The following is a 55,712-nucleotide window of genomic DNA, read 5'->3' as shown; positions in this document are numbered from 1 at the left end:
TCGACTACGGCCCGGCGCCGAACCTGCCCGGCTCCGCCGGCAAGGCGGTCGACTACGCGTGGGCGCAGCTCGGCAAGCCGTACAACATGGGTTCCGCGGGGCCCGACGCGTTCGACTGCTCCGGCCTGACCATGATGGCCTGGAACGCCGCCGGCTACTCGCTCGCGCACAGCTCGTACACCCAGTACAGCCAGACCCACCGGATCAGCCGCGACCAGCTGCAGGCGGGCGACCTGGTGTTCTACAGCGGGAACGAGCACGTCGCGATCTACATCGGCGGCGGCCAGGTGATCCACGCGCCGACCTACGGCGAGCCGGTGCAGAAGGCCAGCGTCGACATGATGCCGCCGGACGGCTACGGCCGGGTCGGCTGAAGCCGGCCAGGCCGGCGCAGACAAGCCTTACCCCCACCCCCACGCGACGCCGGTACCGGAGCCTCCCCCGTCTCCGGCACCGGCGTCGCGGCCTGAACGGTCCGGAACGCCGGGATCTCGCTGTGACCCGCCGGTACCGGACCGGTAAGCTTCGGCTGGGGCCCGCGGGCGCGGGGTGGGAATCCGGTAGCCTCCACGGTGGCCGAAGGCCCGGCAGCCGGCCCGAGCGCCGGTCGTTGCCCTCGTAGCTCAGGGGATAGAGCACCGCTCTCCTAAGACGGCCAACGGCTTGCCGATCCATCTGCACCTATGCCCGGCGGTGCTGACCTCGGTTTTCTCCCGCCAGTTACCGTGGTTCCCCCTCGTTCCGCGCTCCAACGGGCACGCACGGGGCACGGGAGCGGACTCTCGGGAACGTGTGCATGACGGGAGCAGGCCGGGCGGTCAAGGGTCCTCAGCCGGCCCTGGCCTTGCCTCGCGGTCGTTGGCGTTGGCGTCCGTTGACGTCGCATCGGCGTCAGTCTCGCGCAGCCATCGGCATAGGTTGGGCGCTGCTCTCTCAAGATGGTCAAGGACCCCACTGATCGATCAGCATCGAGTCCGCACCACCCCGACTTGGCTGTCCTCCCACGCCTCACCGCGGAAGAACGCCTTCCACATCTCAACGGGCACGCGGAGCACCCGCATCAGGCAGATCATGAGGATGGGTCGTCAGGCAGGGCAGTTGCGACGGACCTCTCAGTTGCACGGTTTGAGGCCATATAGACATACGAGTAAGCCCATCGCACCGTAAGCCTGGCTCGTTCCGATACTTCTGGTGCGTACGACTGATGACTGAAACATGACACACGATTCCCACGGTCTTCCTGTGTGGGCACACCAACAGGCACGAAGCGGACTAAGATCCGATGTGGCTAGTTGAGTCGCAACTATACCCAAACATGAACGACATCCAAGATGGCCAGGGAGGGCACATTGCCGAAAATCAAGTCCTTTGACGCCAATGGCCTATTATACGAAAATGCAGAGCATCATCTAAATTTCGGTGATCATGGCCCCGTTAGCATCATAGCAGGACCAAATGGCGTCGGAAAGACCCATATCCTGCGCACAATACATGGCATCCTTGGCAATCGGCCAGAATCGCTCCTCCGTACGCCGTTCAAAGAAATAGTCATCGAGTTAGACACGAGGAAACTGATTCGCGCAATCAGTTCTCCTGACCACACAAAAAGGAAGGTATCCCTGAGAGGCGAGGGGCCGCGCGGCCGAATCTACGGCGAACTGAGCATCAAGCCGGAGGGGCGGCCTCTCCCATACTACTGGCAAGAGATCGAGGATGGCGTATTTCTGAATACTCGCACAAATGAAATTATTCCGGAAGACTATGTCGAGGATTTCATTCGCTATGACATAAACACAGCCGTAGAGCCTCGCGGCACGCGACCCAGACGCCGAAAAACGGCGCCGAGGCCAGCGTGGTGGCGCGAGTTTGGACAGCTTAGCTCTGTCTTCATCGATACCAAGCGACTCGACACCGGACTCCAGAATCCTGATCTGCGTCATCCACAGCGATATCATTCCAGAATCGATGAATATATCGATCAGGTACGGATACAAGTTACCGAGGCAAGAAGGATGTCGCTCGCAGCATCCCAACGAGCTGATGAAAGTTTCGCAGCGAGAGTATTTGCCGGTGGACGTGCCCGCACTTCGTCAGTTCTCATAGAAGAATACGATGAACTCGCCGAGCAAAATGCGGAGCTCTTCAAAAGTGGCTTGTCTACTGCAAGCTGGGACATGGAACTGCCATCCCGCGAGCTTGACACCACTGAGCGACGAGTCCTGTCGGCATTTATTGAAGACTGGAAGAAGAAGATTACTCCTCTCCTTCCGGTTCACGAGCGACTTAAGACCCTGCAACAGATCGTGAACGATAAATTCATCGGCAAGACTCTCCTGTTGGACAGCAGTGGCCGTCTCGTCTTCCATTCAAACCTCGATGGACAGCCGATACCGGTAAACGTCCTGTCCTCTGGAGAGCAGCATCTATTGGCGCTGTTTACGATGCTGTTGTTTTCGACCAGTTCGGGCACTGTTGTTCTGATTGACGAACCTGAAATATCCCTGCACGCTGCCTGGAAACATTCATTTATTAGCGACATCACCGACGTAGCAACGATCTGCGGGCTTCAGATTATCCTCGCTACCCACTCGGCCGGAATCATCAACGGCAGATGGGACATCGTCGAGGAGCTGGCCGTACAATGGTGACAGATCCACACTCAATCAAAAATTATGATGAAGCAGCTACTCGAATTCGACTGCATCACCAAGCAGACCCGCGCCCGGTACTTGTGGTGGAAGGACCTTCCGATTCGCGGTTTCTGGAGGAAGTCCTATTAGATCAATGTGCGGTTTTTCCAGTAGGCGGTCGCCCAAATGTCCTAAACGTGGTAAGGGAAGTCGAAGCACTCAACGTCGCATCACTGCGGCTTTTCGGAATCCTAGATCGCGACTTCGATCATAAGATCGCGACAGCCGAATCCGAGGGCCTTCCGATATTCCCTTACGAGAACGCCGATCTCGAAGCCATGGCGATCGTCTCATCGGCCTTTAAAGTCTTGGTATCAGAAGTCGCTAGCGCGGATAAGCTGCACCGCTTTGGAGGACTAGTTCAGCTAAAGAAGGCGCTGTATCATGCAGTAGAGCCGCTTGCGCGGCTGCGTGCCGCCAATGCTTACCATCAATGGGGATTGAACTTTGATGCGGTTGACGTGTGCGCAAAAATCGACCCTGACTCGTGCGCACTAAAAATTCGTCCATACTGCATGGCGTTAGTCGCAAAGAGTTCTGGCTCACCACCACCTGTAGACACTCTTGTTGACTTCGCGCAGGGAGCTGAAACCATCGAGAATCCTCCAACTTGCCCACGTGGTTCTAGGCCATATTTTCGAGGAAGAGATCTCCTTTCCGCGCTCGCCGCTCTGCTCAAGCGTGTAATTGGAACAGCGCCCTCGTCTGTCACGAAGCCAGAGCATCTCGAACACATTTTGCATGTCGCGTTCTGTTCTCCAGTGCATTCCGAAGCCTGGACAAGCGAGCTGAAGTCACGAGTCGGAATCAGTAACGCGGCATAGGCGCCATTCATCATTCCCTAGCCATCCCGTCACCGTCGTCCCACCCTCTGGGGAGCGGGCCGCCGCCGGGGCCGCCACCCTCCGCGGTCTGCACATTGCTCACGGATGCTGGCGGCCCCGGCGGCGGTCTGCTCGGCTGTGCCTGGGGCGTCGGTGACGGGATGGCGGCAGTGCCCGCCCAGCAACCCGGCGGCCGGTAGCGGTCCCCGGCCATCCCGGAGCCTGAGCGCCCCCGCCGGAGGCGCCATAACCGGCACCAGCTGACAACCCGCCGCCCGGTCGACCCGCCCGCCGTACCCCGCCATCCGGCGTCGGCGGTGACCGGCGCGGTCAGTAGCCCATGACTGTTGCGACAAGGCCGTCACTCTCGGTGTGAACTTGCGAGGGTGGCGGCCCTGTTGGTGTGCGCGCCTGCCGCGGGCCTGGAGCGTTCCGGCCGCGGGCGACAGCAGAGCGGCCGGAACGCGGCCCGAACGGCGGCGCGCGCGGCCCGTCAGGGCCGCCTTGAACCCGTACAGAAAGTTCTCACCGACCGGACGGCCTGATGCGCCCCGTGTCCTGGTCGCGTAGCGTCGTCAGCATGGCTGGGCTAGTGGAGGAGGCGCGAGCGATCGCTGAGCGGCTCATGAGTGTGGAGCTTCCGCGTCGCTGGCGGCATGTCCAAGCGGTAGCTCGTACTGCTGGTGAGGCTTCCTCGGCCGTAGAGCCAACTGATCGCGACCCGCTCGTCGCTGCTGCCTGGCTGCACGACATCGGCTACGTTCGCGGACTGGTCGACACGGGCTTTCATCCGCTCGACGGCGCCCGGTGGCTCCGGCGGCATGAGTTCGATCCGCGAGTGACTGCCCTGGTCGCCAATCACTCTTGTGCGTTGATCGAGGCGGATGAGCGCGGGCTTGCCGATGTACTCGCTGCGGAGTTCGCCAACGAGAGTACGGCGACGACGGATGCGCTGTGGTACAGCGATATGACCACGGGGCCGGACGGCCAGCCATTCGAAGTCACGGAACGCCTAGACGAGATTGACCAGCGGTACGGCCCGGATCATGTGGTCACCCGGTTCATCCGGCGTGCTCGGCCTGAGATCGTGGGCGCCGTCCGTCGGACGGAGCAACGTCTCGCCAGGGCGCGCACTGCGTCAGCCTAGGTAGGGCATCGCCTGGTGCTCAAGGTAGCGGCCGATGCGCTGCCGCATGGACTCGTGCATCGGTAACGTGATGAGGTCACCTTCGGGCACCCATCGAACCTCTGAGGTCTCGTCGCTCGGTGTTGGGTGTCCGGAGACGGCACGGGCGGTGTACACCAACGAGAACTCCTGGCGGGCTTCGCCGTTGCTCGTGTAGAGGATGACGTGGTTCGGGTTTGTGTAGACGCCAACCAGTCCCGTTACCTCGCAACGGATTCCGGTCTCTTCCTCCACCTCCCGTACGGCGGTCTCGGTCAAGGTCTCGCCCGGGTCCATGCCGCCCCCTGGTAGTGCCCAGTTGCCGTTGTCGGTGCGGCGGATCATCAGTACCTCGTTGAGTTCGTTGGTCACGACGACGTTCGCTGACGGGACGATGCTGTTGGCCGCGGGTGCGTTCGGGTCGTTGAGGTAGTCGATGCGTCGCGCCATCTCAGTTCTTCGCCTTCCTCTTGCGCTGACGGCTCACCGGGGGCGGCGCTGGCTCGGAGCTTTCCCACACTCGCTCGAAGCTGTCCATGTAGTGGTCGAACAGACGGCCGCCCTCGACTTGACGAAGGTGGAGGATCGGAGAGTCGCCAGCTGGTGCGCCGTAGGCGTGGGCGTTGACGAACGCATCACGATCGAAGCGGTAGATCGAGTTGTAGAGCGTGGTGTCGTGATGGTGGATGTGGACACCCTCAACGCCGAATGCCGCGCGCAGGTAGCCCCGTGCAAGGTCGCTTCGCGCCGCCAGGTGGTCGCCGATCTGCTCCTCTTCGCCCCGCAGCGCGATCGCCTCGCCCTCTGGATCCCCGAGCAAGTAGCGGATCTGCACACCTTCACTCGCCTTGGCTGCGAGCATCTTGCCGAGGTCGGCATGCCCGTCAGGCAGGAAGAGGCCAGAGAACACGAGGATGTCTATGTTCTCCTTGGCTGATTGGATCAGTTCGTACCAGTAGCTGGCCGGCAACTCGCCTCGGTGGTAGTAGATCCTGACGACTTCCGCTTCACGTGCGCTCCGAGCCTGAGGGCTGTCCATCACCTGGGGCCAAAGGAAAAGCTCCTTGGCTTCGAGCAGGCGGGCCGTCTCCACTCGCTGCCTGGGACGAGGCACCCGGTCCTTGGTGATCCAACGTTCGACCGTCTTGGGGTCGACCTTCACGCGGTACGCGAGTTCGTCTGGTGTCAGTCCTGCCTTCGCGATGGCGACGCGAAGTCTCTCGTTGGCCATGTGCCCACCCAGGGACGTAGGGACGTTCAGGGGACGTTCTCAGTGTACATGGACGTCCCTCATAAGTCCCGTTCTGTCGGTCTTCGTGTCCCCTCCTTCTGCGGCGTAATGGTCTGGAGCCCGATGGACGGGTTCGGATCTGGCCAGTTGACACGTGCGTGTCAGCAACGAAGGGAGAAGGCCAATGCGTCTGCTGGTGAACATGAGTGACAAGCAGTGCCAGGTGTCCAAGGCTGCGACGGAGAAGCTCGACGGGGAGAAGCGCCAGAAGCGGAACAGGGACGGCCTGCCGATGTGGACGGTCCAGATGATCGTTCTGGACTCGACGGGTGCCGAGGTGATCAACGTGACGACCGCAGGTGAGAAGCCGGACGTCACGGTTGGTCAGCCGGTCACCCCGGTGGAGCTGGAGGCTCTGCCGTGGAACACCAACGGCAAGCACGGTGTCGCGTACCGCGCGGTGGAGCTGAAGAAGCTCCCGGCCCCGAAGAACGCCGCCTAGCACCTTCCGTACTGGACAGCAAAGCACTTCAGGTTCAGACGCAGCTATGTGCGGGAGGCGCACATGTTCAGTGAACAGCACATCAGCCTGATGCGGTCGCGATGGGAAGAGCTCGAAGCGGAGTCCACGCGACTGTTTGACGCCATGGAGCGGGTCTGGAATGACCCCGCGTTCGTGGTGGCTCGGGACGCCTATCAGAAGGCGTTGGACGCCTACAAGCCTCACGCGGATGTGTGGGACGAGGCGTACCGGCAGTTCAAGGCGGCCCAGACGGCTGCGAAGCGAGCCGGCGATGCGTATCGCGCGGCTCTGGCCACCTACCAGTTGGCCGGTTAAGGCCGGGGGAGCCAGTTAGCGGCTGGCTCCACCCGATCCCACACACGTGGGCCGGTGCTGATTCGAACTCCGCCGGCCCATGTGCAACTCACCTGACCCTTGGAAGGGGTGGGCAAGTCATGCCCAAGTCTAGGTTGTTCGGTGGTCGTCGGGGAAGTACCGACGTCAACATCATCGATTCCAACGTTCAGCGGTCGTCCATGCGCCGGGCGAAGACCGCGTTCGTGGTCACGGCCCTGGTGGCCTGGGCGCTGGCGGCGCTGGTGCTGTCGAGTCACATCAACCCGATCCTCGCCGTGCTGGCGGGCGCGTTCCTCGCCGCGCCGGTGGCCAGCATCGTGTTTGTGGTGGTGCTGGTGTGGCCGGTGGTACGGATCATCGTCCACTGGTGGGTGGAGATCGCCGCCGTCGGTCTCGTGCTGGTTGGCATGTCCAGCCTGTATCACGTGATCGCCGGTCCGCTGGTGATCGGCATCCTGCTGGCGGTGATCGCCGGTCTGATGCTGCCGCCGGCTGTGCGGCATCGCACCGTGGCGTGGTGCTGGTGCGTGATCTCGCGGCATCGGCTGCGGATGTCGTTTGCTGCCTACATTCGCGGGAACCGCGAGGGCACCCTGCCGTTCATCCTGCACGCCACGCCGACCCCGGTCGGGGAACGCGTCGTGGTGTGGCTTCGCCCCGGCCTCTCCCTGGGCGAGCTACAGAACCGGACGGATCAGCTTGCGGTGTCGTGCTGGGCGAAGAACGTCACCGTCGAGTCCGCCTCGACCAAGTACGCGGCGCTGCTGGAGTTCCAGATCAAACGCCGCGACACCCTGAACGCAGTGGTCGATTCCCCGTTGGTGGAGGTGTCCGGGGCTCCCGGACGCGACAAGCCCGCTGCGGACCCGATCACGGCTCTGGACCTGGACGACGTCGCCGAAGACGACGTGAAGGTCCCCGAGCAGGCCAAGCCGGCGAAGAAACAGCCGGCGAACACGGCCATCTACAAGCCGACACCGAAGAACACCGACCCGTCGGTGGTGATGTCGGCCTCCGGTGAGGACGTCACCGACTACATCTGATCCCTCGCCGGATCGTCCGGGGTGCGGACTGCCGCAACGGTCCGCATCCCTTCCCTACCAACCATTGTGTGGCTCCTGAAGGAGGAGTGTGTCATGGGCGCTGTCACCGTGGCCGGGCGCAGTGTCCCGGTCGGCTGTGGACTGTCAATGTTCGACCCGATCTATCTGGGCCGTGACGAGTACGGCCGGCCGGTGTATGTCCGGCTCATCTACAAAAACCTGCTCTCCGGCGGGGAACCCGGTTCCGGGAAGTCGACCCTGATCAACGCGATCTGCTGCCACGCCGCCCTCTGCGCGGATGCACGCCTGGTGCTGTTCGACGGCAAGTGGGTGGAGCTGGGCCAGTACGAAGACGTGGCCGACAAGTTCGTCGGCCCCGACCTGGCCGACGCCATCGTCACCCTGAAGCGGCTGCAGCGGGTGCTGGACAACCGCTACGCCTGGCTGCGCGCCCAAGGCCGCCGCAAGATCGTCGCCTCCGACCATCTGTCGGTGATCGTCGCCGTGGTCGACGAACTGGCGTACTTCTCCGCCACGGTCGGGGCCAAACAGGATCAGGAAGAGTTCTCGACTCTGCTGCGTGATCTGGTCGCGCGGGGCCGTGCTTGCGGCGTGATCGTGGTTGCCGCAACCCAGCGGCCCTCCGGGGTGGACATCATCCCCGCGTCGCTGCGGGACATCTTCGGCTACCGGCACGCGGGCCGGTGCACCACCGCGGATTCCTCCGATCTGGTGCTTGGTCGGGGCTGGGCGTCGCAGGGTTTCGACGCCTCCGCCATCGCCCCCGAACAGTCCGGCGTGGGCTACCTGCTTGCCGAGGGCGGTGTCCCGGTGCTGATGAAGACGCCGTGGATGTCTGACGGGCAGATCGAAGCCGTCGTGGACTACGCGGCTTGGACCCGCCGCACCGACACCATTCCCGACCCGGCGCAGATCGCCGAGGTCGTCTCGATCAAGGAGGCAGCGTGAACGAGATCCGTCCCGACCTGCTCAAGACGGCGTTCGAGTCGGTGAGCGCCGCGCCCGATCCCGAGCTGTCCAGCGGACAGCGCAACCCATCTGGCCCGGTATGGCGAGTCACGCCACCGTCCTGCGAAGGCTGCCACGACGGCGGCGGCAACTGGGACTGCGAAGGCGAAAACGCCGATGACCCGTGGTGCAACTGCGAATCCTGCACCGGGTCGAACTACTGCCCCGAGTGCGGTCGCTGCGGCGACTGCGGCGAGTTGGAGTGCATCTGCAAGTGAAGAAACGCCCGAGGGCCGGCCTCTCTCGCCAAAGACCGACCGGCCCCGGGTGAACCGTTTCCCCTGTTCAAGGAGTGGTTGCCATGAAGGCTACCCCTGCCCTGTCCCTCGTCGCTGGCGAGGGCACGACCGCTGTTGACACGCACGTGTCAACCGACCCTGCCGTCGGCGCGTACGCGATTTCGCGTCTGGCGGCGGTGCTGGAAGACGCCTGGGCAGCGATCCGGGCACAGCACCCCGACATCGACCACGCGGTGGTCATCATCGGCCCCGGCACCGGGACCGGACGCCCGGCCGAGCACGGGCACTACGGATCGCTGCGCTGGCGGCACCGCCACAGCGACGCCGAGTTCGCTGAGGTCCTGGTCGCCGGCGAGGGACTGTCCCGCACCGCCGCCGAAGTCCTCGGCACGCTGCTGCACGAGGCAGCACACGCTCTGGCCGACGCGCGTCAGGTGAAGGACACCTCGCGTCAGGGCCGCTGGCACAACAAGCACTTCGCACAGCTCGCGACCGAGCTGGGTCTCGCGGTCGAACCCGACGACAAGATCGGCTTCCGCACAACCATCACCGACCTGACGACCGGCCGGTATCAGTCCACCATCGCCGCGCTCGATGGCGCGATCACGCTGTTTCGGCACCCGATCGAGGCCAAGCCGAAGAAGAAGCGGGACAATTCCAACAACCCCATCCCGCTCGAATGCCTGTGCCCGCGAAAGATCAAAGTAGCTCCGACCATCGCGGAAGCCGGGCTGATCCGGTGCGACGTGTGCGGGCACGCCTTCATGCCCGACGGGCAACCGGACCCGACCCTTACGCCGGACCCGACCGGCGCCGCCCATGACGGGATGCCCACGTTCCCGTGGGGCACCGTCCCGAACGGGCTCGCCACCTTGCGGCAGCTCGCCGCTTCTGGGCTTCGTCCCGGTGGGCAGCCGATCGCCGCTCGTCTGACCTGGCGGCACGGCCGCCGGTTCGCCAACCTCTACCGCCTTGATGCCGCGAAGACCAAGCGGCAGGCCACCCCGGCACAGCTCGACGCGCTGGCCCGGGCCAACGCCGCTCGTGCCGCGAAACGGGGTGACCGGTGATGGGTGCCCGTAGCGCCGTGCTCGATGACTGCCGGGAACGGCTGCACATGTACATCGAGTTCTACGACCCTGACGGCGTCCACTACAGCATGCCGACCTACCCGTGGCTGATGGCCCCGGCGGGCTACTCGACCGTACGACAGTTGCGGGCCAAGGGACTTCGGCCCGGTGGACAGCCGATCGCCGCACAGATCCTCTGGCGCCACCGCAAGCAACAGCGCGTCGCCTATCTGTACCGCGACGATCTCGCCAAAGAGAAGCGCACCGCCACCCCGCGACAGCTCGTCGCGGTCGGCCTGGCACTGCTGGCCCGCCGCACCTGCCGAACCTGCGGGCAGGTGAAGGGCTACTACATCCCTCGCCGATTCGGCGAATGCCTCGACTGCGCGGGAGTCTGACATGACAACCTCGAACACGCCCGGCCGTGGCTGGGCCTACATCGGAGCCCTGTTGGGCGGCGCCGTGTCTGTGGCGGCCAACATCGCCCACTCCTACATCCCACCCATCCACGCGGCCGCCGCCTCCTGGTCGCCCGACACCGGCGCCGTCATCGGCTCCGTCTTCTGGCCCATCGCGTTGTTCGTCGCGGTGGAGATCCTGACCCGCATACCGTGGCCGGCTGGCAAAGGCTGGACCATGCTGCGGTTCGGCGGGCTGCTGCCTGTCGCCCTGGTCGCCGCCGTCGTCTCGTACCGGCACCTGTCCGGACTACTCGACCACTACAGCGAAGACACCCTGACCGTCACCATCGGCCCCCTGGCCGTCGACGGCCTCATGATCATGGCCACCGGCGCACTCCTGGCCACCGGCCACGCCACCCGCGCCGTCAACGCGGCCAACGACACTGAGCCGGCAACCGAAATGGACAACGTTCCGGACTCACTGGAGCAGCCGGAAACTGTTGCCACTGAGCCGGTCCCTTCCACCACCGACACCCGGGTCGAGCCGGAACCGGCGACGGTGCCACAGCTGGCGCCGTGGACCTTCCAACCGCCCGCCCGCGTCAACGGGCACACCCCGGCGGAGGTGTCGCAGTGAACGACACCATCTTCATCGACGGACGCGAACACCTCGTCCGCGACGACGGAACCGTCGCCCTGGTCGACGCCCGGCCCCCGGCTGACTACACCCCCGGCGAGGCTGCCCCGGTCGGCAACTCGATGCTGCCGTGCCGGATCTGCCGGGAACCGCTCGCCCTGGCCCTCGCCCGTCGTGGGGCGCACCTGGGCTGCCTGCCCGATGACCAGGCATACGGGTTGCTGCGCATCTGCGGCGCCGACCGGATCTGGACCATCCCGGTCACCGTCTACAGCGGCGAGCGCCCCCACAAGAAGGCGCCCCGCGAAACCCGCGACAGCAAGAACACCCACCGCACCCGCCGGATGATCGGTGGTGCTGTCGCCTGATGGTTGCCTCGACAGGCACACTCGCACCCGGAGCCGCCACGGTGGCCCCGGGTACGGGTGTATCCGCCGAGCTGACCCACGCGTTCACTGTCTCCCGCTCCCTGGACGATGCCCTCGGTGCCGGCTCGCGCGGCTCCGCGACCCGTACCGCCATCGAACGGGCCGCGTCCTCCGACGTGTTCGACTGGCTCGCCCACGTCCGCTCCGCCGCCGGCTGCTCCAACCCGATCCGACTCGCCGGCTCCATCGACCGCATCGACGCCGCCACCGGCGCGCTGCTGGGCACCACCTCGACGCAGGACATGCCCGACGGGGTGATCTACAAGTCCTGCGGCAACCGGCGCGAAACAGTCTGCCCACACTGCGCCGAGATCTACCGCCGCGACGCGTTCCAACTCATCCGCGCCGGTGTCATCGGCGGCAACGGCATCGACACGCACGTGTCACACCGGCCGGCCGTGTTCGTCACCTTCACCGCCCCCTCCTTCGGCCTGGTCCACGGCCCCCGACACACCGCCACCGGGCAACCCGCACCCTGCCGGCCCCGCCGCACCCCTGACCTGTGCCCCCACGGCGTCGACCTGCGATGCTCTCGCATCCACGCCAAGGGCGAGCACATCAACGGCACACCCCTGTGCCTGGACTGCTACGACCACGACGGCCAGGTCGTGTGGAACCACACCGCCGGGGAACTGTGGCGCCGCACCATCGGCGTCGCGCTGCGCCGCTACTTCGACCGCCTCACCCGGCGTCTCGGTACGATCGCTGTGAAGCCGAACTGCTGCAAGGTCGCCGAATACCAAGCCCGCGGCGTGATCCACTACCACGCCGTGTTCCGCCTCGACGGCATCGACCCCGACACCGGCGACACCATCGACCCGCCCGCCGAACTCGACGTCATCGACCTCACCGACGCCATCACCTACGCGGTCGCCGGAACCTCCTTCACCACCGAAGCGCACCCCGACCAGCCCGACGGCTGGCGCATCGGCTGGGGCAAACAACTCGACATCCGGCCCATCCAGCTCCGCGGCGACGCCGAAATCACCGACCGGCTCGTCGCCGGCTACCTCGCCAAGTACCTCACCAAATCCACCGAGGCAACCGGGCACGTCTCCCGCCGACTCAACTCCGACACCATCGACCTCTACGCCAACGACGAAGGCACCCACACCGAACGCCTCGTCTGGGCCGCATGGTGGCTCGGCCGCGTCCCCGAATGGCGCAAGCTACGCCGCTGGGCACACATGCTCGGAAGCGGCGGCCACCCCCTCACCCAATCCCGCGGCTACTCCGTCACCTTCCGCATCCTGCGCAACAAGCGCGTCATCTGGCGCCGCACCGTCGACACCGAACCCGCCACCAACACCGACGGCGAAACCACCCTCATCGTCGGCAACCTGACCTACGTCGGCACCGGCTGGCACACCCTCGGCGACGCCAAACTCGCCAACACCTCCGCCGCCCTCGCCCGCTCCCGCCAACACGCCGGACGTGAAGACCTCATCCACGAGATGCACAACGGAGGCTGACACGTGCGTGTCAACGGCGTTTGTCCTGTGAGGACTGTCTATTGAGGAGTGTGGTGAATGACCGTTACCAAGCAACGATTTCTGGACGTGCAACAGGCGGCGGAACGCCTCAACAAGACGGAGCGCTTTGTCCGTCGGCTCATTGAGGAGCGGCGCATCGCGTACTTCAAGTTTGGCCGTGCTGTCCGCATCGGGGAGGACGACCTGGAGCAGTTCATTGCGGCTGGCCGTGTGGAGCCGGTTGGGCGTGGTCTGAGGAGGGTGGTGTGATGGCACGACGACGGCGGCACTTCGGTCGGGTCCGTCAGTTGCCGTCCGGTCGGTGGCAGGCTCGTTACCCCGGCCCGGATGGTCTGCTGCGGACCGCACCGAAGACGTTCGAGACTCGGAAGGCTGCAGAAAAGTGGCTGACCGACAAGGAACACGAGATTAACCATGGCGACTGGATCGACCCGGACTCTGGATGCGTCCCGGTCGTGGACTACGTCGAGACATGGATTGCGGACCGGGATATCCGGCTGCGCACACGCGAGAACTACGGCGCGTACCTGCGCAACCAGATCACGCCGTACCTGGCTGACGTCGATGTCAACGAGCTGACGTCAGCCCGCGTCAGGAGTTGGCTGCGGCGGATGCGGGAGGCTGGCGTTGGCGAGCAGCGTCGGGCTGGTGCGTACCGGCTGCTGCGGGCCGCTCTGAACACTGCGGTCAACGAAGACCACATGATCAAACGGAACCCCTGCAACATCAAAGGCGCGGGAACGGTCGAGACTCCAGAGCGCGAGGTGATCACGCTCGATCAGGTCTTCGCACTCGCTGACGCTCTGCCGAAGCGGTACCGGCTCATGGTTCTTCTGTCCACGTTCGTCACTCTGCGCTGGGGTGAACTGGTTGGGCTCCGGCGGGAGCGGGTGAACCTCGAAACCCGCACGCTGCGCGTCGCGCGGAACGGGATTCAGGGTGACAAAGGACCGATCCAGGACGGTGACCCCAAGACCTTGAAGGGCTTCCGCACATTGACCTTTCCCGAGTTCTTGGCAGGCGAAATTGAGGAGCACTTGACGGAGTTCGTCGGCGAGGAGCAAGACGCGTTGCTGTTCATCGGTCCGCGCGGTGGACGTCCGAAGCGCAACAACTTCCACCGACTCTGGGCCAAAGCTCGCGTGGAAGTCGGCGTTCCCGAGATCCATTTTCACGATCTCCGCCACACCGGAAGCACACTTGCGGCGGAGGCGGGGGCCAACCTGGCGGAGCTGATGCAGCGGATGGGCCATTCCACCAGTCGGGCCGCGTTGATCTACCTGCATGCGACCCAGCGGCGAGACCGTGAGGTAGCCGACCGGATCGGTAAGCTTGCCGAGGCTGCTCGACCCTCGTCGGACAGCTCGGCCGAGGATGTCGATGGAGGCACCGGCACCCCGGCCGGTAAGCTCGGCTCGGGTCCGAGGGGCACGGAAGGGGCACGTGGCGAGAAGCCAGGAGCTTCCGATGTGGCGTAGGACCCAGCCAAAGGCCGGCTCACCAGGGAAAACGCCGGTCGTTGCCCTCGTAGCTCAGGGGATAGAGCACCGCTCTCCTAAAGCGGGTGTCGCAGGTTCGAATCCTGCCGGGGGCACAACACGAACCGGGCGGTGCAGCCGCTCACCGCCCCACCCCGGATCGTCCGCGCGACGACCGGGTGCCTGCACCGACGCCAGCGGTCACCCGTCCCGACGTGGTGGTCGTCGCCGCGGCGGGCAACACGAGCCACTACTCGGCGCCGGGTTCGCCGGCCGCCATCCCCGGGGTACTGACCGTCGCCGGAACGCGGGAAGGACGGCTCGTACCGGGACGGCTCGCTGCCCGGGCCGCAGGTGACGGTGGTCCGGGCCAGGTGCCGCGACCTCGACGCGGCCAACGTCGTCAACCGGGTGGTGGCCACCGCCGCGCCCAGCCGCAGCAGCGTCGGCCTCGGCGTCCCCGTGACGATGGATCCGGTCCAGGGGTCGGTGTTCCTCGTGCTGGTGGTGGCGCCCGGGAACTGCCACCGGGGTCGCCCGGGCTGCACGCCCCGGGGTCAGGAAGCCGACCGGTCCCGGGACGCCGGTCCGGTGGCGCCCGAACCGGGCGAGACGGTCGCGGCGAGCGGATACCCTACGCCGGTCAGCCGTTCGGACAGTTCCCACAGCTGCCGCTGGGCGTCCCGGTCGTACGACCGCGGGATCGACCGCACCTCGACCGGATGCCCGGTCCACTCGTTGCGACCGTCCGGGCCGTAGTACCGGCCGCCGGGCGCGTCCGGGTCGACGGCGGCGCGGATGCCGGCCAGCGCGGCCGTGGCCGGGTCCTGCAACAGCCACCAGGTGAGCGGTAGCAGTACCGGGCGGGTGAAGATCCGGATCGGCAGCTGATCGGAGCCGAACGCGGTACGGGCGTTGCCCGGATGCGCGGCGATCGAGAGCGTCGATGCGCCGGCGGCCGCGAGACGCCGCTGGAGTTCGTAGCCGAACAGCAGGTTGGCCAGCTTCGACTGGAAGTAGGCCTGGTTGCGCCGGTAGCCGGCGGCGAAGTGCGGGTCGTCGAAGTTCAGCACGCCGCGCCGGTGCCCCACGCTGCTGATCGTCACGACCCGGGAGCCGGGGGTCGCCAGCAGCCGTTCCAGGATCAGGCCGGTGAACGCGAACGGGCCGAGATGGTTGGTGGCCAGGGTCCGCTCGAACCCGTCCTCGGTCCGCTCGTACCGGCGGATCAGCGCGCCGGCGTTGTTGATCAGCAGGTCCACCCGCGGGTGGTCGCGTCGGACCTGCTCGGCGGCCCGGCGTACCGACGCCTGCGAGGCCAGGTCCAGTTCCAGGGTCCGCAGCGTCGCGGCCGGGATCTCCGCCCGGATGCGACGGCCCGCCTCGTCCGCCTTCCGCGGATTTCGGCAGGCCAGGACGACCTGGGCGTGGTGGCGGGCGAACACCCGTGCGGTCTCGAACCCGAGGCCGGAGTTCGCCCCGGTGACGACCACGGTACGGCCGGCCTGGTCGGGGACGTCGCGCTCGGTCCAACGTTGAGCCACTGTGCTCTCCCTCTCGACGTGCCCGGGGGCGCCGGGCGGTGGCTGCCTGCCGGGTCTGCCATAATCGGGACGGCCATCCCGCTTCAACTATCCGGGACGGCTGTCCCGCTTGTCAACCGGCGAGGGAGAGGAGCCGTGGTGACCCGAGCGCACCGGCCGTTGCGGGCCGACGCCCAGCGCAACCGCGACCGGGTACTGCACACCGCGGCGGAGGTCTTCGCCGCCGAGGGGCTGTCCGTGCCGGTGCACGAGATCGCCCGGCGCGCCGGCGTCGGCACCGGCACCGTGAGCCGGCACTTCCCGACCAAGGAGTCGCTCTACGCCGCCGTGCTGCTCGACCGGATGGGCCAGCTCAGCGGGTACGCGGACACGCTGGTTGCCGAGCACGACGCCGGTACCGCGTTCTTCGCGTTCTTCACCCGGCTGATCCAGGAGGGAGCGGCGCACCGCGGCCTGGCCGAAGCGCTGGCCGGCAGCGGAATCGACCTCGACTCGGCCGCGTCGGACGCCGACTGCAACGTCTCCGACCGGCTGCGCACCATGCTGGCCGAGGCCCAGGCCGCCGGCGCGGTCGAGCCCGGCATCACCTTCCCCGATCTCAAGGCGCTGACCGCCGGTTGCCTCGCCTACGACGGGCCGGACCCGGACCGGATCATCGCCGTGATCTGCCGCGGCCTGCGCCCGACACCCGCTTCCACCAGCACCGACACCAGCGGCGGCGGCACGATCTGACCCACCCACGGCGGCACGGCGGCTCAGCGGCTCAGCGGCTCAGCGGCTCAGCGGCTCGGCGGCTCGGCGGCTCGGCGGCTCGGCGGGGTCGCCAACCCGTCGATCACCGATCGGCACCGGCGCGACGTACCGGCGGGACCACGTAACACCGAGGAGGGGCGACCATGGACTCCGGCAGGCACGACGCGGACGGCTGGGACCTCGCGTCGAGCGTCGGCGCGACCCCGACGATGTCGGCGGCGGTCCGGGCGCTGGTGACCCGTACCGACCCCGACCGGCTCGACGACCCGTTCGCCGAACCGCTGGTACGGGCGGTCGGCGTCGACGTGCTGACCCGGTTGGCGCGCGGCGAGGTGGCGGCGGACGGCGGTTCCGGGCCGGACGGCGCGGTCGAGCAGCTCTGGCTCGACATCGCCGTGGTACGGACCAGGTTCTACGACGAGTACTTTCTCGCCGCGGCGGCTGCGGGCATCCGACAGGTGGTGATCCTCGCCGCCGGGCTGGATTCCCGCGCGTACCGGCTGTCCTGGCCGGCCGGCACCGTGCTCTACGAGGTCGACCAGCCGGACGTGCTCGAATTCAAGACCCGTACCTTGGGCGGGCTCGGCGCCATGCCCGTCGCCGAGCGGCGCCCGGTCGGCGCCGATCTGCGCGAGGATTGGCCGACCTCGTTGCGCGCCAACGGATTCGATCCGTCCCGGCCGACCGCGTGGGCGGCCGAGGGGCTGCTCGGCTACCTGCCGGCGGAGGCCCAGGACCGGCTGCTCGACACCGTCACCGGACTCAGCGCCCCGGGCAGCCGGCTCGCCACCGAGAGCCGGCCGAACCCGAAGCCGGGCGACGACGGCCGCACGCGGCAGCACCTGGACCGCATCGCGCAACGGTGGCGCGCGGAGGGTTTCGACTCCGACATGGCGCGGCTGCGCTACTACGGCGACCGCAACGAGGCCGCCCCGTACCTGGCCGACCGCGGCTGGACCCTGCGGACGACGACGATCCGGGAACTGTTCGCCGCCAACGGATTCGACTCCCTGGGGGACGACGAGGCGCGGATGGGTGACACCCGCTACCTCACCGGATCCCTGCCGTAGCACCGGATCCCGCCCCGCATCCTGGCCGTACGGACGATCCGGCGCCACCACCGGTCGGCCACCCTGGAAGCCATGTCGACCTGGGTGCGAGTGGCCCCGCGCAGCAACCTCCGGTACTTCGCCGGTGTCCCGATGCTGCTCTTCGGGGTGGTGTTCACCGCCGTGATCACCGACGGCATCGTCGACTCGCTGTCGCACCCCACCGCCAGGCCGGCGATGCGGGTGCTCGGCCCGGTCGTGGCGTACTCGTTCCTGACCGCGTGGTTCGCCGTGCTCTGGGGCATCATGCGGACCGGCCTGTACGCCAGCGGCACCGGGCTGCGGGTGCGATCCGAGCTGTGGCGACGCACGCTGCGCTGGGACGAGATCGACCAGGTCGAGGTCGCGCGGGCCGACGAGCGGTTCGGCCCGCCGGCCCGCTACACCATCTGGATCGTGCCGACCCGCGGTCGCGTCGTCGAGACGCCGATCCAACGCGACGACGGTTGGCGCCTCTTCCGGCCGCGGAGCAACGCCATCCCGGTCCCCGCCGACGAGTTCGCCGAGACGGTGGCCACCCTCCGTACCTACCTCAGCCGACCCGACACCCGCCCGCCGTGACCGGTACCGGCACCGGCACGTCTGGCCCGGAAACCGGGAACGGCACCAGAACTGCGCGCCAGCTTCCCGCGGGCCAGGGGTTCGGACCGGACCGGGGCCCGCCCCGGTCCGGTCCGAACCTCTGGCCGGTCAGGCGGTGGCGAGGACCTCGCGGAGGCGGCGGGCGAACGCCTCGGGCTGGCCGGCGTAGCCGAACTCGCCGCCGACGAACCCGCCGTGGTGGCTGGGGAAGACCGTCGCCTCCTGGCCGAGCAGCGCGGCGGTCGCCGCCGCGGTACGGGCGGTGAAGGTGCCGGCGGACTCCTCGCCGACGGCGATGACCACCCGGGTCGGTGCCGCGGTCAGCGCCGCGACGTCCGGTCGGTAGTCGCTGATCGCCAGCGACCGGTCGGACAGCAGCGGGTCGTCGCGGCTGCCGTCGTCCTCGGCGGGCAGGCCGTACGCGGCCGGGTCCGGTGCCGGCCGGGCGAGGTACTCGTCGGTGAACTCGCCCTGCCACGAGGTCATCGCGAGGAACGCGGCCATCCCGGCGCCCCACCCGTTCGCCCGGTACGCGGCGAGGAAGCTCTCCCGCGCGCGGGACGCGGCGGCCGCGTCCGGCAGTACCGGGATCATCGGCGGCTCGTGCGCCACCAGCGTGGTCACGTCGGTCGGGTACCCGGCGACCAGGGCCAGCGCGGTCACCGCGCCGCCGCTGCTGGCGAACAGCTCGACCGGCCCGGCGTCGAGCGCCCCGATCAGCGCGTGCACGTCGGCCGCCTGGGTCTGCGGGGTCTGGTCGACCCGCCCGTCGGAGCGGCTGCTGCGGCCGAGGCCGCGCGGATCGTAGGTGACCACGGTGCGGTCCGGGAACTGCGCCACCAGCGCGGCGAACCCGGACGCGTCCATCGGTTGCCCGATCATCACCAGCGGCGGCCTGCCGTCGGCCGTCGGCAGCGGTCCGTGCACGTCGTAGGTGATCTTGGCGCCGTCGGTGGGCAGTACGCGTGTCGTCGTCATACCGGTACCGACGGCGTCACCGGCCCGGACTCATCGGTGCCGGCCCGCTGGACCGATGCCCGAGCGACAGCACCACCGGACCGGTTTCGGCCGGTCCCCGAGCGGCCGGCACGCGCGCCGCCCGCGACGGCGGCTCGGCGGGCCCGGTCGCGTCCGGGGCGTACCGATGAGTTCGGGGCGGCGGCGACGTCGGTACTGGCGACGGTCGGTGCCGGCACGGGGCGGCGCCGACCGCGGACGAAGGGAGACGGTGTGGACGAGGCGGTGATCGGCGCGGTGTCGCGGCCCGAGCCGGTACTGACCGGGTCGTGGCTGACGGTGATCGGCGGGATGCTCGACTTCCACCGGGCGACGCTGGGCTGGAAGTGCAGCGGGCTGACCGATGCCGAGTTGCGACGGCGGCCGCTGGCCTCGGGGCTGAGCCTGCTCGGGCTGCTGCGCCACCTGCAGGGCGCCGAGCGGTACTGGTTCGGGGTCCGGATCGGCGGCACGTCGCCGACGTTCCACCCGTACCGCACGTACCGGACCGAGCAGGGCAAGGAGTGGTACGACGAGGCCGACCCGACCTCCGCGAGCGAGGTGTACGCAGACTATCTCGCCGCCTGCGCCGAGTCGCGGGCCGTGTTCCAGCGGCTCGGCGAGGCCGACCTGGACCGGATCGTCGACAACGACGAGTTCGGGCCGGCGAGCGTCCGGTTCGTGCTCGCGCACCTGGTGGAGGAGTACGCGCGCCACGTCGGCCACGCCGACCTGCTGCGCGAGGCGATCGACGGCACCACCGGCGAGTAGCGGCCGGCACCCGGCCACGCTGTGCTCCGAGCGCCGTGACCTCTCGCCACCGTCGGCGGCCCGCAGTCCAGGCGCGACCGGCGAGCGCGTCGGTCGCCGACGGCGCGCGGCTCTGGCGTGACGAGCGAGCGCGTCGGTCGCCGGCGGCCCGGCTCTGGCGTGACGAGCGAGCGGGTCAGTCGCCGGCGACGCGCGGTTCAGGTACGGCCGGGCCGGGGGTCGCCGTGGCGGTGCCGCCGGTCCACCGGCTGCGGGCGAGCAGCCGGTCCAGGCCGGCGAAGGCGGCGAGCAGCACGAGCCCGAGCACGACCACGAGCGCCAGGTTGCGCAGCGCCACGGCGTAGCCCAGCTCGGTGACGTTCAGGAACGGGTACGGGTACCAGCCGCTCGCCGCGCCGTGCGCGAGCGTGTAGCCGATCCACAGCAGCGGCCAGATCAGCGCGCACCCGAGCGAGGCGAGGTCGATCCGGTGGCGCGGGCCGAACAGCAGCCAGCCCACCACCGCGATCGGCGGCGCCGCGTAGTGGAACATCAGGTTGAGCCACCAGGCGAGCCCGGTCGGGTGGCTGTCGCCGGCGAGGACCAGCGCGAACACCAGGCCGGTGACGGTGATGCCGAGCAGCGCGTCGAGCCGCAGCACCCGGCGCAGCCGACCGTCGGCGGCCGGCCGTACCGCCCGGACGACGCAGTCGGCGAGCACCAGGATGTTGCTCTGGATGGTGAAGAAGCTGAACGTGCGGACCAGCCGGGCCGCGACCGACACGTCGGTGTCGCCGTCCCCGCCGGTACAGACGAGGACGACCTGCGCGACGAGCGCGGCGCCGATCAGTACCGCGAGCACGCCGTGCCAGGCGCGCCCGATCCGGCGGAGCGCGAGCTCGGTTCCCATGGCGCCTGACGCTACCGGCCGCGCGCACGCCGGTACGGGCACGACACCGCGACGGTCGCGTTGGTGCCGATTCGCGAAGTTCTTGCCGAAGGTTTGCTATTCGGGCATAGCACGACAACATCGACACGTGCTTGGTTGGCGGGTTGGACTCCCGACGGCAGGAGGTTCGAGATGCGCAACCAGGCACGCGTACTGGCTGTCGCGCTGGCCGGCACGCTCGCGGCGGCGGTGGTGGCCGCCCCGGCGTCCGCGGCACGCACCGGCACACCGGCCGGCATCATGCGACCGGACAGCACGTACCAGCTGGTCACCGAGCCGGACGACGGGCTGGCACCGATCTACGACCTGATCGACTCGGCGACGACGACCCTCGACATGACCATGTACGAGCTGACCGACACCACCGCCGAGCAGCACCTGGCCGACGCGGCGGCGCGCGGCGTGACGGTCCGGGTGATCCTCGACCAGAACCGCGAGAAGTCGCACAACACCACCGCGTACGACTACCTCCGGCAGCACGGCGTCCAGGTGCACTGGGCATGGACGACCTACGAGGCCACGCACCAGAAGACGATCACCGTGGACGGCGCCACCAGCGCGATCATGAGCGGCAACCTGACCAGCCAGTACTACGCGACCAGCCGGGACTTCGCGGTGATCGAGAACAACTCGTACGACGTGCGGGCGATCGAGAAGACGTTCGCCGCCGACTTCACCGACACCGCGTTCACCCCGACCGACGGCGACAACCTGGTCTGGTCGCCGACCGACTCGGAGCAGCAGATCCTGCCGATCATCGCCAACGCCACCACCTCGCTGTCGGTGGAGAACGAGGAGATGGCGTACCCGGAGGTGACCGACGCGCTCGCGGCCGCGGCGAAGCGCGGGGTGACCGTGGAGATCACCATGACCAACGACGCCAACGACTACGCCACCGAGTTCGACACGTTGACCGCGGCGGGCGCGCACGTGCACACCTACGCGTACACCGCGTCCCGGTACATCCACGCGAAGGTGATCGTGGCCGACAGGGGCACCGCCGCCCAGGTCGTCGATGTCGGCTCGCAGAACTTCTCCGACGCGTCCTGGAACCACAACCGGGAGCTCGGCGTCATCTCCACCAACAGCGGGCTGATCGACGGCATCGACACCGCGGTGGCCACCGACTACGCCGGCGGCACGGCCTGGAGCTGATCCTCCACAGTGGACCGAACAGCGGCGCCCGTCCGGGCGGCGGGGCCGCATCGGGCGGCGGGACGGTACCGTGTCCCGGCGTGACGGCTCGTTCGACCGCTGCGGTGCGGTGATGGCGGCGCGGTTCGCGGTGCGCGGCGTCGCCTCGGCGCTGGCCGGGCGCGCCGGCCGCAGCGTGCGCGTGCTGGTCGGCGGGCTGGGTACGGCGCTGCTCGCGGCGGCGCTGTGCGTCGTGGTCGCGGCGACCGCGGTCAGTTGCCTGGTCGGCGTCGGGCTGCCACTGGCGGTCCCGGTGTTGCGGCTGGTGCGCGCGCTGGCCGAGCGGGAGCGGCGGCGGCTGTCCCGGCACGGCGCCGCTCGCCAGCCCGTACCAGGATGCGCCGACCGGGATCCGCGCCACCCTGGCCGATCCGGCCACCCGGCGCGATCTGGCCTGGCTGCCGGCGCACGCGCTGGTCGGCGTCCCGCTCGGGCTCATCGGCCTGCTGCTGCCGGTGCTGACCGTCCGCGACCTGTCGGTACCGCTGTGGTGGCCGCTGGCGCCGCCCGGGATGGCGTCCACCGGCCTCAGCGTGCTGGTCACCGTGACGTCCTGGCCGACCGCGTTCGCCGCCGCCGCGGTGGGCCTCGGCTGGCTGGTGGCCTGGCTGGTGTTCGGCCCGCCGCTGGCCCGGCTGCAGTCCGCGCCGGGCCGGTCGCTGCTGCGACCGCACCGCGACGTCGACCTGTCGCTGCGGATCGCCGAACTGACCGCGACCCGGGCCGCCGCGCTGGACGCGCACTCCGCCGAGCTGCGCCGGATCGAGCGCGCCCTGCACGACGGTACGCAGAACCGCCTGGTCGGCGTGACCGTACTGCTCGGCGCGGCCCGGCGGGCGCTGTCCCGCGACCCGGCCACCGCCGACGAGGTACTGGAGCGCGCGCAGGCCGCCGCCGAATCGGCGCTGGCCGAGCTGCGCGGCGTGGTCCGCGGCATCCTGCCACCGGTGCTCGCCGACCGCGGCCTGGACGGCGCGCTCGCCGCGCTGGTCGCGGACAGCCGGGTACCGTGCCGGCTGGAGTTCGACGCGCCCGGCCGGTGCGCCGCGTCGATCGAGGCGACCACCTACTTCGTGGTGGCGGAGGCGCTGACCAACGTCGCCAGGCACAGCGGCGCGCACCACGCGACCGTCTCGGTCCGCCGCGCCGGCGACCGGCTGCGCGTCCGCGTCACCGACGACGGTACCGGCGGGGTGGACGAGACGGCGGGCTCCGGCCTGGCCGGCATTCGCGGCCGCGTCGCCGCGCACGACGGCGTACTGACCGTGGACAGCCCGCGAGGCGGGCCGACGACGTTGGAGGCGGAACTGCCGTGCGGATCGTGATCGCCGAGGACGACCCGCTGCTGCGGGAGGGGCTGGCGCTGCTGCTGCGGGCCGAGTCGCTCGACGTGGTCGCCACCGCGGACGGGCCGGACCCGTTCCTCGCCGCGGTCGACGAGCACCGGCCGGACGTGGCCATCGTCGACGTCCGGATGCCGCCGACGCACACCGACGAGGGCATCCGGGCCGCCGTGGCGGCGCGGGGCCGGCAGCCGGAGCTGGCGATCCTCGTCCTGTCCGGGTACGTCGAGCAGGCGTTCGCGACCGAGCTGCTCGCGGCCGGCGCGAGCCGGCTGGGATACCTGCTGAAGGAGCGGGTCGGCCGGGTCGAGACGTTCCTCGACGCGCTGCACCGGGTCGCCGCCGGTGGTACCGCGATCGACCCGGACGTCATCACCCAGATGTTCGCGCGCACCCGGGCGAACGGCCCGCTGGACCGGCTCACCGGCCGGGAACGGGAGGTGCTCGCGCTGATGGCGGAGGGGCTCGGAAACGCCGCCATCGCCGAGAAGCTCGTGGTCAGCGACGGCGCCGTGCACAAGCACATCCGCAACATCTTCGCCAAGCTCGACCTGGCGCCCGACGACCGTACCGATCGCCGGGTCGCCGCCGTGCTGCACTACCTGGACGACGCGGCCCGCTGAGGTTCCTGCCGCGGCACGGTCTGTTCGACCTGCTCCGGGCGGTAGCCGAGCCGGCCGCGGGTCGCCGCGAGCAGCAACACCGCCACCGCGCCGTACGCGACGACGCCGGCCACGATCGTCGACGACGGCGACAGGTGCGGGAACATCGTCGGCAGGATCAGGCTCGCGGTCGCGTTGTTGCTGGCGTGCAGGACCAGCGCGATCGGCAGGCTCTGCCGAGTGTGGTTGAACACCCAGGTGATCAGGACGCTCAACGCGACCGCCATCAGCACGAACGCGCCGACCGTCGCCCACCAGTGGCCGGTGTGCGGATCCCGGCCGGCGAGCGACCAGGCGGTGAAGAACAGCGGCAGGTGCCAGCACGCCCAGACCACGCCGAGGATCAGCGTGCCGAGCGCCGGGCCGCGCCGGCGCTGCAGTACCGGCAGCGCGTAGTCGCGCCAACCCGGCTCCTCGGCGGCACCGGTGGTCAGCACCTGCAGTACCAGCATCGGCAGGTAGGCGACCACGATCGCCAGCCCTGGCAGGTGCGTGTCACCGAGCACGCCGGGCAGCGTCAGGCTGCCGCCGACCAGCAGCGCGGGCACACCGAGCAGCACGATGGCGTACCAGTACCAGGTGACCTTCCAGCGCAGCAGGCGACGGCGCCACCGGCGCAGCCCGGCCCGGCCGCCGGTGATCGCGGTGACGATCAGCGCCGAGCCGAGCGGCCCCGCGTACGCGCCGGGCAGCACGCCGACGAGCTGGCTGTCGCCGAGCAGGCTCGGTAGCGTCAGGCCCGGTTCGAGGCCGAGACCGTCGGTGGACAGCAGGTACGGCAGCCAGCAGAACCAGCTGATCCCGTACGCCAGCACGAAGAAGCTGACCAGCGGGAACCGCCGCACCAGCGCGGCGAACCCCCGGGTTCGCCCGGCCGCGACGGCACCGATCGGTGGGTGGAGGGTGGATTCATCCGGCGGTGTGCGCATCGTACGGCCCTTCGCTGCGGCGGTCGGCAGCCGCGATCGCGGCCCCACCCCAGATCACCACCGAAACCGGGCACGATCACTCCGGCCAGCTGCCGACCTTCCGGTCCCGCAGGCGACCGTCCGGCGGTAGCGCCTGGGGTACCAACCGGTGCGCGACGGTCAGCGCCGCGCGGCCGCGCCGAACCAGCCGGCGACCGCCCGGGACAGTGCCGCGCGGTCGCGGCAAGCCAGCCGGCGACCACCGGGATCAGCGCCGGGCGGTCGCGCCGAACCAGGCGGCGATCGCCGGGATCAGCGCCGGGCGGTCGCGGCGAGCCAGCCAGCGGTGGCCCGGATCATCGCCGGGATCGGCGTACCGGCAAGGATTCTCGCCTCGTCGCGCCGGTGGGACGTGCCGTCCAGGAAACCGAGGATGCGGGCCGGCGGGTGCCGGGTCAGCAGGTCGGTGAACAGTCGCGGACCGTCCACCAGGCCGCGATCGACCGCCCGCAGCAGGATCGCGTCGTACCGCAGGTGCCGCGCCGGGTACGGGCGGGGCGGCACCGGCTCGACCCCGGCGGCGAGCCGAGCCGCGACCACCCTCGCCTGCCGCAGCATGGTGGCGAACGTGTAGCCGGTCGCCGGCCTCGTCGCACCACCGGCGGTACCCAGCCGGTACACGTGCGGCGCGACCCGGCGGGCGAACCCGCCGTCGGTCATCGGGATCACACCGTCCTCTGTGGACTCGACGGTCGCACCGGCGACGCCGAGCCGGGCACAGAGCCGGTCCAGCGCCGCGTCGTAGTCCGCGGACGCGAGCCGGGTCCGGGAGAACACCGTGTACTCCACCAGCGCGTCGCTCCGGTCGACCGGCAGCACGTACCCGAACGCGAGCCCGGACTCCGGCTGCGGCACGGTGAAGTCCATCAGCGTGGCGGCGGCCGGGTCGAGCCCGGCACCGGACAGCCACCGACCGCGGAAGTGTTGCAGCAGCGACGTGGTACCCGGCCGGTCCGGCGGCCGCGGCCGCGAGTCGAACACCCACCGCGCGGTCACCTCCCCCGCATCGGTGTCCAGCCGTACCACCGCTGCGGCCCCCCGGCGATCCGCGACGCCGGTGCCCGGCCGGCCCACGCCGGTGCGCGGCCGAAGCGCATCGTCGGCGCCCCGGCGGTCCGCCGCAGGGGTGTCCCGCTGGCCGGCGGCGCCGGTCGGCCGGATCGCGCGCACCGTGGTCGGGATCCAGCGGACCCGCGGGCCGGCTCGACGCCCGGCGACGTCCGCCGCCGGATGGCCGTCCCCGCACCGTTCCCGCACCTGCCGGTAGAAGTCGGCCGAGCGCACCATCGCGTACGAGACCGGCGCCAGCTGGTGCGCGTCCCCGTCCGGGCCGACCACCCGGAGTGTCGACCAGCGCCGGCGCACCGCCGGTTCGATCGGGCTGGTACCACCGTCCCAGAAGCACCAGGTGCGGTCGTTTCCGGTGTGCGACACGGGATCCAGCACCGCGACGGACAGCTCGACGCCGGCGGTGGCGAGCGCGTGCAGCAGGCAGTGCGCCGCGCCGCCGCCGCCGACCAGCGCGACGTCGACCGCGGTCGGCGGGCCGGTCATCGCCGGGACGCCACCGGACCGGTGATGCGTTCGGCGGCGAGCCGGCCGGAGACCAGTACCATCGGCACGCCGACGCCGGGCTGGGTGCCGGACCCGACGAAGACCACATTGGACAGTCCGGGCGCCCGGTTGCCCGGTCGCAGCGGCCCGGTCTGACCGAACGTGTGCGCCGCCGCGAACGGGGTACCGGCGGCCATCCCGGCCGCGGCCCAGTCCGCCGGCGTGACCAGGATCCGCTCGGTCACCGCGGCCGACAGCCCGACGTAGCCCCGCGATTCCACCGTGGCCAGCAGCCGGTCGGCGTACCGGGGGCCGAAGTCGGCCCAGTCGATCGGCCGCCGGTGCGCCAGGTTCGGTGCGGGCGCGAGGATGTAGTACGTGTGCCGGCCGGGCGGCGCGAGCGACGGGTCGGTCCGGCTCGGGTTGGTGATCAGCAGCGACGGGTCGCGCATCGGCACCCCGCGATCGATCACGTCGTCGAACACCGGCCGCCAGGACCGTCCGAAGTGGACGTTGTGGTGCGCGATCCCGCGGTACGACGCGCTCGCGCCGAGGTGCAGCAGCACGCAGGACGGCGAGTACCGCAGCCGGCGCGGCGGGCGACCCAGCAGCTCCCGGTACGCCACCGGCAGGTCCGGGTTGAGCACCACCGCGTCGGCGGCGAACCGCTGCCCGCCCGCGGTGGTGACCGCGGTGGCCCGGTCACCGCGCCGTTCGATCCCGGTCACCTCGGTGCCGTACCGGATGTCGACGTCGTGCTTGACCGCCACGTCGGCCATCGCCCGCGCCACCGCGGCGAGCCCACCGCGCGGGAAGTACACCCCGGCGATCGTGTCCAGGTACGAGATCACCGCGTAGAGCGCGAGCGCCCGGTGCGGCGCGACCCCCGCGTAGAGCGACTGGAACGAGAAGATCCGGCGGGTCCGCGGGTCGCGGAAGAACTGGCCGATCTTCGCGTCCAGGCTGCGGAACCCGCCGGCGGCCACCAACCGGGCCAGGTTCGGCGTCAGCAGCTCGGTCGGCCGGTCGAAGTTGCGGTCGATGAAGTCGCGCCACTCGATCCGGTACAGCCGCCGCGCGTAGTCCACGAACCGCAGGTAGCCGTCCGCCTCCCGCGGCCCGCACAGCGCGGCGATCTCGCCGGCCATCGCGGCGGTGTCGGTCCGGACGTCCAGCGTGGACCCGTCCGCAAAGTGCGCGCGGTAGGCGGGATCCAGCCGGGTCAGCGTCAACCAGTCGGCCAGGTCCTCGCCGACCGCGGCGAGCGTGTCGCCGATCAGCTGCGGCACGGTCAGCACCGTCGGCCCGGCATCGAACCGGAACCCGTTGCGCTGCAACGATCGTGCCCGCCCGCCGGGCCCGTCGTCGCGCTCCAGCACGGTCACCGCCCGGCCGGCACCGGCCAGCCGGATCGCCGCCGCCAGGCCGCCGAGCCCCGCCCCGACGACGACCACCCGGTCGGTACGGCCGGGGACGGTCCTCACGACGATCCCCGCGACCGCGGCGCCGCAGCGCCGGCCAGACGGACGGTACCGCGACGGGGCGGCGGCGCCGATCGCGTCATGCGAGGCGCTGGACGGACGCGAGCGCGAGCGCGCTCAGCCGGTCCCGGGCCACCGGGTCGATCGGCGCGGCGGCGAGCGCGGCCAACCCGGCCGACACCCGGGCGGAGATCATCGTCTCCGCCTCGGCCCGCGCACCGGATTCGGTGATCGCCGCGGCCGCGTCCGCCACCGCCGCGTCGGAGGCGTCCGGGTCGCCGAACACCCGGTCCAGCCGCCGGTGCTGGGCCGGCGCGGCGAGCGAGAAGGCCAGCTCGGCGAGCACCGTCGGCTTGCCCTGCCGCAGGTCGGCGCCGACCGGCTTGCCGGTCACCGCGCTCTCGCCGTACACCCCGAGCAGGTCGTCGCGCAGCTGGAACGCCTCGCCGACCGCACCGCCGAACCGGTCGTACGCGGCGACCACGTCCGGCGCGACCGCACCGGACAGCGCGGCACCGAACTGCAGCGGCCGCTGCACCGTGTACGACGCGGACTTGAACCGGGCCACCGTCACGGCGGTGCCGACCCCGGGCGCCCCGTCCGCGCCGTGCAGTACGTCCAGGTATTGTCCGGCCACCGCCTCGATGCGCATCTCGTCGTACTCGCGCCGCGCGCCCAGCAGCACCGCCGCCGGCAGCCCGGAGGTACCGATCAGCCGGTCGGCCCAGACCGTGCACAGGTCGCCGAGCAGCACCGCGACCGAGTCGCCGAACCGGCCCGGGTCGCCGCGCCAGCCGGCCGCCGCGTGCCGCTCGCCGAACTGGCGGTGCAGCGTCGGCGCGCCCCGCCGGGTCGGCGCGGCGTCCATCACGTCGTCGTGGATCAGCGCGAACGCGTGCAGCAGCTCCAGCGCGCTCACCGCCCGCAGCACCGCCTCGTCGTGCTTCGCGGCGTGCTCCGGGGCCCCGCCCGCCGGCGACGGCCCGACCCCGCGGTAGCCCCAGTAACCGAACGCCGGACGCAGCCGCTTGCCGCCGCCCAGGATCAACTCGCGCAGCGCCGCCGCGGCGGCGGCCACCTCGGGCGACAGCGATCGGAGGGTGTCGAGCTCGGCGGTGACGAACTCGTCGAGCACCGCGTCGACCCGCGCGGCGATCCCGGCGACAGCGGCGCTGGCACCGGTACCACCGGAGCCGGCGGCACGGGATCGGGTGGCGCCGCTGCGGGCGCCGGGGTGCGCAGCCACGGCCCGAGCCTACCCAGCCGTACGCCCACGCCCCGCGCCTGGTTGGGTAGGGGTCGGCCTCGCCACCCCGCGACGTACGGGCGGACCGGTGCCCGCGGCGCCGGGGTGGCCCGACTCGGCAGAAGGATGCGCGCATGTTCGACTCCACCCCGACCGTGCTGGGCCACCGCGGCCTGGGCAAGGGCACCGTCGACGGACTGACCGAGAACACCATGGCCTCGTACCGGGCCGCGATCGAGCTGACCGACTGGCTGGAACTGGACGTGCAGCGCTGCGCGGACGACGAGCTGATGGTCTACCACAATCCGGCCACCCCGGACGGCGTGTTCGTGCTGGAGCAGACCGCCGCCGAGCTGGCCGCCAAGGGCGTGCTGCGGTTCGCCGACGTGCTCGCCGAGCTGCCCACCGAGGTCGGCCTCGACATCGACGTGAAGACGCCGATCGAGGACGCGGTCGCCGCGCCGGACCGGCGCACCGCGGCGCTGGTCGCCCCGGTACTCGCGGCCGAGCTGTCCCGCCGCCGGCTGTTCGCCACCGCGTTCGACCCGTCGCTGCTGGTCGAGCTGAAGGAGGCGGTACCGGGGCTGCCGACCTGCCTGGTGCACTGGCTGGCGTACCCGCTCGGGCCGGCGATCGCCGCGGCGGCCGGCCTCGGCGCGAGCATCGTCGGCCTGCACACCGACTCGTTCGGCCCCAGCCCGCTGCAGCCGGACCCGGCCATCCAGTACGACCACTCCTACGCGGTCGAGGTCGCGCACCGCGCCGGCCTCGAGGTACTGACCTGGTGCCCGTCCGCCGACCGGGCGCCGGCGCTGGTCAAGGCCGGCGTGGACGCGCTGTGCGTGAACGACGTCCCCGGCGTGCGGGCCGCGCTGGGCTGACGGCCCCGAACCGCCCCGGCACCGACGCCCCGACGACCCCGAGTGAGGAAGCGCCCGCATGACCGAGATGTCCGTACAGCTGGAGCAGATCGCCGTCCGGGCGGCGCGCGGCGTCGGCGACGCGCTGCGGGCCGCGTACGCGCAGGCCCAGCAGCCCAGCTACAAGCGGGACCACCACGACCTGGTCACCGAGCACGACCAACGCACCGAGCGGGTGCTGCGGGCCGAACTCCTCGGCGCCTGGCCCGACTCGGCGGTACTCGGCGAGGAGGGCGGCGCGAGCGGCGACGGCGCGGTGCGCTGGCTGGTCGACCCGATCGACGGCACCGCCAACTTCGCCCTCGGCCTGCCGTTCTTCGCCGTGTCGATCGGCGCGGTGGCGAACGACCAGCTCGTCGCCGGCGTCGTCTACGACGTGATGCGTGACACCGCGTTCTCGGCGGACCTGCACGGCGCGTACGCCGACGGCGAGCCGCTGCGGTCCACCGGCCCGGCGAGCGACGCGCAGAACATGCTGATCACCTCGTACCCGGGGCCCGGCACGCTGGCCGCCGGCCGCGGCGTCGAGGAGTACACCACGCTGCTGCGCGAGTTCGGCGCGGTGCGGCGGATGGGCTCGACCGCGCTGGCCCTCGCGTACGTGGCCGCCGGTGCCGGCTGCGCCTACGCGTACGGGATCCACCCGTGGGACGTGGCGGCCGGCGCGCTGATCGTGCGGCAGGCCGGCGGTCGGTACCTGCCGCTGCCGGACACCGACCGGCCGTGGGAGGCGCCCGGGTACCTCGCCGTGAACGGCGACTTCGACCTGCCCGGCTCCTGCCTGACCGACCTGCTGCCCCGGATGCTCCCGCGCACCGCCACCGGCACCCCGCTCCCCGGCGGGGACGACTAGGGGCGTCTTCAGGGGTGCGAAGACCCCCACCGCCTAGCCCTCGGCCCCCCGCTCGCCGGGATCGTCGTCGGTGACCGGGCGCAGCAGCGGGGCCAGGCGGACGATCATCTGGTCCAGCAGGTCGGCGAGGTCGGGCTCGCCGTGGTGGTCCGTCCAGTACCGCAGGGTCTCGGTCACCGCGGCCGCGTAGCCGGCGACGGCGAGCCGCACCGGGTACGAGTCGGGTTCGGTGTGCAACCACCGGGCCAGCAACTCCTCGGCCTGGCCGCGGCCCTGCAGCTGCCGGTGCTGGAACGCCGCCCACAGCTCCGGCACGGAGAAGATCAGCGAGTAGCGGGCCAGCATCTCGTCCCGGTCGGACGCCATGCTCCGCATCGCCGTGCGCACCATCGAGCGCAGCGCGGCGGTGATGTCGGTGGCCCCGGCCAGCTCGGCGAACAGATCGTCGGCCCCGTCCGGCGGCTCGTACCCGCCGCCGGCGAGCACCACGTCGACCATCGACGAGTAGTACCGGTAGAAGGTCGTGGTCGAGATCTCGGCGGCCTCGGCGATCTGCTCGACCGTGGTGGCCTCGTAGCCCTGCTCGGCGAACAGCCGGAACGCCTCCCGCTGCACCGTCTGGCGCAGCTTGTGCTTCTTCTTCTCCCGCAGCCCTGCCACGCCCACCATGTTCCCAGCTCGCTGCCGCAAGCATGCTCCCAGCTCGCCCTGCGGCCACCGGCCCCCGGCTCGCCCGCCGCCGGCGCCCGGCGCTCGGTACCCCGGCGGTCAGCGCGCGGTGAGCGCGGGGTCGGCGGTGTGGTCGGGCAGCGTCAGCGACGACTTGACCTTGGCCACCCGGCCGCCGAACGCGCCGAACCGCAGCAGCAGCGGGGCGACCCGGTACAGCTGGTTGCGCGCCCACAGTCCGCGCCGGGTCGCCGGTGCGACCGCCACGCTGGCGCCCCCGTTCGCGAGCGCCTGGTTGTCGGCCACGAACCGCCGCATCCGCCGCTCGTACGCCGCGAACGCGGCCCGGTGGTCGGTGGTCGCGGCCAGCTCGCCGGCCAGCACGTACGCCCCGACCAGGGCGATGCTCGAACCCTGCCCGGACAGGAACGACGGCGCGTACGCCGCGTCACCGACCAGGCCGACCCGACCCCGCGACCAGGCCGGCATCCGGATCTGGCTGACCACGTCGAAGAACAGGTCGTCGGCGGTACGCATCGCGGCGACCATCCGGGGCACCTCCCAGCCGCCGCCGGCGAACACCGACGCGACGAGCGCGCGCTGCGCGGCCGGGTCACGGAACGCGGCGAACGGCGGGTCGGTCCGGCCGAAGCTGAGGAACCCGTGCACCCGGTCCGGCTCACCGGCCGCGTAGAGCACCGCGATCCGGCCCGGCGCGGTACTCGCCACGCCTTCGTGGTCCAACCCCAGGTGGTTCGGCATGCTGAAGCCCGCGAAGCAGTGGCCCAGGTAGTGATGGAACTGCTCCTCCGGCCCGAACACCAGCCGTCGGGTGTTGGAGTGCAGCCCGTCCGCACCCACCACCACGTCGTACCGGCCGGTGCCCCCGCCGGCGAACCGCACGTCGACGCCGCCGTCGTGGTCGGTCAGTTCGGCGATCGAGTCGCCGAACCGGAACTCCACGTCGCCGGCGACCGCGTCGTACAGCAGCTCGGTCAGGGCGCCACGGGGCAGTTCGGTGTCACCGCCGTCCGCCCCGCCCAACCGGTCCAACCGCAGCGACGCCACCCGCCGGCCGTCGTCGCGCAGGAACGTCATCCGCCCCATGTGCAGGTGCGCGGCCCGCAGCCGGTCGTACCGCCCCATCCGGCGGATCACCTCCAGCGCGGTGCCGCGCACGTCGATCGGGTACCCGCCGCCGCGCACCGCCGGCGCCTTCTCCACCACGGTCACCGCGAACCCGTACCGGTTCAGCCAGTACGCGAGCGCCGGGCCGGCGATGCTCCCCCCCGAGATCAGTGCCGTCCGCGTCATCGACCTCTCCCCTCACCCGGCCGGCACATCGGGTCGCCGACCTTTTCGGGTCACTGTACCACTTCTGCCATCGACCCGAGTTCTCGTCGAAACGGTGGCGCGAGAATCGTGCGATCGCGGACAGCCGGGGCGGGTTCGGGCTTGCTACGGTGCGGCGATGACGGGCACCGCGCTGGCGATCGACTTCGGGACCTCCAACACCGTCGGAGCGACCCGCCGGCCCGACGGGCGTACCGAACAGGTCCTGTTCGACGGCTCCCCGGTGCTGGCGTCCGCGGTCTTCGCCCAGCACGACGGCACCCTGCTGGTCGGCCGGGACGCGTGGCACGCGGCCCGGCTCGCGCCCGAGCGGTTCGAGCCGCACCCCAAGCTGCGCGTCGACGACGGCACGGTGCTGCTCGGCACCGAACTGGCCGTCCCGGACCTGTTCGCCGCGGTGTTGCAGCGGGTCGCCACCGAGGCCCGCCGCTCCGCCGGCGAGATCGGCAGCGTCGCGCTCACCCACCCGGCCGGCTGGGGCACCCGGCGCCGGCAGGTCCTGGTCCGGGCCGCGGAACTGGCCGGGCTGCCCACCCCGGTACTGCTGCCCGAGCCGGTCGCCGCCGCCCGCCTGCACCGCACCGGCGGCACCGAGGCGCTCCCGCTGATCGTGTACGACCTGGGCGGCGGCACGCTCGACGTGTCGGTGCTCGACCAGGGCCGGGTGCTCGCCACCGAGGGCCTGCCCGACACCGGTGGCCTGGACATCGACGCCGCGCTGCTCGCCTACCTCGCGGCCACCTACCGGGAGCGGGACGCCGTCGCCTGGCAGCGACTGGACCAGCCGGCCAGCGCCGAGGACCGGCGCTACCGGCGGCAGCTGCTCGACGACCTGCGTACCGCCAAGGAACTGCTGTCCCGCTCGACCCAGACGTTCGTGCACCTGCCGCTGCTGGAGCTGGACGCGCCGCTCGGACGAGAACAGCTGGAGGCGATCGCCCGGCCGCTCGTCGACCGGACGGTACGGGCCACCCGCGCGGCGCTCGCCGCCGCCGGCCTCGACGTACCGCCCCGCGCCGAGCTCCGGCTGATCGGCGGCGCCAGCCGGATGCCGCTCGTGGCCAGCTCGCTGCACCGGGCGCTACGGATCCCGCCGACCGTGACCGAACAGCCCGAGCTCGCGGTCGCCCACGGCGCCCTCGCGTCCCTCGCCTCGACCGTCACTGCGGCCCCCGGCGCCCGCAGCCCGGCCGCCGCCGGAACCGGCCGCCGCGGCACCGCCGGAACCGGCCGCCCGGACACCGCCGGAACCGGCCGCCCGGGCACCGCCGGAACCGGCCGCCCGGATGTCGCCAGGCGGACCGGACCCGCCCGGACGCCCGGCGGCAACAGCGGCGCCCCGCGGACCGTGCGGCCCACCCCGCCACCGCCCGCCGACCCGGAACGCAAGCCCCGACCGGAGCCGGCCTGGACGCCGTTCTGGGCCGGCATGGTGTTCGCGGTGCTCGGGGTGACGGTCACCGTCATCGGTGAAGTGGTCTCCTACCGCCAAGCGGAACCCATTCCACCGGGCGGGCTCGGCGTGCTCAGCACCATGGCGTCGGCCGCGGTGGCCCTCGGCACCCTCGGCATCCTGCAGGTGCTGCCCCGGTACCGGCTTCGGATGCCGGCCGTGCCGGCGCTGCTGGCCGGGGTCGGCTGGTTCGGCGTCACGATCACGACGCTGTCGGCGCTCAACCCCGGATGACGGCGCACCGCCCGTCAACCGGTCGGTACGGCTCGGGGTCGGCGGGCGGCGAGGGTCTCGACGCGGTGGAAGAGCAGGCAGCAGCCGACCAGCACGGCGGCGAAGGCCGGGAACCAGAGCAGCCGCAACGCGAACCAGTCGCCTCCGACCGGGCTCAGCAGCCCCGGTACCTGGCCGAACGGCAGGCCGGCGAAGCTGACCGCGAGCAGCGCGGTCTGGTGCCAGCAGAAGATCGTCATCGCGGCCAGGTTGAGCAGCGCGATCGGCGCCCACACCGCCGGCCGGCGCAGCAGCGCCGCCAACCGACCGCGAAGCAGCAGGAACAGGCCGAGCTGCGCGGCGGCCAGCGCCAGCGTGAACAGCGACGGCGGATCCAGGTTCGACCAGCCGTCGCCGGGCACGCCGACCGCGCTCGCCGGGTACCCGGCGCCGATCAGCGCGGCGCCGGCCACCACGCCGACCGGCAGCAGCACCGCGCCCGCCCGCTCGGTCAGCGCACCCTCGGCCAGCCCGATGCCCAGCACGTACGGGACCGCCCAGCCCAGCGGTACGACGGCGAGCGCGAGCCAGCTCGGCAGCCCCGCCGGCCGCATCGTGTCGATCAACCCGATCGTGCCCACCAGCGGCACCAGCCACCACAGTCCACAACGGACGGTCAGGGTGCGCAGCACCGGTGTCGACGCGGTGAGCAGCAGGTACACCAGCAGGAACCAGAGCGGGTGGGAGACCAGCGACCACACCACCTGGCGGGTCGGCCCCGGCACCCCGAGCGCCGGCAACGCCGCCAGCAGCGGGACGAACACCGCCGCGAGCGCGAGCACCGGCAACCCCAACCGGCGCAGCCGCCCGGCCAGCCACGGCAGCGCCGCCCGGCCCCGGCTGCCGCGCGCCGCCGCGTACCCGCCGGCGAAGAAGAACGGTCCGAGCAGCTGCAGCAACCAGCTCACCGGTGCCGCGCCCGGGAAGCCGGCCAGCGGGCTGTGGTTGGTCAGCACGCCGGGCCGCCCGGGGTCGGCGACCAGCGCCGACACCAGCCAGTGCCCGATCACCACGCCGAGCATCGCCACCGCCCGCAACGCATCGACGGTACGGTCCCGGCGGGCCGGCGTGGCCGCGTCGATCCGGTGCACCCACCGGCGCCACTTCCCGTGCCTACCGACGCTTGCCGGCGTCGACGCGGCGGTGAGTTCGGTGGTGCTCATGCCGCACCTCCGACGTTCGCCGCGAGCGCGGTACGCGCCGGCGCGACGCGGCCGGGGCCGATCGCGATGCGCGCCAGCGCAGCCAGCGAGTCGGTGCCGGGCGCCAGGTAGTGGTCGTGGTCTTCGACGTCGGCGGTCGGGAAGATCCGGGCACCGAACGCGGGATCGACCGGCTTGCGGCCGTGCCCGAAGCCGAACAGCCGCAACCCCGGTACGTACCGGATCCAGTCCCGGCCGGACTGCCCGGCCCAGACCCGGGCCGAGGTGCGCAGCGCCGACGCGGTACCGACGCCCATCCCGGGGCTGCCGAACGCGGCGATGTCGGTGACCTGCCTCGGCAGGTACCGGGCGGCGAGGCCGACCACGGTGGAGCCGTAGCTGTGGCCCAGCAGCGCGATCGTCGCATGTGGACGGACAGCGGTCAGTCCGGCGACGAACCGCCGCAACGCCACCGCGCCGGTCGCGGCCAACCGTTCCCGGGCCGCGTCGACGCCGACCCCGTGCGGCGTGGCGTAGCCGAGCCAGGCGATCACGGCGACCCGCCCACCCGCCGCCCGGTACAGGTTCGCCGCCTGCACCGCCGGCGACCGGTACGCCTTGCCGCCGAGACCGCGGTGGAAGTTGGTCAGCCGGTCGTCGACCCCCGGTACCAGCACCGCGATCCGGTCCGCGGTGGACAGGTCGCCGAACACCTGCGCGACCCGGCCGTCGCCGCGCGGATCGAACAGCAGGTACCGACCGCGCCAGCCCGCGTACCGCCCGCCCGCGGCGTCCATCGCCGCGCGGTTCGCCCGGTACCGCAGCGCGATCGGCGCGCCGTCCAGCTCACCGACCACGCCCGGGTACCGGGTCGCGAGCGACCGCGGCGCGCCGGCCAGCGCGGCGTGCACCGCCGCCGGACTCGCCGTCACCGGATCCGGCAGGTGCCGCGGATCCGCGCGCCAGCCGGCGGTACCGATCGGCACCGCCGCGGGTGCCGCCGTCGCCGGTCCGTCCAGTACCGCGTTCGCGGCCGGTGCCGCGACCAGCACCGCGCTGAGCAGAGTCAGCGCCCACCGACCCAGTCGAGATCGCATCGCCCGTCCCTTCGCCCGTCACTGCGGCGAAAGTTAGGGCTCGGGTCGGCCCCGGCACGTCACTCCACGGAGCCGGATCCCGCGTCATACTCCGGACCGACGGCCGCCGGCGCGGACGCCGCTCTCCCGGACGGCGCGGACGGCGCGGAGCCCGCGGGCCCGGATGACGCGGAGCCCGCGGGCCCGGACGGCGCTCGCCCGGACGGCGTAGGGTCCGGCGCGGACTCCGCCGACCCGGACTCCGCCGGCGCGGACTCCGCCGACCCGGACTCCGTCGACCCGGACGGCGCCGGATCCGGCGCTGCCGCGGCCGAGGGCGGATCGGCGATCGGGAGCTCGGCGGCGACGGTGAAGCCGCCGTCCGGGTCGGGCCCGGCGTGCAGCTCGCCGCCGAGCAGCGCGACCCGTTCACGCATCCCGACCAGCCCGTGCCCGGCACCGGTACCGGCGCCCCGGCGGGTACCGGGCTCGTTGTGCACCCGCAGCCGGACCCGGTCGGTCGTCACCTCGACCGTGATCTCGACGGGCGCGCCGGCCGCGTGCCGGGTCGCGTTCGACAGCCCCTCCTGCACCAGCCGGTACGCGCACACCTGCACCCCGGTGGGCGGCCGGTGCGCCAGACCCTCGGCGCGGTAGGAGATCCGTACCCCGGCGCGGCGGCCGCCGGCGACCAGTGAGTCCACATCGGACAGTCCCGGTTGCGGTGCGCGCAGGGCGTCCCCGTCGCTGCGCAGCACGCCGAGCAGCCGCCGCATCTCGACCAGCGCGCTGCGCGCCTGGGCACCGATCGAGTCCAGTTCCTCGGCGGCGCCGGGCGAGATGTCGTCCCGCCGGTACGGCGCGGTCTGCGCCTGCACCACGATCAGCGACATGTGGTGGGCCACCACGTCGTGCAGCTCCCGGGCGATCCGGGTGCGTTCCTCCAGCGCGGCCCGGCGTGCCTTCTCCAGCTCGGTGCGCTCGGTCTCGGCGACCAGCGCCCGCTGGGCCCGCAGCCGCGACCGGATCAGGTCGACCAGGACGGCACCGATGGTCAGCGCGGCGAGTCCGCCGGGCGCGTTGCCTGCGTCGACGTGCACCGCCAGTACGGCGGCCATCACCGCCCACATCCACCACAGCACCGCCCGCTGGTACCGCAGGCCGGCGAGGACGAACGCGACCGCGAGGATCGGAATCTGCGCCGGCTCCCACGGCCAGGCGCCCCACGTCGGCGCGGACCGGACGGCCGGCGCGAGCAGCGCCGCGAGCACGCCGATCCGCCAGCCCATCAGCGGGTAGCGCAGCGCGAGTACCAGCGGGAGCAGCTGCACCACGGCGAGGACCAGCACGGTCGCGCTGCGCTCGCCGGGATGTGCGTCCAGCACCGTGACCATGGTCACCGGGTACAGCACGGCGATGGCGATCACCACGGCGATCCGGGCCGCCCACCGCAGCCCGCGTCCCCGGCGGGCCGGCCAGCGGATCGGGGTGTCCGCCCCGTACAGCAGCTGCCGCAGCCCGTGCCACGCCGCTCCGGTCACCTGTCGCCACCGTTGGTTCTGCACCACGCCGACGGTAGGCGGGCCGGGCACCCCGCGTCGTGCCGCCCAGGTACGACGCCGCGCGTCATGCCTGGGTACGGGGTGGTACGCCCCGGTTTCCAGTGCGGAAAGTCGTGACTTGACAAGGTGGAAACAAACACCGAGACTTTCCGTCATGGAAACAGAGCAGGTGCCGCTGCCCAGCCCGGCCGACGCCGCCACCGCGCTGCGCGAGGTCGAGCAGGCGCGCCGCGCGCTCGACGGCACCGTCCCACCCTGGTGGTACTTCGTCGCCATGGCGACGCTGGTCGCGATCGTGCCGACGGTGCTGCTGCTGCCGTCCAGCCCGCTCGGCGGCGCGGGCGGGATCGTCGGGGTCGCCTGCTGGACGACCGTGCTCGCCCTGGTGATCCGGACGTACATGCACCGGGTCGGCTTCACCGTGCGGTTGCAGCGGCTCAAGCTCTGGCACCTGGCGATCCCCGGCCTCGGGTCCGGCCTGGTGATGGGCGTGGCGGTGGCCCTCGCGTCGAGCTACGACCGATGGTGGCTCGGGTTCTTCGGCTCCGGCACGATCGCGCTCGCCATCCTGGTCTGGGCGGTGCCGATGCGACGGGCGGCCCGGCGCCGGCAGGCAAGCTGCGTCGGCGCGGCATGAGGACACCGGAGCCCCGGTTCGACCCGACCATCCACGCGCCGAACCGGCTGCGCATCTGCGCGCTGCTGGACGCGGTGCAGTCGGCCGAGTTCGGCACCGTGCAGGAGAAGCTGGACGTCTCCGCGTCGGTGCTGAGCAAGCACGTCGCGGTGCTGGTCGACGCCGGCTACGTGCAGCAGCGCCGCGCCACCCGCAACACCCGGCAGCGGGTCTGGCTGTCCCTCACCGACGCCGGCCGCACCGCGTACCAGGGTCACGTCGCCGCACTGCGCGCGATCGTCGCCGGTGACACCGAACCGTTCGGGCAGACCGCCGCGCGGCAGTGACCGACCGCCCCAGACATCCGGCGACCGAGCGCCGCCGGCAGCAGAAGGAGGAACCGACAGTGGTGGACGCGCGGCTGGAGATCGACGCGGTCTCCAAGCGCTACGGCGACGTGGTTGCCTTGCAGGACATGACCTTCGACGTACGGGCCGGCGAGCTGTTCGGCTTCGTCGGCAGCAACGGCGCCGGCAAGACCACCACGATGCGCATCGTGCTCGGGGTGCTCGCGGCCGACTCCGGTCAGGTGCGGTGGGACTCCGAACCGATCACCGCCGACACCCGGCGCCGGATCGGGTACATGCCGGAGGAACGCGGGCTGTACCCGAAGATGAAGGTCGGCGAGCAGCTGACCTACCTGGCCGAACTGCACGGGATGCCGCGCGCGGTGGCCCGGGCGGCGGCGCTGCAGTGGGCCGAACAGCTCGGCATCGCCGGCCGGTTCGGCGACGAGGTGCAGAAGCTGAGCCTGGGCAACCAGCAGCGGGTGCAGCTGGCCGCCGCCCTGGTGCACGACCCCCGCATCCTGGTGCTGGACGAGCCGTTCTCCGGGCTCGACCCGGTCGCGGTCGACGTGATGAGCGAGGTGCTGCGGCGCAAGGCGGAGCAGGGCATCCCGGTCGTGTTCTCCAGCCACCAGCTGGACCTGGTCGAGCGGCTCTGCGACCGGGTCGGCATCGTCCGAAGTGGACAGATGGTGGCCTGCGGCCCGGTCGACGAGCTGCGCGACACCGGCACCGCCCGGCTGTCGGTCCTCGCCCCGGACGCACCGGCCGGCTGGGCCGACGGGCTGCCCGGCGTCACCGTCGTCGAAGCGCGGCGCGGCCGTACCACGCTGTCGCTCGCCACCGGCGCGGACGACCAGGCCGTACTCGCGGCGGCGCTCGCCACCGGCCCGGTGCACGAGTTCGCCCGGCAGCGGCCGTCGCTGACCGAGCTGTTCCGCAACGTGGTGTCGGCACCGACCGCCGAGGAGGCCGCATCGTGAGCAACGCACAGTACGACGGACCGGGCGCGCTGAGCGCCGCCGGCGGGGTGCGGCTGATCGCGCGACGCGAGCTGGCCACCCGGTTGCGGGCCAAGTCGTTCCTGATCAGTACGGCCATCATCGTCGTGTTCATCATCGGCTACCTGGTCCTGATGAACTTCATCGGCAGCACCTCGTCGAGCTCCACGGTCGGGCTCACCGCGCAGACCTCGTCGCTGTCGACGGCGGTGCTGGCGTCCGGCAAGGCGACCGGCCAGGACATCGAGACCCGTACCGTGAGCGAGAAGGCCGGCCGCGAGCAGGTCGCGGACGGCAAGCTGGACGTGCTGCTGGTCGGCACCGCCGACGCACCGACCATCGTGGTGAAGAAGCAGCTGTCGTCCGGGCTGACCAACACCTTCCACGTCTTCGCGCAGCAGCAGGCGCTCGGCGCGCAGATCGACCGGCTCGGCGGCGACCCGGCGAAGGTTCAGCAGGCGATGGCGACCGCGCAGCTGCCGGTGCAGCGGCTCCAGTCGGTCGACAGGTACCAGGTGCAGCGGATCGTGCTGGGTGTCATCGCGGTCGTGCTGATCTACATGTCACTGATGATCAATGGTCAGGCGGTGGCGGCCGGGGTGATCGAGGAGAAGTCCAGCCGGGTGGTCGAACTGCTGCTCGCCACCGTACGGCCGTGGCAGCTGATGGCCGGCAAGGTCCTCGGCATCGCGGTCGTCGGGCTGGTGCAGATGGTGATCTTCGCCGTCGTCGGGGTCGGCCTCGGGCTCGCCACCGGGGCGTTCGCCATCCCGGCCGGCCTGATCACCGGGGCCGCGGTCTGGGCGATCGTCTGGTACGTGATCGGGTTCGCGATGTACGCGGTGATGCTCGCCGCGGCCGGCGCGCTGGTGTCCCGGCAGGAGGACGCGAACGCGGTGGTGACCCCGGTGATCATGCTGATCGTGGTACCGGCGGTGATCGGCTGGTCGCTGATCCCGGCGAACCCGGACGGGATGGCCGGCCGGGTGCTGTCGCTGATCCCGCTGTTCTCCCCGATGATCATGCCGATGCGGATCTCGCTCGGGGTGGCCGCACCGTGGGAGATCGCGGTGTCGCTGGTGCTGTCGGTGGCGCTGGTGGTGGCGCTCGTCGCGCTCGCCGGCCGGGTCTACCGCAACGCGGTGCTGCGCACCGGCGCCCGGGTCCGCCTGGTCGACGCGCTCCGCGCCGCCTGAGCGCACCGCCGGTCATGGAGTCCGCGTACGCGCCGACTCCATGATCGGCGGACCCCTCGGGCCGTTGCGTGGAGTGGGACGCCCGGGGACCGTGGCGCCGGGGCGCGGGTGACCGTTCTAGGGTCGGTACATGCGCTATCGGTCTCTGGGCAGCTCCGGCCTGCGGGTCTCCGTCGTCGGGCTGGGCTGCAACAACTTCGGACGCAAGCTCGATCTCGCCGGTACCCGGGCGGTGGTGGACGCGGCGCTGGACGCCGGCATCACGCTGCTGGACACGGCCGACATCTACGGCGGGGGTGGCGCCTCCGAGCGGCTGCTCGGTGAGGTGCTGCAGCACCGGCGCGACCGGGTGGTGCTGGCCACCAAGTTCGGCCACCAGGGTTCGGACATGGGTTACGGGCCGGCTGCCGGCGCCAAGGGCGGCCGCGCCTACATCCGGCGCGCGGTGGAGGCGTCGCTGCGCCGGCTGCGGACCGACCACATCGACCTGTACCAGCTGCACACGCCCGACCCGGAGACGCCGATCGAGGAGACGCTCGCCGCGCTGACCGAGCTGGTCACCGAGGGCAAGGTGCGCTATCTCGGGCACTCCAACCTCGCCGGCTGGCAGCTGGCCGAGGCGGCGCACGTCGCCGTCGCCGGCGGGTACGCACCGTTCGTCTCGGCGCAGAACCAGTGGTCGCTGCTGGACCGCGAGATCGAACGCGAGCTGGTGCCGGCGGCCGAGCACTACGGGGTCGGCGTCCTGCCGTACTTCCCGCTGGCGAACGGCCTGCTGACCGGCAAGGTGCGCCGCGGTCGGGAGCTGCCGGCCGGCAGCCGCATCGCGGAGCGCTCCCACCTGGTCACCGAGCAGCGGCTGGAGACGGTGGAAGCGCTCGCCGCCTGGGGCGACAAGCACGACCGTAGCCTGCTGGAGCTGGCCATCGGCGGCCTCGCCGCGCTGCCCACCTGCGGCTCGGTGATCGCCGGCGCCACCACCGCCGAGCAGGTACGGGCGAACGCCGCCGCCGGCGACTGGGAGCCCACCGCGGACGAGCTCGACGAGCTGCTCGCACTGCTCTGACCGGCCGCCACCAGGCAGGAAAGATCGACAGCACCGTTCGGGGCGGTGCCGGTACGCCCGGTGAAGGCGGCCCCGACCGGGCACCGACCAGCGCGACAGCCGCGGCCCGGTAGGCGATGATGGACGCTCACGAGCAGGAGGGGGAGCCCGGTGCGCTTCGAGGTGACACGCGTCTTGGACTCGATCGAGCGGCGGCTGTGCACCGACCCGAGCGCCGCCCGCGCCATCGTCGACCTGGCGCCGATCGTGCGGCAGGTCGAACTCGACGGCGGGCGGCCGGCCCACCTGCTCCGGCTCGGGCTGGTCATCGACGCGCTCGGCGCGCACCTCGGCGACCCCGGCGCCAAGGTGTACCTGGTGGTCGACCGGGCGCTGATCACCGACCTGGAGCTGACCTCGAACGAGAAGATGGTGCTGCGCCGCTGGGCCGACGACGGCCTGGTGGAGACGCTGCCGGAGGTGGACGACCGGCTGCTGGAGCTGTCCGCCTACACCGGGCTGCCGGTGGTCAGCCGGGACGACTTCGCCCGGTTCGCCGGCCGGCACCCGTGGGCGGCCGGCGCGCCGTTCCTGATCCCGGTACCGGGGGTCGGCGGCGCGGCGTTGATGACCCGCCCCAACGCGGCGCCGACGATGCCGCGACCCACGCTGGATCCGGCCACCCAGGCCGTGCTCGGCCGGTACTGGCGGTGCCCCGAGCCGGGCTGCGTGCTGTTCGGCACCCCCGGCCCGGCCCAGCCGCCGCCGCGGGTGCGGTCCGGCCGGGCGGTGTGCCCGCGGCACGGGGCGCCGATGCACGATGGTGGCCCGCGCCAGCAGGCGACCCCGGTGACGATCTGGATCCGCGGCGAGGACCGCGGCCGGTTCCCGGTGGCCGCCGGCGCCCCGGTGGTGGTCGGCCGCTCACCGGAGGGCCCCGGCGGGGTACGGCTGGGTGAGCTGCTGGACGACGAGGCGGTGCACTGGGTCAGCCGCAGTCACGTCCGGCTGGACCTGCTCGACGGCGCCCTGGTCGTCACCGACACCAGCACGAACGGGACGACCGTGCACACCCGGTCCGGCCCGGACGCGGTGCCGGAGACGATCACGTTGCATCGCGGCCAGCAGCACCGGCTCGGCGACTGGGACGTGGTCGAGCTGCACGAGGGCGTTCAACTGTGCCGGGCGGACCGGCGGCCGAACAGCGGCGGCGCGGACGACGCACCGGTGATGGCGGAGGCGCCGACGATGGCGATCCGGTTGCCCGGCTCGGCGGCCGATCGGCGCGGCTGACCGATCCACCCAGCCCGACCGCCGCGGCGGAGCGAGGTCCGCGACCCCGCGACGCGAGCAGGCTGCCAACGAGGCGAGGCGCGGGCGGCAGCCAACGAGGCCGCGTCATCGCGGGACGCGGCCCGAGAACGGTCGAGGCCCGTCGCCGTTCCCCCGTGACGGCGACGGGTTCTAGCGGCGGCTGAGCGGGGCGGTCTGGTCGAGCGCGACACCGGCGGTGCGGACCGAGACGGTGCGCTTCACCACCCGCTGGCCGCGGGGGCCGAGCTCCCAACCGGTGAGCAGCAGCCAGCTGGCGCGTTCGGCCGGCTTGCCCTGGGCAGCGTCCACAGTGGACGGGAGCGGGGGTTCGGTGATCAAGAGGCGGAGGGGTTGATCGCGGAACTGGGGCGACGCGTCACCGGAGAGCTGGACGGTCTGGCCCGGTTGGGGAACGATTCCGATCATCACCCCGACCATGGTGCCCCCTGCCGCGGGGGATGCAAAGTCCGTCATCGATGTTCACCGGCAACGCTCAGGATCCGGCGACGCAGGGCAGGAACACCTCGACGCAGGGTGAGCCCGAGCACCAGCGCACCGGCGACCAGCGCGGCGCCGTAGGCGACCGTGGCGGGCCATCTCCCGTACCCGTAGGCGACGCCACCGAGCGACCCGCCGACGCTGCTGCCGAGGTAGTAGCAGAGCAGGTAAACGGCCGCTCCCTGGGCATCGAGGGCGCGACCGCGCGCGCCGGCCCAGCCGCTGGCGACCGAGTGGCCGGCGAAGAAGCCGGCGGTCACCAGCACCAGACCGACGATCACCATCGCCAGGTGGCCGGACAGCGTCACGCCCAGACCGGCCAGGATGACCAGCGTCGTGATCCAGAACACCTTCGGCCGGCCGAACCGGTCCGCGAGCCTCCCGGCGGCCGCCGACGAGGACGAACCAGCGAGGTAGACCACGAAGATCAGGCCGACCAGGGTGCCGGACAGCCGAAACGGCGCGGCGAGCAGCCGGAAGCCGAGGAAGTTGTAGACGGTGACGAAGCAGCCCATCAGCAGGAAACCCACCGCGTAGAGCCGGATCAGCCCACCGTCGGTGAACGCGCGACCGACCGCGGCGGCGAGCCGGCCCGGCGCCAGCGGTTCGGGGACGAACCGGCGGGATGCCGGGATCGACAGCCGGAACAGCACGGTACAGCCGAGGCCGAGAGCGCCGATCACGCCCAGTGCCAGGCGCCAGCCGCCCAGATCGGCGAGCAGGCTGGCGAGCAGCCGGCCGGCCATCCCGCCGATCCCGTTGCCCGCCACGTACAGCCCGGTCGCGAAACCGAGCGCGCCGTGGTCGACCTCCTCGGCCAGGTAGGTCATCGCGACCGCCTGCAACCCACCGAGTGCGATGCCCTGCAACGCCCGCAGTACCAGCAGGATCCCGAACGTCGGCGCGAACGCCGCGGCGAGCCCGAGCACCCCGGCCGCGAGCAGCGCCACCGTCATCATCGGGATCCGGCCGGTCACGTTGGACAGCGCGGACAGCGGGATGATCGAGACGGCCAGCCCGCCGGTGGCCACCGAGACGGCGAGGCTCGCGGTGGCCGGGGTCAGGCGGTACGCCTGGGCGAGTTGCGGCAGCACCGCCTGCGCGCAGTAGAGCAGCGTGAACGTGGCCAGGCCGGCGGCGAACAGCGCCAGGGTGATGTGGCGGAAACCGGGACTGCCGCGCCGGTGCGCGACCGCGGGGAGGGTGGCCGAGACGCTCACGCATCGACGCTACGGTGCGTGTATTGATTCGTCCAATACAGTGATCAGGCCAGATCGATTCATGGATGGATGATGCAGATGAGCGAGGACGAGACGGTCGCCGCGGCGGTACGGCAGCTCGCGCCACGGCTCGCCGTGCTGCGCGCGGTGGCCGCCGACGAGCACGTCACGCACGTCGCGCAGGCGCTGGGCGTACCGCAGCCGACGGTCAGCCGGTGGCTCGCCGAGATGGCCGAGACGCTGGAGATCCCGGTGCTGTCCCGCACCGGCCGGCGGGTGCGGCTGACCCGCCCCGGCCGCGAACTGGCCGAGGCGGCCGGTGTCGCGCTCACCGCACTGGAGAGCGGCGTCCGCCGTGCCGTGGAGGAGCACGACCCGGACAGCGGCCGGGTGGTCTTCGCGTTCCTGCACACGATGGGTGGCGTGCGGGTGCCGGAGCTGCTGCGCGAGTTCCGCCGGCACCATCCCCGGGTACGGTTCGCGCTGCAGCAGGCCGGCCACGCCGAGATGGTGCGCCGGGTGCTCGACGGCGAGGTCGACCTCGCCCTGACCGGCCCGCTGCCCGAACCGGACGAGCGGTTGGCCACCGCGCTGCTGCTGCGGCAGCAACTGGTCGTGGCCGTACCGGCGGAGCACCGGCTCGCCGACCGGCGCCGGGTCCGGCTGGCCGAGCTGGACGGCGAGGAGTTCGTCGGCCTCAAACCCGGGTACGGGCTGCGCCGGATCACCGACGAGCTGTGCGCGGCGGCCGGCTTCACCCCGCGGCTCAGCTGCGTCGGCGAGGAGGTGGACACGATCCGCGGGTTGGTGGCCGCCGGGCTGGGCCTGGCCGTACTGCCGCCGTCGGTGCCGCGGCCGCCACGCGGCCTGGTGGAGCTGCCGATCACGCCGCGCGCGGTGCGGTCGATCGGCCTGGTGTGGCCGGCCGACCGGCCGCTGTCGCCGGCCGCCGCCCGGTTCCGCGACTTCGCCCTCGCCCGCCGGCTCTGACCACCCCGGCAGCGATCCGGGCCGCCGCGCCGACGAAGCGACCGGGCGCCGGACGCGGTGCGGCGCGCCGGGATGACCCGACGCGCCGCGGAAAACCCGGTGGTTCAGCCGATCTGGACGTTGTAGGTGCTGAGCGGTTCGGTCACCGGCTGGAAGAACGTCTCGCCGCCGGACGAGCAGTCGCCGCTGCCACCGGAGGTGAGCCCCAGCGCGGTACTGCCGTCGAACAGCGGGCCGCCGCTGTCGCCGCCCTCGGCGCACACGTTGGTGTCTATCAGCCCGCTGACCGTGCCCTCCTGGTAGTTCACGGTCGCGTCGAGACCGGTGACGCTGCCGCTCTGTACCTGGGTGGTGGAGCCGGACCGCTTGACCGACTCACCGACCTGGGCGTCGGCCGCACCGGTGATCTGCTGGGTGCCGCCGTACAGGTCGACCTCGCTCGGGTGCGAGACTCCGCTGTCGTACTTGACGATCGCGAAGTCGTTGCCCGGGAACTGGCTGTCCTGGGTGGTGCCGATCTCGTTGCTGGAGCCGGAGTCGGAGTACCAGGTGTCGGCCACGTTGCCGCAGTGGCCGGCGGTCAGGAAGTACGCGGTGCTGCCGTCGGTGACGTTGAACCCCAGCGAGCAGCGGTAGCCGCCGCCGTAGATGGCGTCGCCGCCGGCGATCCTGGTACTGAAGGTGCCGGTCACGACCCGCACGTGCGCCGCGGCGCCGTACTGGCCGGCGATCTGGCGCACCGTGGCCAGGTCGGCCTTGCTGACGGTGCTGTCGGCGGTGACGTTGACCCGGTCGTTGCGCGGGTCGATCGCCCACGCGGTACCGGGAATCGTCGCCTTCTTGCCGAGTTCGGCGGTGATGGAGTGCAGGTGTGCGGTGGAGTAGCGGACCAGCTTGGGGGTGAGCCCGGCGGAGCGGACCTTCGCCGCGCTGGTGGCGTCGGTCACCGTGACGACCTGGGTGCCGTGGTCGAGGTAGCTGCCGGCGGTGTGCGTGCCGAGCCCGTCGACCAGCGCGGCGACCCCCGCCCGGTCCGGGGTCTTGGGTGCGGCCTGCGCCGCGGTGGTGGCGACGGCGCCCGTGGTGAGCAGGGCGGCCGCCGCGACCGCGGCGAGTCGGAACGAGGTCCTCGTGGGCCTCATGGATGCCTCCCAGGGATCCGTGGGTGCGGCGCCGTCTCGCCGCACCCGCCTGTGCCCCGCACCAATTGATCACATTCGATGAGGGACGTGGGAAGTATCCCTTTTGCCTGATAGTTCGGCAACATATAGATACGCCGGTATGGTGAATGTCTATCGCCTGCGGCGATACTCGGGACGTGGACGAACAATCGCGCTATGAGCTCGGTACCGACGGACCGCGGGTGATGGTCGTCGGCATCGACGGATCCCCCACCTCGCTGCGGGCCGCGGCGTACGCGACCGGGATGGCCCGCCGGCAGGGTTCCCGCCTGGTCTTCGTCTACGTCGTTGGCTACTCCGCGGTCTCCGGCCTCGCCGCCGGCTTCGCCGGCCCGCTCACCGAGGCGTACGCGCAGGTCGCCGACGAGCTGCAGCACGAGGTCGTCGACCTGGTGAACGCCCGCGGGGTCGAGGCGAGCCTGCAGGTACGGCGCGGCGACCCGTACACCGAGCTCAGCCGCGCCGCCGACGACGAGCAGGCCGACGCCGTACTGGTCGGTGCCTCGATGCAGGCCGGGCACAAGCTGATCGGCTCGCTCGCCGGCCGGCTGGTGCGCGCCAGCCGCTGGCCGGTCACGGTCGTACCGTGACGCATCAGGCACCGCGCGACCCCGGCGGCGACGCCGGCAGCCGGCCGATCTCACCGCGTACGGCCGGATTCGACCGGTTGACTCGGCCCGGACCGCCTGCGCCCGCCCGGTAGGTTCATCGCAGCGGTCGAGGCGTGGGGAGTGGCGATGCGATTCGGTGCGGTGGCTCGGCGACTTGTTGCGTCCGGTGCGGTACTGGTGACAGCCTGCGGGCTGGCCGCCTGCAGCTCGGACTCCGACGACGCGAGCAAGGCGCTGTCCACGTTCCTGACCGACTGGCACGCCGGCACCCTGCAGCAGACCTCGTACGCCAAGGGCAGCGGCGCGCAGGTGGCGGCGGCGTACCGGAAGGTGGCCGGCGATCTGGCCGAGGTGCACCCGACGCTGTCCGCCGGCTCGGTCAAGGTCGACGGCGGCAAGGCCACCGCGCCGGTACGGGTCTCCTGGCCGCTCGGCGGGCACGACTGGCGCTACACCACCACCGTGCACCTGGCCAAGACCGACGGCGACTGGCGGGTCGCCTGGACCGGCGCGACCGTCCACCCGAAGCTGACCGGCGACGGGCACCTGGTGCTCGCCAACGAACAGGGCCCGCGGGCGTCCATCATGGACGGTTCCGGCCAGCCGATGGTCACCAACCGGCCGGTGGTCTACGTCGGCGTGCAGCCCAACCGGGTCACCGACGCCAAGCAGCTCGCCGCGCAGCTCGGCGACGCGCTCGACCTCGACCTGTCCGACCTGCCGAAGCGGATCAAGGCCGCGGAACCGACCGCCTTCCTCGACATCGTGACGTTGCGCAAGACCGACTACGAGAAGGTCAAGTCGAAGATCCACGACCTGGCCGGGACCGTCTTCCGGGACGGCAGCCTGCCGCTGGCCCCGAGCCGTACCTTCGCCCGCGCGCTGCTCGGCACCGTCGGCCCGGTGACCAAGGAGCAGATGGACAAGCACCCGGGCCGCTACCAGATCGGCGACACCGCCGGCCAGTCCGGCCTGCAGGCGCAGTACGAGCAGCGGCTCGCCGGCGGCGCCGGCGTCACCGTGACCGTCAGCGGCACCCGGCAGACCCTGTACCGGGGCAGGCCGGTCGCCGGGAAGCCGGTGGCGACGACGCTGGACCCGAAGGTGCAGCAGGCCGCCGACGACGCGCTCGGTACCGAGAGCAAGCACCGCACCGCGCTGGTCGCGATCCGGATCTCCACCGGCAAGGTGCTCGCGGTCGCGAACGGGCCGGACGGCGGCTCCGACGACCTGGCGCTGACCGGCTCGGTACCGCCCGGCTCGACGTTCAAGGTGGTGACCGCGCTGTCCTACCTGGCCGCCGGGGTCACCCCGGACTCCACAGTGGACTGCCCGGAGTACGCGACGGTGTCCGGCCGCAAGTTCCACAACGAGAACAACTACCAGCTCGGCAAGGTGCCGTTCCGCACCGACTTCGCGCAGTCCTGCAACACCGCGTTCGTCGGCCTGTCCGGCAAGCTCGGCCCGGACACCCTGACCAAGGAGGCGGCCAAGTTCGGCATCGGCGCCAGGTGGCAGCTCGGGCCGGACGTCAACAGCGGCTCGGTACCGACCGCGAAGACCGCCGTCGACCGCGCCGCCGCCGCGTTCGGGCAGGGCCAGACCACGGTCAGCCCGATCGCGATGGCGGGCATCGCCGCCGGCGTCGCCCGCGGCCACTGGACCCAACCGACACTGGTCACCTCGCCGGCCTACCACCCGGCCAAGGCCGGACCCCAGCTGCCCGCCAAGGACCTGGCCGCGCTCAAGTCGATGATGCGTTCGGTGGTCACCGACGGCACCGCCACCGTGCTCAAATCCGTACCGGGTGGGCCGGTGTACGGCAAGACCGGCACCGCCGAGTACGGCTCCGGCGCCGAGCCGCCGAGCCACTCCTGGTTCACCGGCTGGCAGGGCGACATCGCGTTCGCCGCGTTCGTCGAGGGCGGCGGGACCAACGAGCAGGCGGTCGCCGCGCCACTGGTCGGCAAGTTCCTCACCAACCTCGCCGGCTGACCCGATCCGCGCGCAATCGACCACAACGCGACCGCCTCGCCGATGCAGGCTGGCCGGGCGGTTTGCCGCGATACCAACACCCTGCGTGGACAATGCGGAATCATCGGAAGATTCGACGCTGGTAAATGGAGTGTTGTGCCGAATCCGTTGCCCGACATAGGTAAAACTTCCCTTGACAACCTATGTCGGCCACCGATCTGATACTTCGGGGAATCGAACGAGTCACCGTGTGTGGGTCTCTCGACAGCTCTGCAGTCCTTCGGCAGCACTGCCGCCCGTCATCCGCCACCGCTCCGTTCGTCCCTGTCCAGTGCAGGAAAGGAGACACATGCGGCACACCCTCATCCGACGCGCCGCGATCGCGGTGGGCGTCAGCGCTCTTGTGCTGCCGTTCGCTGCGAGCGCAGCGCAGGCCGCACCGACCCGACAAGCGGTGTCGGGTAGCACACCGGCATGGGCCACCCCAGCCAACCGCGCCGGCAACCCCAGCTCCAGCCAGCGCGTCGACGTCCAGGTCTTCCTGAAGCTGCGGAACGCCGCGGGCGCCGAGCGGTTCGCCAACCAGGTGTCCACCCCGGGCTCGAAGCAGTACGGGAAGTACCTGACGGCCAAGCAGTTCAACGCGCGCTACGCGCCGACCGCCGACAACATCCGTACGGTGCGGAACTTCCTGCGCCAGCAGGGCCTCACCGTCAGCGGCGTCGGCCAGGGCAACCGGTACGTCGAAGCCAGCGGCACCGTCGCCGAGCTGAACAAGGCGTTCGGCGCCGATCTGCACACCTACTCCTACCGCGGCCACAAGCTCCGGGCGCCGGGCAAGCAGGCGACCCTGCCGGCCAACGTCGGCAACCTGGTGCTGTCGGTCAACGGCCTGGCCCAGACCGGCCCGCTGCGCACGCCGTTCCACCACAAGGTGGTCAGCAACAGCAGCACCGCCAAGACCCGCAGCGCTGCCCCCAGCGCGGCGCCGGCCCCGGCCCAGTGCTCGAACTTCTGGGGTGAGCACAACCAGACCATGCCCCAGGCGTACGGCCGGACCGAGTTCCCGACCTACATCTGCGGGTACGGCACCGACCAGCTGCAGACCGCCTACGGCGTGAAGAAGGCGATCGCCACCGGTACCAACGGCGCCGGCACCACGATCGCCATCGTCGACGCGTACGCCTCGGCCACCATGAAGGCCGACGCCGACAAGTACGCGGTGGACAACGGCCAGGGCCACTACGCCAAGGGCCAGTACTCCGAGAAGGTCTTCAAGCCGTTCGACATGCAGGACGAGTGCGGCGGCGAGGACGGCTGGAACGGCGAGGAGGCCATCGACGTCGAGGCCGCGCACGCCATGGCACCGGGCGCGACCATCAAGTACGTCGGGGCCAAGAACTGCGACACCGGCCTGGACGCGGCGCTCAACTGGATCATCCAGAACCACGCCGCCAACATCGTCTCCGACTCCTGGGGCAACCTGGGTGAGGACATCCCGGCCAGCGCCGTCGCCGCCGAGCACACGATCTTCGTGCAGGCCGCGGCCGAGGGCATCGGCATGTACTTCTCCTCCGGCGACAACGGCGACGAGGTGACGGCGGGCAACACCCCGTCGGCGCAGCCCGACTTCCCCGCCTCCGACCCGTTCGTGACGGCGGTCGGCGGCACCAGCCTCGCGGTCGGCAGCGACAACAGCTACGGCTTCGAGACCGGCTGGGGCTCCACCCGCGCGGTCGTCGACTACACCCAGGACCCGGCCGCGTACTCGCAGGCCCCGCCCGGTGAGTTCTACGGCGGCGCCGGCGGCGGCACCAGCACCCTGTTCGACCAGCCCGCGTACCAGAAGGGCGTCGTCCCGGCGAGCCTGTCCCAGCAGTACGGCGGTGCGCCGGCCCGGGTCGTCCCGGACGTCGCCGCGCTCGCCGACCCGTACACCGGGATGGCGGTCGGCCGCACCATCGACGGCGAGTACACCCTGGAGACCTGGGGTGGCACCTCGCTCGCCTGCCCGCTGTTCGCCGGCATCCAGGCCGACGCCAGCCAGGGCCGCAGCACCCCGATCGGCTTCGCCAACCCGCTGATGTACCAGCTGAAGGCGGGCGCGTTCCGGGACGTCGCGCCGCAGCGCACGCCGGTCGCGGTGGCCACGCCGTCCGGCTCGTCGCTCGTCACGTTCGACCGTGACTCGTCGCTGTTCACCGCGCCGGGCTACGACAACGTGACCGGCGTCGGTTCGCCCAACGGCACCAGCTACCTCGCGGCCGCCGCCGGCGGCTCGCACGGCGGCCACGGCGGTCACGGCGGTGGGCACCACCGGCACCACTGATCCACCCGCACCAGCACAGGGCCGTCCCGGTCACCGGGGCGGCCCTGTCGCGTCGGTACCGCCCCTCGCCCACCGGTACCCGGAGTCCGGGGCTCGGCGGCGGCAGACCGCTCGTACCGTTGCTAGGTCCGGGGCTCGGTGGCGGCAGACCGCTCGTACCGCGCCGCTAGGATCGGCTCGATCCTGTTGACATGGCGTTTCGAGGTGAGATGGGCAGCACCACCGGCACCGCACGGCCGATCGTCGTCTACGGCACTCCGGTGCTGCACCGGCCCTGTCGGCCGGTCACCGAGTTCGACGACGATCTGCGCGCGCTGATCGACGACATGTTCGCCAGCATGTACGAGGCGGACGGGGTCGGCCTCGCCGCCAACCAGATCGCCGTCGACGCGCGGGTCTTCGTGTTCGACTGCCCCGACGCCGACGACGTCAACCAGGTCGGCCACGTGGTCAACCCGACGCTGATCCTGCCCGAGCTGCCGCGCGAGCTGGACGACGACAGTGAGGGCTGCCTGTCCGTACCGGGGCAGCACGCCGACCTGGCCCGCCCGGCGCTGGCATCGGTCACCGGGGTCACGGTGTCCGGCGAGCCCGTCCGGTACGACGGGACCGGCATGCTGGCGCGCTGCTTCCAGCACGAGACCGACCACCTGGACGGCACGGTCTACGTCGACCGGCTCTCCAAGCGGATCCGCAAGAAGGTGCTGAAGGCGGCCGGCCTGCCCACCGAGGCACCGGCTCGCTGACGGGCGGGGCGCCGGCTCGCTGACGGGCACCTTTCACGGCTCGCTCACAGCTCACGATCACCCGCCGGACCTGCGATAACGCCCCTTTCCGGGCATCGCCGGCAGATCGCGAGTGAATACCATCACGCTTCGAGGTCGTAACCGAACATCCCGTGTCTGCGGTTCGGGTGGCGCGTTGACCCGGCGAGGGAAGTCACCTGTACGTGCGCACGCGCGTACACCTGGTTTCGACATCGAAGGGACACACATGCGCGTCACCACAAGACTTGCCGTCGCCGGCGCCATGGCGGCCGCCGGACTCGCGCTCGCCTTACCCACCGCCGCCTTCGCTGACAGCGGCTCGGCCGGCAACAACGGCGTCGGCAACGGCACCCAGGTACAGGCCCCGGTCCAGGCGCCCGTGAACGTCTGCGGCAACGGAGTGGGCGTACTCGGCGTCGGCGCCGGTGCGAGCGGAGACTGCACCGCCAGCGCGGCCGCCAAGCCCAGCGAAAGCCCCAGCGCCTGCCCCACCGGCTCCTCCGGCGGCTACGGCTCGCACCGCGCCGAAGCGGCCTGCGCGTCCGAGTCGACGCCGCCGAGCTCCCAGTCGCCGAGCGCGTCGCCGAGCACCGTCGACGCGGTCACCCACACCAAGAACACCGGCGCCACGCTGCCGGTCACCGGTTCGAGCCTCACCATCCTGGTGATCGCCGCGCTGGCGCTGCTGGGCGCGGGTGCCGCGGCCCTCGTGCTGAGCCGGCGTCGCCGCGCCGCCTGATCGGCCGGCACCGAGCTTTCCGAAGAACCAACGGGCCCTGGCAAGAACAGTGGCGGGTCGGTCCGGTACTCCCGGACCGACCCGCCACTTCGCTGTCCCCAGCCGCCCGGGAAACGCCTGGGGCCAGGCGGGGAAGTCTTGGTGTTGGGCAAGCTCTGGTATCAGGACAGTTCCGGTATCAGGACAGCTCTTGCTCGGGCACAAAAAAGTCGGGCTGAAAGACCCATGGGATCTTCCAGCCCGACTCTACGTGAGCTTCGGCGGCGACCTACTCTCCCACACCCTCCCGAGTGCAGTACCATCGGCGCTGTAAGGCTTAGCTACCGGGTTCGGAATGGGACCGGGCGTTTCCCTCACGCTACAACCACCGAAACATCTCTCAAACCAACCAGCCACAACCACCCCCTAACAGGGGATGCTCTGACCGTGGTTCCAGAACCACACAGTGGACGCACACAACCTTGTAGTCAAGCCCTCGGCCTATTAGTACCGGTCAGCTCAACACGTTACCGCGCTTACACCTCCGGCCTATCAACCCAGTCATCTCCTGGGGGCCTTACCCCCGTCTCCGGGGCAGCAGACCTCATCTTGAAGCAGGCTTCCCGCTTAGATGCTTTCAGCGGTTATCCCTTCCGAACGTAGCCAACCAGCCGTGCCCCTGGCAGGACAACTGGCACACCAGAGGTTCGTCCGTCCCGGTCCTCTCGTACTAGGGACAGCCCTTCTCAAATCTGCAACGCGCGCGGCGGATAGGGACCGAACTGTCTCACGACGTTCTAAACCCAGCTCGCGTACCGCTTTAATGGGCGAACAGCCCAACCCTTGGGACCTACTCCAGCCCCAGGATGCGACGAGCCGACATCGA

55 protein-coding genes, 1 tRNA gene, 2 rRNA genes and 1 pseudogene (1 of these 59 running past the window's edge) are annotated in these 55,712 nt (G+C 71.2%); 40 read left to right on the top strand and 19 right to left on the bottom strand.

Features of this window, described 5'->3' with window-relative positions; genetic code table 11:
• The 4 genes from NUM_RS28820 to NUM_RS28805 form a co-directional block, all read left to right on the top strand.
• Positions 1 to 374, top strand: the end of a protein-coding gene (locus tag NUM_RS28820) for a C40 family peptidase (RefSeq protein ID WP_207128102.1). Its footprint begins 613 nt before the window's first position; the window shows 374 of its 987 coding nt (coding positions 614–987); the start codon falls outside the window, past its left edge; it ends in the stop codon at positions 372 to 374.
• A 957-nt stretch (positions 375 to 1,331) separates the two neighbouring features.
• Positions 1,332 to 2,648 (top strand): ATP-binding protein, encoded by a 1,317-nt coding sequence (locus NUM_RS28815; RefSeq protein ID WP_207128101.1) that lies wholly within the window; start codon positions 1,332 to 1,334, stop codon positions 2,646 to 2,648.
• The gene (locus tag NUM_RS28810) at positions 2,642 to 3,514 is read left to right on the top strand and encodes a DUF4435 domain-containing protein (protein WP_207128100.1); all 873 of its coding nucleotides are present in this window, start codon (positions 2,642 to 2,644) and stop codon (positions 3,512 to 3,514) included. The genes NUM_RS28815 and NUM_RS28810 overlap by 7 nt, the downstream gene beginning before the upstream one ends.
• Before the next feature lie 580 nt (positions 3,515 to 4,094).
• On the top strand, positions 4,095 to 4,661 hold the full coding sequence (locus tag NUM_RS28805) for an HDIG domain-containing metalloprotein (protein WP_207128099.1): 567 nt from the start codon (positions 4,095 to 4,097) through the stop codon (positions 4,659 to 4,661).
• Here the strand turns inward: NUM_RS28805 and NUM_RS28800 are convergent.
• Complete coding sequence (locus tag NUM_RS28800; protein WP_207128098.1) at positions 4,653 to 5,129, bottom strand: NUDIX hydrolase; 477 nt, start codon at positions 5,127 to 5,129, stop codon at positions 4,653 to 4,655. The genes NUM_RS28805 and NUM_RS28800 overlap by 9 nt on opposite strands.
• 1 nt (position 5,130) lies before the next feature.
• A complete protein-coding gene (locus tag NUM_RS28795) occupies positions 5,131 to 5,910 on the bottom strand; it encodes an XRE family transcriptional regulator (RefSeq protein WP_207128097.1) in 780 nt (259 codons plus the stop codon).
• A 184-nt stretch (positions 5,911 to 6,094) separates the two neighbouring features.
• On the opposite strand from NUM_RS28795, the gene NUM_RS28790 reads away from it, so the two are divergent.
• The 13 genes from NUM_RS28790 to NUM_RS28730 all read left to right on the top strand — a co-directional run bounded on the left by NUM_RS28790 (position 6,095) and on the right by NUM_RS28730 (position 14,703).
• Entirely contained in the window at positions 6,095 to 6,412 is a 318-nt protein-coding gene (locus tag NUM_RS28790; RefSeq protein ID WP_207128096.1) for a hypothetical protein, read from the top strand.
• A gap of 63 nt (positions 6,413 to 6,475) precedes the next feature.
• Positions 6,476 to 6,748: a hypothetical protein gene (locus tag NUM_RS28785; RefSeq protein WP_207128095.1), complete on the top strand. Its 273-nt coding sequence runs from the start codon at positions 6,476 to 6,478 to the stop codon at positions 6,746 to 6,748.
• Positions 6,749 to 6,948: 200 nt separating this feature from the next.
• On the top strand, positions 6,949 to 7,812 hold the full coding sequence (locus tag NUM_RS28780) for a hypothetical protein (protein WP_207128094.1): 864 nt from the start codon (positions 6,949 to 6,951) through the stop codon (positions 7,810 to 7,812).
• Between the two features lie 93 nt (positions 7,813 to 7,905).
• Positions 7,906 to 8,781, top strand: coding sequence for an FtsK/SpoIIIE domain-containing protein (locus NUM_RS28775; protein ID WP_207128093.1), 876 nt, complete (start codon positions 7,906 to 7,908; stop codon positions 8,779 to 8,781).
• The gene (locus NUM_RS28770; RefSeq protein WP_207128092.1) at positions 8,778 to 9,059 is read left to right on the top strand and encodes a hypothetical protein; all 282 of its coding nucleotides are present in this window, start codon (positions 8,778 to 8,780) and stop codon (positions 9,057 to 9,059) included. The genes NUM_RS28775 and NUM_RS28770 overlap by 4 nt, the downstream gene beginning before the upstream one ends.
• 83 nt (positions 9,060 to 9,142) lie before the next feature.
• A complete protein-coding gene (locus NUM_RS28765; RefSeq protein ID WP_207128091.1) occupies positions 9,143 to 10,150 on the top strand; it encodes an RRQRL motif-containing zinc-binding protein in 1,008 nt (335 codons plus the stop codon).
• Positions 10,150 to 10,548, top strand: coding sequence for an RRQRL motif-containing zinc-binding protein (locus NUM_RS28760; protein ID WP_207128090.1), 399 nt, complete (start codon positions 10,150 to 10,152; stop codon positions 10,546 to 10,548). Before NUM_RS28765 ends, NUM_RS28760 begins: the two co-directional genes overlap by 1 nt.
• Position 10,549: 1 nt before the next feature.
• Positions 10,550 to 11,188, top strand: coding sequence for a hypothetical protein (locus tag NUM_RS28755; protein ID WP_207128089.1), 639 nt, complete (start codon positions 10,550 to 10,552; stop codon positions 11,186 to 11,188).
• On the top strand, positions 11,185 to 11,556 hold the full coding sequence (locus NUM_RS28750) for a hypothetical protein (RefSeq protein ID WP_207128088.1): 372 nt from the start codon (positions 11,185 to 11,187) through the stop codon (positions 11,554 to 11,556). The genes NUM_RS28755 and NUM_RS28750 overlap by 4 nt, the downstream gene beginning before the upstream one ends.
• A 41-nt stretch (positions 11,557 to 11,597) precedes the next feature.
• A complete protein-coding gene (locus NUM_RS28745; RefSeq protein WP_225918918.1) occupies positions 11,598 to 13,088 on the top strand; it encodes a replication initiator in 1,491 nt (496 codons plus the stop codon).
• Positions 13,089 to 13,145: 57 nt separating this feature from the next.
• On the top strand, positions 13,146 to 13,358 hold the full coding sequence (locus tag NUM_RS28740; protein WP_207128087.1) for a helix-turn-helix domain-containing protein: 213 nt from the start codon (positions 13,146 to 13,148) through the stop codon (positions 13,356 to 13,358).
• On the top strand, positions 13,358 to 14,587 hold the full coding sequence (locus NUM_RS28735; RefSeq protein ID WP_207128086.1) for a tyrosine-type recombinase/integrase: 1,230 nt from the start codon (positions 13,358 to 13,360) through the stop codon (positions 14,585 to 14,587). The genes NUM_RS28740 and NUM_RS28735 overlap by 1 nt, the downstream gene beginning before the upstream one ends.
• A gap of 43 nt (positions 14,588 to 14,630) precedes the next feature.
• Positions 14,631 to 14,703 (top strand) — tRNA-Arg (locus NUM_RS28730).
• A 441-nt stretch (positions 14,704 to 15,144) separates the two neighbouring features.
• Here NUM_RS28730 and NUM_RS28725 read toward each other — a convergent pair.
• Entirely contained in the window at positions 15,145 to 16,131 is a 987-nt protein-coding gene (locus NUM_RS28725) for an oxidoreductase (protein ID WP_207128085.1), read from the bottom strand.
• Between the two features lie 138 nt (positions 16,132 to 16,269).
• Between NUM_RS28725 and NUM_RS28720 the strand changes: the two genes are divergently transcribed.
• The 3 genes from NUM_RS28720 (at position 16,270) to NUM_RS28710 (ending at position 18,554) form a co-directional block, all read left to right on the top strand.
• Positions 16,270 to 16,863, top strand: coding sequence for a TetR/AcrR family transcriptional regulator (locus NUM_RS28720; RefSeq protein WP_207128084.1), 594 nt, complete (start codon positions 16,270 to 16,272; stop codon positions 16,861 to 16,863).
• Positions 16,864 to 17,027: 164 nt separating this feature from the next.
• Positions 17,028 to 17,954, top strand: a complete 927-nt coding sequence (locus NUM_RS28715; protein ID WP_207128083.1) for an SAM-dependent methyltransferase — start codon at positions 17,028 to 17,030, stop codon at positions 17,952 to 17,954.
• 72 nt (positions 17,955 to 18,026) lie between these two features.
• Positions 18,027 to 18,554, top strand: a complete 528-nt coding sequence (locus NUM_RS28710) for a hypothetical protein (RefSeq protein WP_207128082.1) — start codon at positions 18,027 to 18,029, stop codon at positions 18,552 to 18,554.
• Between the two features lie 129 nt (positions 18,555 to 18,683).
• On the opposite strand, the gene NUM_RS28705 is transcribed toward NUM_RS28710, so the two are convergent.
• Positions 18,684 to 19,553: an alpha/beta fold hydrolase gene (locus NUM_RS28705; RefSeq protein ID WP_207128081.1), complete on the bottom strand. Its 870-nt coding sequence runs from the start codon at positions 19,551 to 19,553 to the stop codon at positions 18,684 to 18,686.
• 252 nt (positions 19,554 to 19,805) lie between these two features.
• Between NUM_RS28705 and NUM_RS28700 the strand changes: the two genes are divergently transcribed.
• Positions 19,806 to 20,342, top strand: a complete 537-nt coding sequence (locus NUM_RS28700; protein WP_225918917.1) for a DinB family protein — start codon at positions 19,806 to 19,808, stop codon at positions 20,340 to 20,342.
• A gap of 175 nt (positions 20,343 to 20,517) precedes the next feature.
• On the opposite strand, the gene NUM_RS28695 is transcribed toward NUM_RS28700, so the two are convergent.
• On the bottom strand, positions 20,518 to 21,231 hold the full coding sequence (locus NUM_RS28695; protein WP_207128080.1) for a Pr6Pr family membrane protein: 714 nt from the start codon (positions 21,229 to 21,231) through the stop codon (positions 20,518 to 20,520).
• A gap of 171 nt (positions 21,232 to 21,402) precedes the next feature.
• Between NUM_RS28695 and NUM_RS28690 the strand changes: the two genes are divergently transcribed.
• The 4 genes and pseudogenes from NUM_RS28690 to NUM_RS28680 all read left to right on the top strand — a co-directional run bounded on the left by NUM_RS28690 (position 21,403) and on the right by NUM_RS28680 (position 24,430).
• On the top strand, positions 21,403 to 22,425 hold the full coding sequence (locus NUM_RS28690) for a phospholipase D-like domain-containing protein (RefSeq protein ID WP_207128079.1): 1,023 nt from the start codon (positions 21,403 to 21,405) through the stop codon (positions 22,423 to 22,425).
• Between the two features lie 112 nt (positions 22,426 to 22,537).
• Positions 22,538 to 23,069, top strand: a pseudogene (locus NUM_RS38000) (sensor domain-containing protein); the annotation flags it as partial.
• On the top strand, positions 23,046 to 23,789 hold the full coding sequence (locus tag NUM_RS37450; RefSeq protein ID WP_370467079.1) for a sensor histidine kinase: 744 nt from the start codon (positions 23,046 to 23,048) through the stop codon (positions 23,787 to 23,789). The pseudogene NUM_RS38000 and the gene NUM_RS37450, both read left to right, overlap by 24 nt.
• On the top strand, positions 23,777 to 24,430 hold the full coding sequence (locus NUM_RS28680; protein ID WP_207128078.1) for a response regulator transcription factor: 654 nt from the start codon (positions 23,777 to 23,779) through the stop codon (positions 24,428 to 24,430). Before NUM_RS37450 ends, NUM_RS28680 begins: the two co-directional genes overlap by 13 nt.
• On the opposite strand, the gene NUM_RS28675 is transcribed toward NUM_RS28680, so the two are convergent.
• From NUM_RS28675 to NUM_RS28660, 4 genes are all read right to left on the bottom strand, one after another.
• Entirely contained in the window at positions 24,406 to 25,398 is a 993-nt protein-coding gene (locus tag NUM_RS28675) for a CPBP family intramembrane glutamic endopeptidase (protein ID WP_207128077.1), read from the bottom strand. The genes NUM_RS28680 and NUM_RS28675 overlap by 25 nt on opposite strands.
• A 291-nt stretch (positions 25,399 to 25,689) precedes the next feature.
• Complete coding sequence (locus NUM_RS28670; protein ID WP_207128076.1) at positions 25,690 to 26,991, bottom strand: lycopene cyclase family protein; 1,302 nt, start codon at positions 26,989 to 26,991, stop codon at positions 25,690 to 25,692.
• Positions 26,988 to 28,475, bottom strand: coding sequence for a phytoene desaturase family protein (gene crtI, locus NUM_RS28665; RefSeq protein WP_207128075.1), 1,488 nt, complete (start codon positions 28,473 to 28,475; stop codon positions 26,988 to 26,990). Before crtI ends, NUM_RS28670 begins: the two co-directional genes overlap by 4 nt.
• 76 nt (positions 28,476 to 28,551) lie before the next feature.
• The gene (locus tag NUM_RS28660) at positions 28,552 to 29,718 is read right to left on the bottom strand and encodes a polyprenyl synthetase family protein (protein WP_207128074.1); all 1,167 of its coding nucleotides are present in this window, start codon (positions 29,716 to 29,718) and stop codon (positions 28,552 to 28,554) included.
• A gap of 134 nt (positions 29,719 to 29,852) precedes the next feature.
• On the opposite strand from NUM_RS28660, the gene NUM_RS28655 reads away from it, so the two are divergent.
• Positions 29,853 to 30,599, top strand: coding sequence for a glycerophosphodiester phosphodiesterase (locus NUM_RS28655; RefSeq protein WP_207128073.1), 747 nt, complete (start codon positions 29,853 to 29,855; stop codon positions 30,597 to 30,599).
• A gap of 58 nt (positions 30,600 to 30,657) precedes the next feature.
• The gene (locus NUM_RS28650; RefSeq protein WP_207128072.1) at positions 30,658 to 31,491 is read left to right on the top strand and encodes an inositol monophosphatase family protein; all 834 of its coding nucleotides are present in this window, start codon (positions 30,658 to 30,660) and stop codon (positions 31,489 to 31,491) included.
• A 33-nt stretch (positions 31,492 to 31,524) separates the two neighbouring features.
• On the opposite strand, the gene NUM_RS28645 is transcribed toward NUM_RS28650, so the two are convergent.
• Together NUM_RS28645 and NUM_RS28640 are read right to left on the bottom strand one after the other, a co-directional pair.
• Positions 31,525 to 32,160 carry a TetR/AcrR family transcriptional regulator gene (locus tag NUM_RS28645; RefSeq protein WP_207128071.1) on the bottom strand — a complete coding sequence of 212 codons (636 nt, stop codon included), beginning with the start codon at positions 32,158 to 32,160 and terminating at the stop codon, positions 31,525 to 31,527.
• A gap of 99 nt (positions 32,161 to 32,259) precedes the next feature.
• On the bottom strand, positions 32,260 to 33,474 hold the full coding sequence (locus tag NUM_RS28640) for an FAD-dependent monooxygenase (protein ID WP_207128070.1): 1,215 nt from the start codon (positions 33,472 to 33,474) through the stop codon (positions 32,260 to 32,262).
• 157 nt (positions 33,475 to 33,631) lie between these two features.
• Between NUM_RS28640 and NUM_RS28635 the strand changes: the two genes are divergently transcribed.
• The gene (locus NUM_RS28635) at positions 33,632 to 35,200 is read left to right on the top strand and encodes an Hsp70 family protein (protein ID WP_207128069.1); all 1,569 of its coding nucleotides are present in this window, start codon (positions 33,632 to 33,634) and stop codon (positions 35,198 to 35,200) included.
• Positions 35,201 to 35,214: 14 nt separating this feature from the next.
• Here the strand turns inward: NUM_RS28635 and NUM_RS28630 are convergent, their stop codons facing one another.
• From NUM_RS28630 to NUM_RS28620, 3 genes are read right to left on the bottom strand one after another with little or no spacing between them, the layout of a single operon-like run.
• Positions 35,215 to 36,402, bottom strand: a complete 1,188-nt coding sequence (locus NUM_RS28630) for an acyltransferase family protein (protein ID WP_207128068.1) — start codon at positions 36,400 to 36,402, stop codon at positions 35,215 to 35,217.
• Positions 36,399 to 37,478: an alpha/beta hydrolase gene (locus tag NUM_RS28625; RefSeq protein WP_225918916.1), complete on the bottom strand. Its 1,080-nt coding sequence runs from the start codon at positions 37,476 to 37,478 to the stop codon at positions 36,399 to 36,401. The genes NUM_RS28630 and NUM_RS28625 overlap by 4 nt, the downstream gene beginning before the upstream one ends.
• A gap of 59 nt (positions 37,479 to 37,537) precedes the next feature.
• Positions 37,538 to 39,022: a sensor histidine kinase gene (locus NUM_RS28620; RefSeq protein ID WP_207128067.1), complete on the bottom strand. Its 1,485-nt coding sequence runs from the start codon at positions 39,020 to 39,022 to the stop codon at positions 37,538 to 37,540.
• Positions 39,023 to 39,173: 151 nt separating this feature from the next.
• On the opposite strand from NUM_RS28620, the gene NUM_RS28615 reads away from it, so the two are divergent.
• From NUM_RS28615 to NUM_RS28590, 6 genes are all read left to right on the top strand, one after another.
• Positions 39,174 to 39,656, top strand: a complete 483-nt coding sequence (locus NUM_RS28615) for a hypothetical protein (RefSeq protein WP_207128066.1) — start codon at positions 39,174 to 39,176, stop codon at positions 39,654 to 39,656.
• Positions 39,653 to 39,982, top strand: a complete 330-nt coding sequence (locus tag NUM_RS28610; RefSeq protein WP_207128065.1) for a transcriptional regulator — start codon at positions 39,653 to 39,655, stop codon at positions 39,980 to 39,982. Before NUM_RS28615 ends, NUM_RS28610 begins: the two co-directional genes overlap by 4 nt.
• A gap of 128 nt (positions 39,983 to 40,110) precedes the next feature.
• Positions 40,111 to 40,965: an ABC transporter ATP-binding protein gene (locus NUM_RS28605; RefSeq protein WP_207128131.1), complete on the top strand. Its 855-nt coding sequence runs from the start codon at positions 40,111 to 40,113 to the stop codon at positions 40,963 to 40,965.
• Positions 40,962 to 42,179, top strand: coding sequence for an ABC transporter permease (locus tag NUM_RS28600; protein ID WP_207128064.1), 1,218 nt, complete (start codon positions 40,962 to 40,964; stop codon positions 42,177 to 42,179). Before NUM_RS28605 ends, NUM_RS28600 begins: the two co-directional genes overlap by 4 nt.
• 130 nt (positions 42,180 to 42,309) lie before the next feature.
• Complete coding sequence (locus NUM_RS28595) at positions 42,310 to 43,245, top strand: aldo/keto reductase (RefSeq protein WP_207128063.1); 936 nt, start codon at positions 42,310 to 42,312, stop codon at positions 43,243 to 43,245.
• Positions 43,246 to 43,407: 162 nt separating this feature from the next.
• On the top strand, positions 43,408 to 44,517 hold the full coding sequence (locus tag NUM_RS28590) for an FHA domain-containing protein (protein WP_225918915.1): 1,110 nt from the start codon (positions 43,408 to 43,410) through the stop codon (positions 44,515 to 44,517).
• 171 nt (positions 44,518 to 44,688) lie between these two features.
• Here NUM_RS28590 and NUM_RS28585 read toward each other — a convergent pair whose 3' ends face one another.
• Entirely contained in the window at positions 44,689 to 44,964 is a 276-nt protein-coding gene (locus tag NUM_RS28585) for a hypothetical protein (RefSeq protein WP_207128061.1), read from the bottom strand.
• A 44-nt stretch (positions 44,965 to 45,008) separates the two neighbouring features.
• Entirely contained in the window at positions 45,009 to 46,256 is a 1,248-nt protein-coding gene (locus tag NUM_RS28580) for an MFS transporter (protein ID WP_207128060.1), read from the bottom strand.
• 78 nt (positions 46,257 to 46,334) lie between these two features.
• On the opposite strand from NUM_RS28580, the gene NUM_RS28575 reads away from it, so the two are divergent.
• Positions 46,335 to 47,246, top strand: a complete 912-nt coding sequence (locus tag NUM_RS28575; protein WP_207128059.1) for a LysR family transcriptional regulator — start codon at positions 46,335 to 46,337, stop codon at positions 47,244 to 47,246.
• 104 nt (positions 47,247 to 47,350) lie between these two features.
• Here the strand turns inward: NUM_RS28575 and NUM_RS28570 are convergent, their stop codons facing one another.
• Positions 47,351 to 48,388 (bottom strand): S1 family peptidase, encoded by a 1,038-nt coding sequence (locus NUM_RS28570; protein WP_207128058.1) that lies wholly within the window; start codon positions 48,386 to 48,388, stop codon positions 47,351 to 47,353.
• Between the two features lie 176 nt (positions 48,389 to 48,564).
• On the opposite strand from NUM_RS28570, the gene NUM_RS28565 reads away from it, so the two are divergent.
• From NUM_RS28565 to NUM_RS28545, 5 genes are all read left to right on the top strand, one after another.
• The gene (locus NUM_RS28565; protein WP_225918914.1) at positions 48,565 to 49,017 is read left to right on the top strand and encodes a universal stress protein; all 453 of its coding nucleotides are present in this window, start codon (positions 48,565 to 48,567) and stop codon (positions 49,015 to 49,017) included.
• A 147-nt stretch (positions 49,018 to 49,164) separates the two neighbouring features.
• Complete coding sequence (locus NUM_RS28560; protein ID WP_207128056.1) at positions 49,165 to 51,033, top strand: penicillin-binding transpeptidase domain-containing protein; 1,869 nt, start codon at positions 49,165 to 49,167, stop codon at positions 51,031 to 51,033.
• Between the two features lie 328 nt (positions 51,034 to 51,361).
• Entirely contained in the window at positions 51,362 to 53,341 is a 1,980-nt protein-coding gene (locus NUM_RS28555) for a S53 family peptidase (protein ID WP_207128055.1), read from the top strand.
• Between the two features lie 191 nt (positions 53,342 to 53,532).
• Positions 53,533 to 54,087: a peptide deformylase gene (gene def, locus NUM_RS28550; protein ID WP_225918913.1), complete on the top strand. Its 555-nt coding sequence runs from the start codon at positions 53,533 to 53,535 to the stop codon at positions 54,085 to 54,087.
• A gap of 247 nt (positions 54,088 to 54,334) precedes the next feature.
• Entirely contained in the window at positions 54,335 to 54,847 is a 513-nt protein-coding gene (locus tag NUM_RS28545; RefSeq protein ID WP_207128054.1) for a chaplin family protein, read from the top strand.
• A gap of 255 nt (positions 54,848 to 55,102) precedes the next feature.
• Here the strand turns inward: NUM_RS28545 and rrf are convergent.
• A 5S ribosomal RNA gene (gene rrf / locus NUM_RS28540) occupies positions 55,103 to 55,219 on the bottom strand.
• 91 nt (positions 55,220 to 55,310) lie between these two features.
• A 23S ribosomal RNA gene (locus NUM_RS28535) occupies positions 55,311 to 55,712 on the bottom strand; the annotation flags it as partial.

This window comes from Actinocatenispora comari, assembly GCF_017312725.1.
Taxonomy (GTDB): Bacteria; Actinomycetota; Actinomycetes; order Mycobacteriales; family Micromonosporaceae; genus Actinocatenispora; species Actinocatenispora comari.
This window is presented reverse-complemented; position numbering and strand designations above follow the sequence as displayed.

Bases quoted from the DNA above. Each gene is read 5' to 3' on its own strand.
- NUM_RS28765 (WP_207128091.1), top strand. From the start codon at position 9,143: ATGAAGGCTACCCCTGCCCTGTCCCTCGTCGCTGGCGAGGGCACGACC.
- NUM_RS28635 (WP_207128069.1), top strand. From the start codon at position 33,632: ATGACGGGCACCGCGCTGGCGATCGACTTCGGGACCTCCAACACCGTC.
- NUM_RS28545 (WP_207128054.1), top strand. From the start codon at position 54,335: ATGCGCGTCACCACAAGACTTGCCGTCGCCGGCGCCATGGCGGCCGCC.
- NUM_RS28615 (WP_207128066.1), top strand. From the start codon at position 39,174: ATGGAAACAGAGCAGGTGCCGCTGCCCAGCCCGGCCGACGCCGCCACC.
- NUM_RS28585 (WP_207128061.1), bottom strand. From the start codon at position 44,964: ATGATCGGAATCGTTCCCCAACCGGGCCAGACCGTCCAGCTCTCCGGT.
- NUM_RS28740 (WP_207128087.1), top strand. From the start codon at position 13,146: ATGACCGTTACCAAGCAACGATTTCTGGACGTGCAACAGGCGGCGGAA.
- NUM_RS28735 (WP_207128086.1), top strand. From the start codon at position 13,358: ATGGCACGACGACGGCGGCACTTCGGTCGGGTCCGTCAGTTGCCGTCC.
- NUM_RS28795 (WP_207128097.1), bottom strand. From the start codon at position 5,910: ATGGCCAACGAGAGACTTCGCGTCGCCATCGCGAAGGCAGGACTGACA.
- NUM_RS28640 (WP_207128070.1), bottom strand. From the start codon at position 33,474: ATGACGCGGACGGCACTGATCTCGGGGGGGAGCATCGCCGGCCCGGCG.
- NUM_RS28575 (WP_207128059.1), top strand. From the start codon at position 46,335: ATGAGCGAGGACGAGACGGTCGCCGCGGCGGTACGGCAGCTCGCGCCA.
- NUM_RS28670 (WP_207128076.1), bottom strand. From the start codon at position 26,991: ATGACCGGCCCGCCGACCGCGGTCGACGTCGCGCTGGTCGGCGGCGGC.
- NUM_RS28810 (WP_207128100.1), top strand. From the start codon at position 2,642: ATGGTGACAGATCCACACTCAATCAAAAATTATGATGAAGCAGCTACT.
- NUM_RS28690 (WP_207128079.1), top strand. From the start codon at position 21,403: ATGCGCAACCAGGCACGCGTACTGGCTGTCGCGCTGGCCGGCACGCTC.
- NUM_RS28805 (WP_207128099.1), top strand. From the start codon at position 4,095: ATGGCTGGGCTAGTGGAGGAGGCGCGAGCGATCGCTGAGCGGCTCATG.
- NUM_RS28560 (WP_207128056.1), top strand. From the start codon at position 49,165: ATGCGATTCGGTGCGGTGGCTCGGCGACTTGTTGCGTCCGGTGCGGTA.
- NUM_RS28645 (WP_207128071.1), bottom strand. From the start codon at position 32,160: ATGGTGGGCGTGGCAGGGCTGCGGGAGAAGAAGAAGCACAAGCTGCGC.
- NUM_RS28800 (WP_207128098.1), bottom strand. From the start codon at position 5,129: ATGGCGCGACGCATCGACTACCTCAACGACCCGAACGCACCCGCGGCC.
- NUM_RS28610 (WP_207128065.1), top strand. From the start codon at position 39,653: ATGAGGACACCGGAGCCCCGGTTCGACCCGACCATCCACGCGCCGAAC.
- NUM_RS28675 (WP_207128077.1), bottom strand. From the start codon at position 25,398: ATGCGCACACCGCCGGATGAATCCACCCTCCACCCACCGATCGGTGCC.
- NUM_RS28595 (WP_207128063.1), top strand. From the start codon at position 42,310: ATGCGCTATCGGTCTCTGGGCAGCTCCGGCCTGCGGGTCTCCGTCGTC.
- NUM_RS28780 (WP_207128094.1), top strand. From the start codon at position 6,949: ATGCGCCGGGCGAAGACCGCGTTCGTGGTCACGGCCCTGGTGGCCTGG.
- NUM_RS28570 (WP_207128058.1), bottom strand. From the start codon at position 48,388: ATGAGGCCCACGAGGACCTCGTTCCGACTCGCCGCGGTCGCGGCGGCC.
- def (WP_225918913.1), top strand. From the start codon at position 53,533: ATGGCGTTTCGAGGTGAGATGGGCAGCACCACCGGCACCGCACGGCCG.
- NUM_RS28695 (WP_207128080.1), bottom strand. From the start codon at position 21,231: ATGGGAACCGAGCTCGCGCTCCGCCGGATCGGGCGCGCCTGGCACGGC.
- NUM_RS28555 (WP_207128055.1), top strand. From the start codon at position 51,362: ATGCGGCACACCCTCATCCGACGCGCCGCGATCGCGGTGGGCGTCAGC.
- NUM_RS28650 (WP_207128072.1), top strand. From the start codon at position 30,658: ATGACCGAGATGTCCGTACAGCTGGAGCAGATCGCCGTCCGGGCGGCG.
- NUM_RS28655 (WP_207128073.1), top strand. From the start codon at position 29,853: ATGTTCGACTCCACCCCGACCGTGCTGGGCCACCGCGGCCTGGGCAAG.
- NUM_RS28715 (WP_207128083.1), top strand. From the start codon at position 17,028: ATGGACTCCGGCAGGCACGACGCGGACGGCTGGGACCTCGCGTCGAGC.
- NUM_RS28785 (WP_207128095.1), top strand. From the start codon at position 6,476: ATGTTCAGTGAACAGCACATCAGCCTGATGCGGTCGCGATGGGAAGAG.
- NUM_RS28815 (WP_207128101.1), top strand. From the start codon at position 1,332: ATGGCCAGGGAGGGCACATTGCCGAAAATCAAGTCCTTTGACGCCAAT.
- NUM_RS28605 (WP_207128131.1), top strand. From the start codon at position 40,111: ATGACCTTCGACGTACGGGCCGGCGAGCTGTTCGGCTTCGTCGGCAGC.
- NUM_RS28755 (WP_207128089.1), top strand. From the start codon at position 10,550: ATGACAACCTCGAACACGCCCGGCCGTGGCTGGGCCTACATCGGAGCC.
- NUM_RS28630 (WP_207128068.1), bottom strand. From the start codon at position 36,402: ATGAGCACCACCGAACTCACCGCCGCGTCGACGCCGGCAAGCGTCGGT.
- NUM_RS28775 (WP_207128093.1), top strand. From the start codon at position 7,906: ATGGGCGCTGTCACCGTGGCCGGGCGCAGTGTCCCGGTCGGCTGTGGA.
- NUM_RS28625 (WP_225918916.1), bottom strand. From the start codon at position 37,478: ATGCGATCTCGACTGGGTCGGTGGGCGCTGACTCTGCTCAGCGCGGTG.
- NUM_RS28705 (WP_207128081.1), bottom strand. From the start codon at position 19,553: ATGACGACGACACGCGTACTGCCCACCGACGGCGCCAAGATCACCTAC.
- NUM_RS28710 (WP_207128082.1), top strand. From the start codon at position 18,027: ATGTCGACCTGGGTGCGAGTGGCCCCGCGCAGCAACCTCCGGTACTTC.
- NUM_RS28790 (WP_207128096.1), top strand. From the start codon at position 6,095: ATGCGTCTGCTGGTGAACATGAGTGACAAGCAGTGCCAGGTGTCCAAG.
- NUM_RS28760 (WP_207128090.1), top strand. From the start codon at position 10,150: ATGGGTGCCCGTAGCGCCGTGCTCGATGACTGCCGGGAACGGCTGCAC.